The sequence below is a fragment of the Bradyrhizobium sp. USDA 4472 genome (assembly GCF_054058595.1).
The window spans coordinates 3634235-3688942 of record NZ_JBSSAM010000001.1; the positions used below are offsets into that span (position 1 = coordinate 3634235).

56 protein-coding genes (2 of these 56 only partly in view) are annotated in these 54708 nt (G+C 64.8%); 34 read left to right on the forward strand and 22 right to left on the reverse strand.

What is annotated here, in order from left to right; genetic code table 11:
• A protein-coding gene (locus ACVWZ4_RS16765) for a zinc-dependent alcohol dehydrogenase family protein (protein ID WP_456740779.1) crosses the window boundary here: on the reverse strand, positions 1 to 14 show its 5' end (the start). 868 nt of this gene lie to the left of the window's left edge; 14 of the gene's 882 nt are visible here — the first part of the coding sequence; the start codon lies at positions 12 to 14; its stop codon lies beyond the left edge, outside the window.
• Positions 15 to 33: 19 nt separating this feature from the next.
• The gene (locus ACVWZ4_RS16770; protein WP_456699705.1) at positions 34 to 918 is read right to left on the reverse strand and encodes an amidohydrolase family protein; all 885 of its coding nucleotides are present in this window, start codon (positions 916 to 918) and stop codon (positions 34 to 36) included.
• A 342-nt stretch (positions 919 to 1260) separates the two neighbouring features.
• Here ACVWZ4_RS16770 and ykgO point away from each other — a divergent pair, with 342 nt between their 5' ends.
• The 3 genes from ykgO (at position 1261) to ACVWZ4_RS16785 (ending at position 2530) form a co-directional block, all read left to right on the forward strand.
• Positions 1261 to 1386, forward strand: a complete 126-nt coding sequence (gene ykgO, locus ACVWZ4_RS16775) for a type B 50S ribosomal protein L36 (RefSeq protein ID WP_006611362.1) — start codon at positions 1261 to 1263, stop codon at positions 1384 to 1386.
• A 119-nt stretch (positions 1387 to 1505) separates the two neighbouring features.
• Positions 1506 to 2144 carry a tetratricopeptide repeat protein gene (locus tag ACVWZ4_RS16780; protein ID WP_456737245.1) on the forward strand — a complete coding sequence of 213 codons (639 nt, stop codon included), beginning with the start codon at positions 1506 to 1508 and terminating at the stop codon, positions 2142 to 2144.
• A gap of 125 nt (positions 2145 to 2269) precedes the next feature.
• On the forward strand, positions 2270 to 2530 hold the full coding sequence (locus ACVWZ4_RS16785; protein WP_456737246.1) for a hypothetical protein: 261 nt from the start codon (positions 2270 to 2272) through the stop codon (positions 2528 to 2530).
• A gap of 12 nt (positions 2531 to 2542) precedes the next feature.
• Here ACVWZ4_RS16785 and ACVWZ4_RS16790 read toward each other — a convergent pair whose 3' ends face one another.
• The gene (locus tag ACVWZ4_RS16790) at positions 2543 to 2725 is read right to left on the reverse strand and encodes a hypothetical protein (protein WP_456699702.1); all 183 of its coding nucleotides are present in this window, start codon (positions 2723 to 2725) and stop codon (positions 2543 to 2545) included.
• Positions 2726 to 3053: 328 nt separating this feature from the next.
• On the opposite strand from ACVWZ4_RS16790, the gene ACVWZ4_RS16795 reads away from it, so the two are divergent.
• Entirely contained in the window at positions 3054 to 4010 is a 957-nt protein-coding gene (locus tag ACVWZ4_RS16795; RefSeq protein WP_456737247.1) for an alpha/beta fold hydrolase, read from the forward strand.
• A 24-nt stretch (positions 4011 to 4034) separates the two neighbouring features.
• On the opposite strand, the gene cycA is transcribed toward ACVWZ4_RS16795, so the two are convergent.
• A complete protein-coding gene (gene cycA, locus ACVWZ4_RS16800; protein WP_456737248.1) occupies positions 4035 to 4430 on the reverse strand; it encodes a cytochrome c-550 CycA in 396 nt (131 codons plus the stop codon).
• Positions 4431 to 4687: 257 nt separating this feature from the next.
• Between cycA and ACVWZ4_RS16805 the strand changes: the two genes are divergently transcribed.
• The 5 genes from ACVWZ4_RS16805 to ACVWZ4_RS16825 all read left to right on the forward strand — a co-directional run bounded on the left by ACVWZ4_RS16805 (position 4688) and on the right by ACVWZ4_RS16825 (position 11069).
• A complete protein-coding gene (locus tag ACVWZ4_RS16805; RefSeq protein ID WP_456737249.1) occupies positions 4688 to 6181 on the forward strand; it encodes an FAD-linked oxidase C-terminal domain-containing protein in 1494 nt (497 codons plus the stop codon).
• Positions 6182 to 6640: 459 nt separating this feature from the next.
• Entirely contained in the window at positions 6641 to 7879 is a 1239-nt protein-coding gene (locus ACVWZ4_RS16810; protein WP_456699698.1) for an FAD-binding protein, read from the forward strand.
• Complete coding sequence (gene glcF, locus ACVWZ4_RS16815) at positions 7876 to 9198, forward strand: glycolate oxidase subunit GlcF (RefSeq protein ID WP_456740781.1); 1323 nt, start codon at positions 7876 to 7878, stop codon at positions 9196 to 9198. The genes ACVWZ4_RS16810 and glcF overlap by 4 nt, the downstream gene beginning before the upstream one ends.
• A 68-nt stretch (positions 9199 to 9266) precedes the next feature.
• Positions 9267 to 9605 carry a histone gene (locus ACVWZ4_RS16820; RefSeq protein ID WP_456699696.1) on the forward strand — a complete coding sequence of 113 codons (339 nt, stop codon included), beginning with the start codon at positions 9267 to 9269 and terminating at the stop codon, positions 9603 to 9605.
• Positions 9606 to 10061: 456 nt separating this feature from the next.
• Positions 10062 to 11069 carry a TorF family putative porin gene (locus ACVWZ4_RS16825; protein WP_456699695.1) on the forward strand — a complete coding sequence of 336 codons (1008 nt, stop codon included), beginning with the start codon at positions 10062 to 10064 and terminating at the stop codon, positions 11067 to 11069.
• A 271-nt stretch (positions 11070 to 11340) separates the two neighbouring features.
• Here the strand turns inward: ACVWZ4_RS16825 and ACVWZ4_RS16830 are convergent, their stop codons facing one another.
• Entirely contained in the window at positions 11341 to 13104 is a 1764-nt protein-coding gene (locus ACVWZ4_RS16830; protein WP_456699694.1) for an ABC transporter ATP-binding protein/permease, read from the reverse strand.
• Between the two features lie 316 nt (positions 13105 to 13420).
• Here ACVWZ4_RS16830 and ACVWZ4_RS16835 point away from each other — a divergent pair, with 316 nt between their 5' ends.
• Both ACVWZ4_RS16835 and ACVWZ4_RS16840 read left to right on the forward strand, forming a co-directional pair.
• Positions 13421 to 15085 carry an L-lactate permease gene (locus ACVWZ4_RS16835; RefSeq protein WP_456699693.1) on the forward strand — a complete coding sequence of 555 codons (1665 nt, stop codon included), beginning with the start codon at positions 13421 to 13423 and terminating at the stop codon, positions 15083 to 15085.
• 137 nt (positions 15086 to 15222) lie between these two features.
• Positions 15223 to 15621: an META domain-containing protein gene (locus ACVWZ4_RS16840; RefSeq protein WP_456699692.1), complete on the forward strand. Its 399-nt coding sequence runs from the start codon at positions 15223 to 15225 to the stop codon at positions 15619 to 15621.
• Positions 15622 to 15692: 71 nt separating this feature from the next.
• On the opposite strand, the gene ACVWZ4_RS16845 is transcribed toward ACVWZ4_RS16840, so the two are convergent.
• From ACVWZ4_RS16845 to ACVWZ4_RS16855, 3 genes are all read right to left on the reverse strand, one after another.
• Positions 15693 to 16904, reverse strand: coding sequence for a hypothetical protein (locus ACVWZ4_RS16845; protein WP_456699691.1), 1212 nt, complete (start codon positions 16902 to 16904; stop codon positions 15693 to 15695).
• Positions 16905 to 17020: 116 nt separating this feature from the next.
• Complete coding sequence (gene groL / locus ACVWZ4_RS16850; protein WP_456699690.1) at positions 17021 to 18652, reverse strand: chaperonin GroEL; 1632 nt, start codon at positions 18650 to 18652, stop codon at positions 17021 to 17023.
• 117 nt (positions 18653 to 18769) lie between these two features.
• A complete protein-coding gene (locus ACVWZ4_RS16855; RefSeq protein ID WP_092229977.1) occupies positions 18770 to 19066 on the reverse strand; it encodes a co-chaperone GroES in 297 nt (98 codons plus the stop codon).
• 317 nt (positions 19067 to 19383) lie between these two features.
• Here ACVWZ4_RS16855 and ACVWZ4_RS16860 point away from each other — a divergent pair, with 317 nt between their 5' ends.
• On the forward strand, positions 19384 to 19905 hold the full coding sequence (locus ACVWZ4_RS16860) for a hypothetical protein (RefSeq protein WP_456699689.1): 522 nt from the start codon (positions 19384 to 19386) through the stop codon (positions 19903 to 19905).
• Between the two features lie 111 nt (positions 19906 to 20016).
• Here ACVWZ4_RS16860 and ACVWZ4_RS16865 read toward each other — a convergent pair whose 3' ends face one another.
• Complete coding sequence (locus ACVWZ4_RS16865) at positions 20017 to 20781, reverse strand: protein phosphatase CheZ (protein WP_456699688.1); 765 nt, start codon at positions 20779 to 20781, stop codon at positions 20017 to 20019.
• A 310-nt stretch (positions 20782 to 21091) separates the two neighbouring features.
• Here ACVWZ4_RS16865 and ACVWZ4_RS16870 point away from each other — a divergent pair, with 310 nt between their 5' ends.
• Positions 21092 to 21907: a L,D-transpeptidase gene (locus ACVWZ4_RS16870; protein ID WP_456740782.1), complete on the forward strand. Its 816-nt coding sequence runs from the start codon at positions 21092 to 21094 to the stop codon at positions 21905 to 21907.
• Between the two features lie 67 nt (positions 21908 to 21974).
• Here ACVWZ4_RS16870 and ACVWZ4_RS16875 read toward each other — a convergent pair whose 3' ends face one another.
• The 5 genes from ACVWZ4_RS16875 to ACVWZ4_RS16895 all read right to left on the reverse strand — a co-directional run bounded on the left by ACVWZ4_RS16875 (position 21975) and on the right by ACVWZ4_RS16895 (position 27045).
• Positions 21975 to 22796 (reverse strand): DUF2076 domain-containing protein, encoded by an 822-nt coding sequence (locus tag ACVWZ4_RS16875; RefSeq protein WP_456699686.1) that lies wholly within the window; start codon positions 22794 to 22796, stop codon positions 21975 to 21977.
• 124 nt (positions 22797 to 22920) lie between these two features.
• Positions 22921 to 23769 (reverse strand): ChbG/HpnK family deacetylase, encoded by an 849-nt coding sequence (locus tag ACVWZ4_RS16880; protein WP_456763369.1) that lies wholly within the window; start codon positions 23767 to 23769, stop codon positions 22921 to 22923.
• Positions 23766 to 24812, reverse strand: coding sequence for a glycosyltransferase family 2 protein (locus tag ACVWZ4_RS16885; RefSeq protein WP_456699684.1), 1047 nt, complete (start codon positions 24810 to 24812; stop codon positions 23766 to 23768). The genes ACVWZ4_RS16880 and ACVWZ4_RS16885 overlap by 4 nt, the downstream gene beginning before the upstream one ends.
• A gap of 100 nt (positions 24813 to 24912) precedes the next feature.
• Positions 24913 to 25890, reverse strand: a complete 978-nt coding sequence (hisG, locus tag ACVWZ4_RS16890; RefSeq protein ID WP_456737254.1) for an ATP phosphoribosyltransferase — start codon at positions 25888 to 25890, stop codon at positions 24913 to 24915.
• A 3-nt stretch (positions 25891 to 25893) separates the two neighbouring features.
• Entirely contained in the window at positions 25894 to 27045 is a 1152-nt protein-coding gene (locus tag ACVWZ4_RS16895; RefSeq protein ID WP_456699682.1) for an ATP phosphoribosyltransferase regulatory subunit, read from the reverse strand.
• 428 nt (positions 27046 to 27473) lie between these two features.
• Between ACVWZ4_RS16895 and ACVWZ4_RS16900 the strand changes: the two genes are divergently transcribed.
• Both ACVWZ4_RS16900 and ACVWZ4_RS16905 read left to right on the forward strand, forming a co-directional pair.
• Positions 27474 to 27980, forward strand: a complete 507-nt coding sequence (locus ACVWZ4_RS16900) for a hypothetical protein (RefSeq protein ID WP_456737255.1) — start codon at positions 27474 to 27476, stop codon at positions 27978 to 27980.
• Positions 27981 to 28183: 203 nt separating this feature from the next.
• On the forward strand, positions 28184 to 29002 hold the full coding sequence (locus tag ACVWZ4_RS16905; protein WP_456699680.1) for a helix-turn-helix domain-containing protein: 819 nt from the start codon (positions 28184 to 28186) through the stop codon (positions 29000 to 29002).
• 118 nt (positions 29003 to 29120) lie between these two features.
• Here the strand turns inward: ACVWZ4_RS16905 and ACVWZ4_RS16910 are convergent, their stop codons facing one another.
• Complete coding sequence (locus tag ACVWZ4_RS16910) at positions 29121 to 29876, reverse strand: 16S rRNA (uracil(1498)-N(3))-methyltransferase (protein WP_456742226.1); 756 nt, start codon at positions 29874 to 29876, stop codon at positions 29121 to 29123.
• Between the two features lie 208 nt (positions 29877 to 30084).
• Here ACVWZ4_RS16910 and ACVWZ4_RS16915 point away from each other — a divergent pair, with 208 nt between their 5' ends.
• The gene (locus ACVWZ4_RS16915) at positions 30085 to 30753 is read left to right on the forward strand and encodes a hypothetical protein (RefSeq protein WP_456742227.1); all 669 of its coding nucleotides are present in this window, start codon (positions 30085 to 30087) and stop codon (positions 30751 to 30753) included.
• Entirely contained in the window at positions 30750 to 31682 is a 933-nt protein-coding gene (gene ubiA, locus ACVWZ4_RS16920) for a 4-hydroxybenzoate octaprenyltransferase (protein WP_456740784.1), read from the forward strand. The genes ACVWZ4_RS16915 and ubiA overlap by 4 nt, the downstream gene beginning before the upstream one ends.
• On the opposite strand, the gene ACVWZ4_RS16925 is transcribed toward ubiA, so the two are convergent.
• Positions 31679 to 32197 carry a DUF6101 family protein gene (locus ACVWZ4_RS16925; RefSeq protein ID WP_456699676.1) on the reverse strand — a complete coding sequence of 173 codons (519 nt, stop codon included), beginning with the start codon at positions 32195 to 32197 and terminating at the stop codon, positions 31679 to 31681. The two genes, ubiA and ACVWZ4_RS16925, sit on opposite strands and share 4 nt — an antisense overlap.
• Before the next feature lie 263 nt (positions 32198 to 32460).
• Between ACVWZ4_RS16925 and ACVWZ4_RS16930 the strand changes: the two genes are divergently transcribed.
• The 7 genes from ACVWZ4_RS16930 to ACVWZ4_RS16960 all read left to right on the forward strand — a co-directional run bounded on the left by ACVWZ4_RS16930 (position 32461) and on the right by ACVWZ4_RS16960 (position 38593).
• Positions 32461 to 33852: a TldD/PmbA family protein gene (locus tag ACVWZ4_RS16930; protein ID WP_456737257.1), complete on the forward strand. Its 1392-nt coding sequence runs from the start codon at positions 32461 to 32463 to the stop codon at positions 33850 to 33852.
• Entirely contained in the window at positions 33839 to 34651 is an 813-nt protein-coding gene (locus ACVWZ4_RS16935; protein WP_456740785.1) for an inositol monophosphatase family protein, read from the forward strand. The genes ACVWZ4_RS16930 and ACVWZ4_RS16935 overlap by 14 nt, the downstream gene beginning before the upstream one ends.
• A gap of 59 nt (positions 34652 to 34710) precedes the next feature.
• A complete protein-coding gene (locus tag ACVWZ4_RS16940; protein WP_456699673.1) occupies positions 34711 to 34959 on the forward strand; it encodes a DUF4170 domain-containing protein in 249 nt (82 codons plus the stop codon).
• Positions 34956 to 35669: a lysophospholipid acyltransferase family protein gene (locus ACVWZ4_RS16945; RefSeq protein WP_092230007.1), complete on the forward strand. Its 714-nt coding sequence runs from the start codon at positions 34956 to 34958 to the stop codon at positions 35667 to 35669. The genes ACVWZ4_RS16940 and ACVWZ4_RS16945 overlap by 4 nt, the downstream gene beginning before the upstream one ends.
• Positions 35632 to 36990, forward strand: a complete 1359-nt coding sequence (locus ACVWZ4_RS16950; RefSeq protein ID WP_456740786.1) for a 3-deoxy-D-manno-octulosonic acid transferase — start codon at positions 35632 to 35634, stop codon at positions 36988 to 36990. The genes ACVWZ4_RS16945 and ACVWZ4_RS16950 overlap by 38 nt, the downstream gene beginning before the upstream one ends.
• Positions 36983 to 37999, forward strand: a complete 1017-nt coding sequence (gene lpxK / locus ACVWZ4_RS16955; RefSeq protein ID WP_456740787.1) for a tetraacyldisaccharide 4'-kinase — start codon at positions 36983 to 36985, stop codon at positions 37997 to 37999. Before ACVWZ4_RS16950 ends, lpxK begins: the two co-directional genes overlap by 8 nt.
• A 258-nt stretch (positions 38000 to 38257) precedes the next feature.
• Positions 38258 to 38593, forward strand: coding sequence for a GYD domain-containing protein (locus tag ACVWZ4_RS16960; protein ID WP_456699669.1), 336 nt, complete (start codon positions 38258 to 38260; stop codon positions 38591 to 38593).
• A gap of 140 nt (positions 38594 to 38733) precedes the next feature.
• Here ACVWZ4_RS16960 and ACVWZ4_RS16965 read toward each other — a convergent pair whose 3' ends face one another.
• Positions 38734 to 39261, reverse strand: coding sequence for a hypothetical protein (locus ACVWZ4_RS16965; RefSeq protein WP_456740788.1), 528 nt, complete (start codon positions 39259 to 39261; stop codon positions 38734 to 38736).
• A gap of 177 nt (positions 39262 to 39438) precedes the next feature.
• On the opposite strand from ACVWZ4_RS16965, the gene ACVWZ4_RS16970 reads away from it, so the two are divergent.
• Positions 39439 to 39741: a hypothetical protein gene (locus ACVWZ4_RS16970; RefSeq protein ID WP_456740789.1), complete on the forward strand. Its 303-nt coding sequence runs from the start codon at positions 39439 to 39441 to the stop codon at positions 39739 to 39741.
• A gap of 16 nt (positions 39742 to 39757) precedes the next feature.
• Here ACVWZ4_RS16970 and ACVWZ4_RS16975 read toward each other — a convergent pair whose 3' ends face one another.
• The gene (locus ACVWZ4_RS16975) at positions 39758 to 39985 is read right to left on the reverse strand and encodes a DUF2093 domain-containing protein (protein WP_212327099.1); all 228 of its coding nucleotides are present in this window, start codon (positions 39983 to 39985) and stop codon (positions 39758 to 39760) included.
• A 195-nt stretch (positions 39986 to 40180) separates the two neighbouring features.
• Between ACVWZ4_RS16975 and ACVWZ4_RS16980 the strand changes: the two genes are divergently transcribed.
• Together ACVWZ4_RS16980 and ACVWZ4_RS16985 are read left to right on the forward strand one after the other, a co-directional pair.
• Positions 40181 to 41014 carry a dienelactone hydrolase family protein gene (locus ACVWZ4_RS16980; RefSeq protein ID WP_456740790.1) on the forward strand — a complete coding sequence of 278 codons (834 nt, stop codon included), beginning with the start codon at positions 40181 to 40183 and terminating at the stop codon, positions 41012 to 41014.
• Between the two features lie 43 nt (positions 41015 to 41057).
• The gene (locus ACVWZ4_RS16985; protein ID WP_456699665.1) at positions 41058 to 41207 is read left to right on the forward strand and encodes a hypothetical protein; all 150 of its coding nucleotides are present in this window, start codon (positions 41058 to 41060) and stop codon (positions 41205 to 41207) included.
• Between the two features lie 154 nt (positions 41208 to 41361).
• On the opposite strand, the gene xseA is transcribed toward ACVWZ4_RS16985, so the two are convergent.
• A complete protein-coding gene (gene xseA / locus ACVWZ4_RS16990; protein ID WP_456740791.1) occupies positions 41362 to 42978 on the reverse strand; it encodes an exodeoxyribonuclease VII large subunit in 1617 nt (538 codons plus the stop codon).
• 137 nt (positions 42979 to 43115) lie between these two features.
• Here xseA and ACVWZ4_RS16995 point away from each other — a divergent pair, with 137 nt between their 5' ends.
• Genes ACVWZ4_RS16995 through ACVWZ4_RS17005 form a run of 3 tightly spaced genes read left to right on the forward strand, consistent with a single transcriptional unit; the run spans position 43116 to position 44973 of the window.
• Complete coding sequence (locus tag ACVWZ4_RS16995; protein WP_456699664.1) at positions 43116 to 44126, forward strand: alpha/beta hydrolase; 1011 nt, start codon at positions 43116 to 43118, stop codon at positions 44124 to 44126.
• Positions 44123 to 44674 (forward strand): hypothetical protein, encoded by a 552-nt coding sequence (locus ACVWZ4_RS17000; RefSeq protein ID WP_456699663.1) that lies wholly within the window; start codon positions 44123 to 44125, stop codon positions 44672 to 44674. The genes ACVWZ4_RS16995 and ACVWZ4_RS17000 overlap by 4 nt, the downstream gene beginning before the upstream one ends.
• Positions 44674 to 44973 (forward strand): winged helix-turn-helix domain-containing protein, encoded by a 300-nt coding sequence (locus tag ACVWZ4_RS17005; RefSeq protein ID WP_456699662.1) that lies wholly within the window; start codon positions 44674 to 44676, stop codon positions 44971 to 44973. The genes ACVWZ4_RS17000 and ACVWZ4_RS17005 overlap by 1 nt, the downstream gene beginning before the upstream one ends.
• A gap of 76 nt (positions 44974 to 45049) precedes the next feature.
• On the opposite strand, the gene ACVWZ4_RS17010 is transcribed toward ACVWZ4_RS17005, so the two are convergent.
• On the reverse strand, positions 45050 to 46546 hold the full coding sequence (locus ACVWZ4_RS17010; protein WP_456740792.1) for an NCS1 family nucleobase:cation symporter-1: 1497 nt from the start codon (positions 46544 to 46546) through the stop codon (positions 45050 to 45052).
• A 1457-nt stretch (positions 46547 to 48003) separates the two neighbouring features.
• Here ACVWZ4_RS17010 and purD point away from each other — a divergent pair.
• Both purD and ACVWZ4_RS17020 read left to right on the forward strand, forming a co-directional pair.
• Positions 48004 to 49287, forward strand: a complete 1284-nt coding sequence (purD, locus tag ACVWZ4_RS17015) for a phosphoribosylamine--glycine ligase (protein ID WP_456740794.1) — start codon at positions 48004 to 48006, stop codon at positions 49285 to 49287.
• Between the two features lie 165 nt (positions 49288 to 49452).
• A complete protein-coding gene (locus tag ACVWZ4_RS17020) occupies positions 49453 to 50358 on the forward strand; it encodes an alpha/beta fold hydrolase (protein ID WP_456699659.1) in 906 nt (301 codons plus the stop codon).
• On the opposite strand, the gene ACVWZ4_RS17025 is transcribed toward ACVWZ4_RS17020, so the two are convergent.
• Positions 50355 to 50813 (reverse strand): nucleoside deaminase, encoded by a 459-nt coding sequence (locus tag ACVWZ4_RS17025; protein WP_092230031.1) that lies wholly within the window; start codon positions 50811 to 50813, stop codon positions 50355 to 50357. The two genes, ACVWZ4_RS17020 and ACVWZ4_RS17025, sit on opposite strands and share 4 nt — an antisense overlap.
• 118 nt (positions 50814 to 50931) lie before the next feature.
• On the opposite strand from ACVWZ4_RS17025, the gene ACVWZ4_RS17030 reads away from it, so the two are divergent.
• Positions 50932 to 52809, forward strand: a complete 1878-nt coding sequence (locus ACVWZ4_RS17030) for a pseudouridine synthase (protein ID WP_456790272.1) — start codon at positions 50932 to 50934, stop codon at positions 52807 to 52809.
• Position 52810: 1 nt separating this feature from the next.
• Positions 52811 to 53368 (forward strand): 16S rRNA (guanine(966)-N(2))-methyltransferase RsmD, encoded by a 558-nt coding sequence (gene rsmD / locus ACVWZ4_RS17035; RefSeq protein WP_456737268.1) that lies wholly within the window; start codon positions 52811 to 52813, stop codon positions 53366 to 53368.
• A gap of 1 nt (position 53369) precedes the next feature.
• Here rsmD and mutL read toward each other — a convergent pair whose 3' ends face one another.
• Positions 53370 to 54708, reverse strand: partial view of a DNA mismatch repair endonuclease MutL gene (mutL, locus tag ACVWZ4_RS17040; RefSeq protein WP_456740796.1) — the 3' portion only. Its footprint extends 476 nt past the window's final position; the window shows 1339 of its 1815 coding nt (coding positions 477-1815); the start codon falls outside the window, past its right edge — the gene reads right to left on this strand; the stop codon is at positions 53370 to 53372.

The following is a 54708-nucleotide window of genomic DNA, read 5'->3' on the forward strand; positions in this document are numbered from 1 at the left end:
CGGGCGTCGCGCAATGTCAGTAGGGGAGCGCGGTCAGATCCCCAAAATCTTGCGCGCGTTGGCCTTCAACACCTTCGGCCGGATCTCGTCGCGGATGTCGAGCTTGGCGAAGTCGGCCAGCCAGCGGTCCGGCGTGATGACGGGCCAATCCGAGCCGAACAGCATCTTGTCCTGCAGGATCGAGTTGATGTAGCGCACCAGGATCGGCGGGAAATATTTCGGCGACCAGCCGGACAGGTCGATGTACACGTTCGGCTTGTGGGTCGCGACCGACAGCGCTTCTTCCTGCCAGGGGAAGGAGGGGTGGGCGAGGATGATCTTGAGGTCGGGGAAGTCGGCCGCGACGTCATCCATGTACATCGGGTTGGAATATTTCAGCCGCATCCCCATGCCGCCGGGCATGCCCGAGCCGACGCCGGTCTGGCCGGTGTGGAACAGCGCGATCGCGCCGCCATTGTTGATCTCTTCGTAGAGCGGATAGGCCATGCGATCGTTGGCGTAGAAGCCCTGCATGGTCGGATGGAATTTGAAGCCGCGCACGCCATATTCCTCGATCAGCTTGCGCGCTTCGCGGGCGCCGAGCTTGCCCTTGTGCGGATCGATCGAGACGAAGGGGATGAGGACGTCGAGATGATCGGAGGCGGCCTCGATCATCTCGTAATTGTTGTAGCGGCGGAAACCGGTCTCGCGCTCGGCATCGACGGGGAAGATCACCGCGGCGATGTTCTTGGAGCGGTAGTAGGCTGCGGTCTCCGGCACGGTCGGCGGATGCTTGTGCGGCGACTTGAAATACTCGGCCATCTGCGCCTGGAAGTCGTCATAGCCGTCGTCGCCGTGCATGCCGCAGGGCTCCTCGGCATGGGTGTGGATGTCGATGGCGACGACGTCGTCGATATTGGGCAGCTTCAGCTTCGGCATGGGTGTCCTCCCGACGGGTTGCCGAATTGATTATAGGATATAACGAGTTTGGCAAGGCGTTGCTGGGGCGCAAACCCAAAGCTGCAAAAGTCTTTGTCGGGGCTGGCCGCGAAGCGGGCGAATTGGCCCGATCCGGCCACATCTACTGTGCATGGGGTTGTTTTCACGATTTTGGCTGGGCGGAAGGCGGCAGTTAACATTGACATCACCTCCTGCCATGCCTTAAGAACCGCCCCGTCCCGGGCGGTCGGTCCGCCGGCGGGAAAGATCTCATTTTGCCACATTCGCGCGTGCCGAAACGGTAGTGCCGAACACGGCCTTTCGAACGTTCAGGATTCTGCCATGAAGGTCCGTAACTCCCTGAAGTCGCTGCGCGGTCGCCACCGCGCCAACCGTCTGGTCCGCCGCAAGGGCCGGGTCTATGTGATCAACAAGGTGCAGCGCCGCTTCAAGGCTCGCCAGGGCTGATCCAAGCGGCTGATGGCCCTCGCGGTCGCCTTCGCGCGTTCCCGCAAGACCACGGTCTCACACGAGTTTGACGCCGCCTTTGCTTGGCAAGGGCGGCTTTGCGCGTTTACACTTTCACCATGACCGTGAGATTCCCGCATCTGCGCACGCTGTGTCTGGCCCTGGTTCTCGGCACCGCAGGGTTTGCGCCGGCGCTGGCCCAGGATGATCCGGCGCCATCGATGAAGCAGCCGAAGAAGCTGCCCGAAGCGCCGGCCAAGCTGCCCAAGGCCGAGCGCACCAAGAATCTCGATTTTCTGTTCGGCGCGCTGAAGGCCGCTCCCGACGAGGCCAGCGCCAAGCATGTCGAGGCGCGGATCTGGGCGATCTGGCTGCAGACCCCGAGCGATACCGCAGCGCTTCTGATGGCGCGGGCCAAGGCCGCCGTCGATGCACAGAAGGTCGATGTCGCGATCAAGCTGCTGGATTCCGTCATCAAGCTCCGGCCCGACTACATCGAGGCTTGGAACCGGCGCGCCACGCTCTATTACATGCAGAACGACTATGCCCGCTCGCTCGCCGACATCCGCGAGGTGCTGATCCGGGAGCCGCGTCATTTCGGCGCGCTCGCAGGGCTCGGCATGATCATGCAGGACGTCGGCGACGAGAAGCGCGCGCTCGAGGCCTACCGCAAGGCGCTCGCCGTCAATCCGCACCTCGAGAAGATTCCCGAGCAGGTGAAGGCTTTGACCGAGAAGGTCGAAGGCCGCGACATCTAGCCGATATTTCGATCATTTTTCGAATGATTGCCGCACGTGGCGATTAACCACGAAGACACAGGCCAAATCGCAAGCACTGTTGTCGGCGCTCCCGCAGGTCTACCTGCAAGGCAGGAGCAATAGCCATGAAGCGTCTGATCGTTGCTTGTAGCTTGCTGTTGGTCTCGGGGACGACGAGCCTCGCCGACGGATTGTTCTGGGTGGTCGGCAACCGCGCCACCGGCAAGTGTAACATCGTGACCAGCAATCCGGTCATCAACGGCGACACCTGGTTCGGCGACGGCCCTTACAAATCCAGGGACGATGCCAAGCTGGCGCGCTCGACCATCCGCGCCTGCCCCGTGCTCACGCCCGACGAGCAAAAGGCCGAGGACGGCGCGGGCTAGCTAGCCTGTGTGTCAGTGCAGGACGCTGGTGCCACGCTCCACCAGGCCTCGATTGACGACCGCTGCGTAGGCCTTGGCGAGTTCCGTCTCGAGATGCTCGTTGATCAGGAGCAGCGCCCGCACGGCTCCGCGCAGATCGCCGTTGCAGCTTGCGACGATCTCGTCGATTGCGGTGTCGTTCGATCTGAAGCTCATCGAAAAATCCTCCGGTTCAAACCAGGACAATCCTGCCGGTCTTTCCTGCATCCCCGAGGCCGCGAGGAGGGATCGGCGCCCATCCGCGTCTCAATGGCGGAACCGACCGTGGCGATTATAAGGAAGCTGCGATGACGGCTGCATGAAGTTGTCCGAGCCCTGCGCGTTACCGGACCGGGGAATTGATTTCATTGGGATTTCTGGTTCGGCAATTGTGCACATATCCACAGGTCGGCATTTTGGATGGAGGCTCCGATCCTGCTTGCGCGAAACTGCGGACGGCATCATTCGTAGCTGCCATGTGGCCTGGATCCTCCGGACTTTCTCAATGATCGTTTTATCCGTCTTGACGGCACTGGTTGTGCTGGCGCTGGTCACGCAGGCCGGAATTGTCGCCGTGCAACGTTCTTTTCCGCCCCAGGGCCGGATGATCGAGGTCGATGGGGCGACGCTCCATGTCGTCGACATCGGTCCGCGCGACGCCGGCCCGCCCATCGTGATGTTGCACGGGGCAAGCTCAAACCTCGAAGTGATGCGGCATCCGCTCGGCGATCTCCTGGCGAAGCGGCACCGCGTCATCCTGATCGACCGGCCCGGGCATGGCTGGAGCACGCGTGCACGGCGGCAGGATTCGACGCCGGAGATTCAGGCGCGGATGATCGACGCGGCGCTCGGCAGGCTCGGGATCGATCGCGCTGTTTTCGTCGTGCATTCCTGGAGCGGCGCGCTCGGTGCGCGGCTGGCGCTCGATCATGCAAGGCGTGTCGCCGGACTGGTGATGCTGGCACCAGTGACGCATCCCTGGCGCGGCGGCGTCGGCCGCTACAACGAGATCATCGCAATGCCCGTGATCGGTCCGCTGCTCGCTTATACCATCACGCTGCCGCTCGGCTATTTCATCGCTGACTCTGGTGCGCGCAGCGTTTTTATGCCGCAGACGATGCCTGATGGTTTTGTGAAGCAGTCCGCGACGCCGCTGTTGCTGAGGCCGCGGGAATTCATCGCCAATGCCTATGATCTGGTGACGCTGAAGTCGTCGGTGGCCGCGCAGGCTCCGCGCTACGGCGAGATCAAGATGCCGGTCACGATCATTGCCGGCGAGCCCGACAAGACGGTGAAGACCGAGATCCACGCACGCCCCTTCGCGGCGATGGTCGCGAATGCGAAGCTGATCGTGCTGCCCGATCTCGGACACATGGTGCAGAGCGCGGTGCCGGATCTCGTGAAAACGGAGATCGAGACGATGATTGCCAACATCGGCTCGCCGCAGGCGGCCGCCAGTTGAATCCGGCGGCCGCCGTTCGTCCGCCTACTGCTTGATCTTGCCGTCCTTGTCGAACTGCGAGACATAGGCCCAGAGATTGTTGATCTCGTTCTCGTTCTTGATGCCGGCGAATGCCATCTTGGTCCCGGGGATCTTGGCCTTCGGGTCCTTGATGTATTCCTTGAATTGCGCCTCGTTCCAGGTGATGCCGGAATTCTTGTTCGCGTCCGAATAATTGTAATCAGGCGCGGTGCCGGAACGGCGGCCATCGAGGCCGTTCAATTCGGGGCCGACCTTGTTCTTGGCGCCTTCGCCGATCGCGTGGCAGGCCAGGCACTTGTTGAACGACGATTTGCCCGCCGCGACGTCCTGCGCCATCGCGCTGGAGGCCGTGGCAGTGACGGTGAGGATCATCAGCGCGCCAAAAGTCAGTTTTTTCATAGGGTGCTTTCCCGGTGGGGTCTCATCTGATCGGTTTTCGTCGAACCTGCCGGTTTTGGCATGGCGCGCGCGGCTTCGACAAGCCACGAAACCATGACGGGTTTCATGCCTGCCGACTTGTCCCAGGGCGAACTCGCGGCAGATCGTGGCTCCGACTTTTGGACGGCCTACCCAAACCAGCGCCAGCGTGATTGATTTGCCGTGATAGGATTGACCGTGCGGCGCAAGCCGGAACGATATGCCGCGAGGGAATTAACATGGCCATCATGATGCCTGCGAGTGATCAGGCAGTGCTCGCGCGCCGCGCGGAGATCGTTGCTGCATTGCGCGCAATCGTGCCCGGCGAGGGCGTGATCGATACGCCTGCCGAGATGCGGGCCTATGAATCCGACGGGTTGACCGCCTATCGGCAGCCGCCGATGGTCGTGGTGCTGCCTGATACGACCGAGCAGGTCTCGCTGATCCTGAAATATTGCGCCGGGCAGGGCATCAAGGTGGTGCCGCGCGGCTCCGGCACCTCCCTATCAGGCGGCGCACTGCCGCTGGAAGACGGCGTGCTGCTCGGGCTCGGCAAGTTCAAGCGCATTCGCGAGATCGATTTCGACAACCGTGTCGTCGTCACCGAGCCCGGCGTCACCAATCTGGCGATCAGCCAGGCGGTCGCGCATGCCGGCTTCTATTACGCGCCCGATCCGTCCTCGCAGATCGCCTGCTCGATCGGCGGCAATGTCGCGGAAAATTCCGGCGGCGTGCACTGCCTCAAATATGGCATGACCACAAACAACGTACTCGGTTGCGAGATTGTCCTGATGAGCGGTGAGATCCTGCGCATCGGCGGCAAGGGGTGCGAGAATGCAGGCTATGACCTGATGGGCGTCATCACCGGCTCGGAGGGCCTGCTCGGCGTCATCACCGAGATCACGGTGCGCATCTTGCAAAAGCCCGAGACGGCGCGGGCGCTGATGGTCGGCTTCGCGGAAGTCGAGGCGGCCGGCGAATGTGTCGCGCGCATCATCGGCGCCGGCATCATTCCCGGCGGCATGGAGATGATGGACAAGCCGGCGATCCATGCCGCCGAAGCCTTTGTCCATGCCGGCTATCCGCTCGACGTGGAAGCGCTGCTCATCATCGAGCTCGATGGTCCCAAGATCGAGGTCGACGAGCTGATCACGCGCGTCGAGACCATCGCGAATGCCTGTGGCTCGACCACCTGCCAGATCTCGACCTCGGAGGCCGAACGCAATCTGTTCTGGGCGGGCCGCAAGGCCGCATTCCCAGCGGTGGGCCGCATCTCGCCCGATTATCTCTGCATGGACGGCACCATCCCGCGTGGCGCGCTGCCGAAGGCGCTGGCGCGCATCCGCGAGCTCTCGGAAAAATACCAGCTCGGCTGTGCCAACGTGTTCCACGCCGGCGACGGCAATCTGCATCCGCTGATTCTTTACGACGCCAACAAGCCCGGCGAAATCGAGCGTGCGGAAGCCTTCGGCGCCGACATCCTGCGCGCCTGCGTCGAATTCGGCGGCGTGCTCACCGGCGAGCACGGCGTCGGCATCGAGAAGCGCGACCTGATGGGCGACATGTTCACCGAGATCGATCTCAACCAGCAGCAGCGGCTGAAATGCGCCTTTGATGCGCAGGGTCTGCTCAATCCCGGAAAGGTGTTTCCGACGCTGCACCGCTGCGCCGAGCTTGGCCGCATGCATGTGCATGCCGGCAAGGTGGCATTCCCCGATATTCCCCGGTTCTGACGGTCGGCGATCTGGCACCGGTGCGATGGCGGACGTTCCGCGCTGGTCCTGCGCAGATCGCCGTTGCGCGCGATCATTTAGGCGCGCGGCGCAGCGGTCCGGATCGAACCGCGGTGCGCGAGCTGGTTTCGACAGCAGCCCGTATAGCGCCCGCTCGCGCTTGCCAGCAGCGGCAGCGCCTGGCCGGCGGTGTAGGTCTTGAAATGCGCGCTCTCCTGATATGCCCCAAGGCGGCGTCGTCGCGGAACGGCTCGTAGGACAGCAACTGGGCCGGAGTGTCCTTGGCGCGAGACAGGGTGGACGAAGCGAGGATGTCGCACCCAATGGCCGGCCATCCTGCGGTGGGATCGGGGCGGCGGTTCGTCTGCCGCATCGCACTGACGGACTGGCGCCTTCGCGGGCCCGCCTTTGCTGCGCGAAATTTGATTTTCGCCTCGAATTTGGCTACCGCCTTTTCCCGTGGATACGCTCAGGGTCAGAGACGCCAAAGACGTCGAGGAGGCGGTGCGCGCGGCGATTGCCAATGAGCAGCCGCTCGAGATCATCGGTCATGGCAGCAAGCGCGGCATCGGGCATACGATGGCGACCAACGCCGTGCTCGATATCTCCGCGCTGAATGCGGTCACCTCGTATGAGCCCAGTGAATTGATCGTGACGCTCCAGGCCGGCGCGCCCCTGGCCGACGTGCTCTCGCTGATCGATGCCAAGAACCAGCAATTCGCCTTTGAGCCGATGAATACGGCCCCACTGCTCGGCGCGTCCGCGACAGGCACCATCGGCGGGATGATCGCGGCGGGCCTTGCCGGTCCGCGGCGGATCAGGGCGGGCGGGGCGCGCGACCACCTGCTGGGGGCGCATGCCGTCTCGGGCTTCGGCGACAGCTTCAAGACCGGCGGCAAGGTGGTCAAGAATGTCACCGGCTACGATCTCTGCAAGCTGCTGGCAGGGTCCTGGGGCACGCTGTCTGTCATGACCGAAGTGACGCTGAAGGTGATGCCGAAGCCTGAAGCCGAACGGACCCTGCTGCTGCGCGGGCTCGATGACGCCGTCGCCAACAAGGCGATGACTGCGGCCCTCGGCTCGCCCTATGACGTCTCGGGCGCCGCGCATCTGCCGAAACCGGCGTTCCGGGCCAGGACCGACGAGCTTGGCGAGGTTGCGGCCCAGGACGAGGCGCTGACGGTGTTGCGGCTCGAGGGCATCACGGCCTCCGTCAGCCACCGCGCCGGCTCGCTGCGCGAACTGCTGGCGCCGTTTGGAACCGCGACCCTGATCGAGGACGCCGCGTCGTCGGCGCTGTGGGCCACCATCCGCGATGTGCTGCCATTCGCGGCCGGCAGCGCGCTAGCCGCCTGGCCGGTGTGGCGGATCGTCTGTCCGCCGGCTTCAGGTGCCGCGCTCGGCACGCAATTGACGCGCGAGACCGGGGGCGAGGTCATCTACGACTGGGGCGGCGGTCTGATCTGGGCGGCGCTGCCGCCGAAGGCTGACGCGCATGCTTCCGCGGTGCGCCATCGGACCGATGCGTCCGGCGGGCACGCCACGCTGATCCGGGCGGCCGAGGACGTCAGGCGCGCCGTCGACGTCTTCCATCCGCAAGCGCCCGGTCTCGCCGCGCTGAGCGAACGGGTCCGCGCCAGTTTCGATCCGAAGTCGATCTTGAACCGGGGACGCCTGAAGCGGGACGCTACCGCATGAAAACCGAATTCTCACTCGCGCAACTCGCCGACCCCGACATTGCGGAAGCCGACAAGATCCTGCGCGCCTGTGTCCATTGCGGCTTCTGCACCGCGACCTGCCCGACTTATGTCCTGCTCGGCGACGAACTCGATAGCCCGCGCGGCCGCATCTATTTGATCAAGGAGATGCTGGAGAAGGACCAGGCGCCGACCACTGAGGTGGTCAAGCATGTCGACCGCTGCCTGTCGTGCCTGGCCTGCATGACCACCTGCCCCTCGGGGGTGAATTACATGCACCTCGTCGACCAGGCCCGGGTCAGGATCGAGCAGCGCTACCAGCGGCCGCTCGCCGAACGGCTGTTGCGCCAGGTGCTCGCCTTCGTCCTGCCGGACCCGCAGCGGTTTCGCATCAGCATGCGGTTGGCACAGCTGGCGCGGCCGTTCGCCGTTTTCCTGCCGACCCCGCCGCCCTCGGCCACGCCAGGCCTGATCCAGCGCCTCAGGGCGATGCTGGCGCTGGCGCCGAACCGGCTGCCCGCACCCGGCCCGCTTCCGGGCAGCGTATTCGCGGCGCTCGGCAAGAAGCGGGGCCGGGTCGCGTTGCTCCAGGGCTGCGCCCAGCAGGTTCTGGCGCCCCGCATCAACCAGGCGGCCATCAACCTGCTCACCCGCCACGGCATCGAGGTGGTCCTGGTCAAGGACGAGCAATGCTGCGGCGCGCTCACCCATCACCTCGGTCACGATGATGATGCGCTGGCGCGGGCCCGCGCCAACGTCACGGCGTGGCAGAAGGAGGTCGCCGGCGAGGGGCTCGACGCCATCCTGGTGACCACATCCGGCTGCGGCACGGTGATCAAGGACTACGGTTATCTGCTGCGTGAAGACACCGCGTTCGCAGCCGATGCGGCGAAGGTGTCCGCGCTTGCGAAGGACATCACCGAGTACGTCGCCGGTCTCGGACTTGAACCGTCGTCGCGACAGGACAACATCGTCGTCGCCTATCACTCCGCGTGTTCGTTGCAGCACGGGCAGAAAATCACGGGGCTTCCGAAAGAATTGCTTTCCAAGAACGGATTCGTGGTGAAAGATGTGCCGGAGAGCCATTTGTGTTGCGGTTCGGCGGGGACCTACAACATTCTCCAGCCCGAGCTTGCGAGCCGGTTGCGCGATCGCAAGGTCGCCAACATCGCGAGCGTCGAGCCGGACATGATTGCCGCGGGCAATATCGGCTGCATGGTGCAGATTGCCAGTGGCACGTCAGTTCCGGTCGTACACACGATTGAGCTTCTCGATTGGGCTACGGGCGGGTCGCGGCCGGCATTGAATCCGTCGCGCTGAGCTTTCGCCTTGATGACGGTTGAAGGGCGCCCGATCGATCATTGTTCGGCGGCAACAGGAGGATCACGATGGCGAAAGCGAGCAAGAAAAAAAGCAAGAAGGCCAAAAAGGCCAAAAAGGTTGTAGCGGCGAAGAGGACGACAAAGAAGAAGGCGGCCAAGAAGGCAGCGAAGAAATCGGCCAAGAAGGCCGCGCCAAAGAAGGCCGCCAAGAAGACCGCCAAGAAGGCTGCGGCCAAGAAGGCTGTGAAGGCAGCACCGAAGAAAGCTGCAAAGAAGGCAGCTCCGAAGAAGGCAGCTCGCGCGCCGAAGCCGGCGGCTGCGCCGGCTCCCGAGCCCGCCGCGGAGACAAGCTGGGCGATGCCTTCGTCTGCTGCGGAGCCGACACAGGCCGACGGGCAAGGCTAGCACCGAGGCCAGGGACAACCGAGGCCAGGACCACCGAGGCCAGGACCGGGGCTGAGCTCAAGACTGGGCTCAGGCTTGGTCGACCAAATGATCGACGACAGAAAGGCCGCGGCGGTGACGCTGCGGCCTTTTGCGTTGCCGCCACAGCGGCCTGAGAGTGCCGGTTTTTGAGTCGGTGATTCGTGGCACCCGTGCCACGCCGGCTCGGGCATACGTCAGAACCCGGACTCCCGTGCGCACTTGGCGTGGAAATAATGTGATCGAGAAGCAACACTGGCTGGCAACCTTTCGTGGAATCGCCATAACGCCTAAAAAGTCGGCAGTTGCTCTCGTTTTTTGCTTCTCGCTTTGCGCGCCTCGCTTCAAATTGCCGCTGTAACGCAATTTTGCAGACACGTCGTACGCCCCGGGGGGCTTCCGGGATCCGACTGAGTAGAACTGGTGATGGGGATCGAAATGAAGAAAGTGACTTTGTTGGCAACGGCGCTGGCAATGGTGACGGGCTCGGCTTTCGCAGCGGATATGCCTTTGAAGGCTGTGAAGGCTCCCCCTGCGCCCGCGTTCGATCCCTGGGATATCGCCTTCGGCGGCGCGGCCATGAACGACTACATCTTCCGTGGCGTGACCCAGTCGAACCACAAGCCGTCGGTCGCGGCCTATTTCGAGCCGCGCTACAATGTCACCAAGGACCTGCAGCTCTATGTCGGCCTGTCGGGTGAGAGCATCTCCTTTGCCAACCGGGCCGCAGCTGAAATCGACGTCTACGGCGGTATCCGCCCGACCTTCGGCGCGTTTGCCTTCGACATCGGCGTCTGGGGTTATCTCTATCCAGGTGGAAACTGCGCCGACAACGTCCCCGGCGGCGGCGGCTCCTGCCCGGTCAGCGCCAACACGATCTTCCTTGCCAACGGCAACGTCATGAAGAAGGACGTCAGCTTCTTCGAAGTCTACGGCAAGATGACTTACACCATCAACGACAACTGGGCGGTCGGCCTGAACGAGTACTACTCGCCGAACTTCCTGAACTCCGGCGCCTGGGGCGACTACGCCTCGATCACCGCGAAGTACACCGCGCCCAGCACGATCTTCGGCTCGAGCGGCGTCGGCATGTATGTGTCGGGTGAATTCGGTCGCCAATTCCTCGGCACCAGCGATGCGTTCTACGGCACCACCTTCACCAATCCCGGCTTTGCCGGTCCGTTTCCGAACGGCATCAAGTACGCCGACTACAACACCTGGAACATCGGCGTCGGCTTCACCTACAAGGTGTTCACGCTCGATCTGCGCTACTCCGACACCGACCTGAACAAGGGCAATTGCAACGCCTTCACCAGCGCCTTCAATGGTTCGGGCTCCAACAATATCACCGCCATCAACCCGACTGGCGTCGGCTCCAACTGGTGCGGCGCCGCCGGTATCGCCAAGCTGTCCTTCGACCTGACGGCGATGACGAACCTGAAGTAGGCTTCTTCCCGAAGCGATCCGAACAAGGGCGGCAGAGCAATCTGCCGCCCTTTTGTCTTGGGGCGCTCCGTCATCGCGAGCGTAACGAAGCAATCCAGTATCCCTCCGCGGAAGCAGTCCGGATTGCTTCGTCGCATCAGCGCAAAATTGCTTCGCAATTTTGTCGCGAGCTCCTCGCAATGACGAGGCCCGAGTTGGGGGCGCTCGGAGGGGGGCGAGGAAGCGGCCCATCCGTTCTTTCGGCGCGACAGCCGACGACGAGGGACGCGCCTCAGCGCGCCGTAGTTGGCTCCGGCTCGGCCGGTGCGCCGCCATTGCCCAGCACATGGATCGCGCCGTCCTTCACCATGGTCACCTTGCGGGTGTGGAAGGCATCGAGCGTCGAGCGATGCCCGATTGAGACGATGGTGGCCTGCGGCAGCCTTTCCGTCAGCAACCTGTAGAGCCGTGCCTCGGAGGGCTCGTCGAGCGAGGCGGTGGCCTCGTCCAGGAACAGGTAGTCCGGCGCATGCAGCAGCGCGCGGGCAAGCCCCAAGCGCTGCTGCTCGCCGAGCGACAGCATCCTGTTCCAATGGCCTTCCTCAGTGAGCCGCTCGGCGAGGTCGGGCAGGCCGACTGACGTCACCGCGTCCCTGATTCGGGTCGCCTGAAACGCGCCGGGCGCTGCCGGGTAGATCACCGCGTCGCCCAATGCACCGACCGGGAAATAGGGGCGTTGCGGCAGCATCATCAGCTTCGCCTGCGCGGGGATGACGATGCTGCCGGTGCCGAATGGCCAGATGCCCGCGATGGCGCGGAACAGCGTCGACTTGCCGGAGCCCGACGGTCCGGTCACGAGCACCCGCTCCGGCGTCTGGATGGCGAAACCGTCGGCCGCGACCAGCGGCGCGCCGTTGGGCAGGTTCACGCAGAGCTTGTCGAGGCCGATATTCCGGCTGCCGCCCGCTGCCTTCAGTTCAATCGTCGGCTCATGCGCCGATACGTTTGCCGCTGTCGCGACCGACATCTCGAAGCCGTCGAGACGAGCGACGATCGAGCGCCATTCCGCGAGCGATCGATAAGCCACGACGAAGAACGACAGCGCACCCTGCACGCTCGAAAACGCCGATGCGGTCTGCATCATGTCGCCGAGCTGGATCTTCTTGGCGAAGAAGGCGGGCGCGACCAGCACGTAGGGAAAGATCACCGCGGCCTGCTGATAACTCGCCGTGAACATCGTCAGGCGCTTGGTCCGGCTCATGATCGCGTACCAATTGCCGATCACGAAGCCGAAGCGATCCAGCAGGCGGCTGCGTTCGGCGCCTTCTCCCTTCAGCAATGCGATCTGCTCGGAGTTCTCGCGGACGCGGACGAGGTTGAAGCGGAAGTCGGCTTCATAGCGCTGCTGCTCGAAATTGAGGTTGACCAGCGGGGCGCCGATCCAGTGGGTCAGCGCGGTGCCGAAGATCGCGTAAATCAGCGCGCCCCAGCACAGATAGCCCGGGATCATGTAGTCGGTGCCGAACAAATGCAGTGGCGCGGCGTTGGAGAGACCCCAGAGGATGATGACGAAAGAGAACAGCGTCACGATCGACGAGAGCAGGCCGAGGCCGATGGTCAGGGTCTGCTCGACGAAGTTCTTGACGTCTTCCGTGATGCGCTGGTCCGGGTTGTCGGCGGCATCGCCCTTGAGCTGCATGCGATAGTGCGTGGCGCCCTGGAGCCATTCGCCGAGATAGTGCCGTGTCAGCCATTGGCGCCAGCGGATCTGCAGCCATTGGTTCAGATAGAGCTTGTAGACGGCCAGCGCGATGTAGACCGAGGCGAGTCCGATGAAGATCCAGATCTGCGTCACGAAGGCGTCGAGGTCGTTCGCCTGGAGCGCGCTGTAGAACCGGTTCTGCCACTGGTTCACGAGCACGTCGATCGCGACCAGCGCCAGCTCGATCGTGATGACGGCGGCGAGCAGGCCGCCGCCGGCCCATTTGTCCTCCGACCGGAAATAAGGGATGGCGATTCGCCAGACGGTCGCGAGCGTGGCGCGGATGTTGTTCACAGAGTGGGATCTCCTGAGGGATATTCACGGCGGCCCCAAAAACCAAGCGGCCGAGGCCATGGCAGAAGAGGGGCGCGCTTAGACTAAAGTCGCAAGTCGTGCAATTTGCGTTGGCGAGCCGCGGCTCGCAACCCTAGCATGGGCACAACGGCATGGGGTGGGGGGCCTCCAGCTTTTCGCGAGCTTGTGAGCGGGCGGGAACCGCGGTTCTCGCGAGGAATTCGCGTTCAACTCGGGGGTTATCGCTTCCAGCGCCAAGCAGGCTCGGCTGTCCACGCGGGCCGCCTGCCGTACACATGCGTGGGGGAGGAAGACCATGTGGAATCAAATCTATGACCCGCTGCACAGCCCTGTGCTGTCGACGATGGCGGCGGCGGTACCCGTCGTCACGTTGCTGGTCCTGATCGCGAGCGGGCGCGTTCAGGCTCACATCGCAGCCATCATCGCCGTGATCGTGACCAACCTGATCACGATCTTCGTTTTCACCATGCCGGTGAACATGTCGATCCGCGCCTCGATCCTGGGCATCGTGACCGGCTTCTTTCCGATCGGCTGGATCGTTCTCAACGTCATCTTCCTCTATCAGGTGACGGTGACGACCGGGCGGTTCGAGCTGCTCAAGCGCGCGGTCGGCGGCGTCACCGAGGACCGGCGCCTGCAGTTGCTGCTGATCGCCTTCTCGTTCGGCGCCTTCTTCGAGGGTGCATCCGGCTTCGGTACCCCGGTGGCGATCACCGGCGCCGTGCTGATCGGTCTCGGTTTCTCGCCGCTCGCGGCCTCCGGCCTGTCCCTGATCGCGAACACCGCGCCGGTTGCCTTCGGCGCGCTGGGCACACCGATCCAGGGCCTCGCCTCCGTCACCGGGCTCGATCCCTACATTCTCGGCGCCATGGTGGGACGGCAATTGCCGCTGTTCTCGCTGATCGTGCCGTTCTGGGTGGTGTGGGCGTTCGCGGGCTGGAAGGGCATGAAAGACGTCTGGCCGGCCATCCTCGTTACCGGCGTGACGTTCGCGGTCCCGCAATTCGTGATCTCGAACTTCGTCAATCCCTGGATCGTCGACATCGGCGCGTCGCTGATCTCGATGGGCGCGCTGATCCTGTTCCTGAAGGTCTGGCAGCCGAAGCAGCTGTGGCTGTCGCCGGCGTTGCGCGGACGTGATGAATCGGCAGCGACCATGGCCTCGGCAAAATCGCTCGACAGGACGCCGCTGACGCAAGCTGAGCTCCTCAGCGCGCTGTTGCCGTGGTTCATCGTCTGCGTCGTGATGCTGATCTGGGGCAATGGTGCCTTCAAGACCTGGGCGAACGGCATCTTCACCTGGAACTACGCCGTCCCTGAGCTGCACCAGATGATCAACAAGATGCCGCCGGTGGCGCCCGCGCCGACCAAGGAAGCCGCGGTGTTCGGCTTCACCTATCTGTCCTTCACCGGCACCGGCATGCTGATCGCGGCGATCATCTCTGGCTTCCTGATGGGCGTCGGTCCTGGCCGGCTGCTGGTTGAATACGGCCGCACCATAAGGCTCTGTGCGATCTCGCTGATCACGATCTCGGCGATGCTCGCGATCGGCACGCTGACGCGCCTCTCCGGCGTCGACGCGACGCTGGGACTCGCCTTTGCCGCAACCGGCGTGCTCTATCCCTTCTTCGGCACGCTGCTCGGCTGGTTGGGCGTGGCGCTGACCGGATCCGATACGTCGTCGAACATCCTGTTCGGCAACCTCCAGAAGATCACCTCGCAGCAGCTCGGCCTGTCGCCGATCCTGATGGCGGCGGCGAACTCGTCCGGCGGCGTGATGGGCAAGATGATCGATGCGCAATCGATCGTCGTCGCCTCGACCGCCACCAACTGGTACGGCCACGAAGGCACGATCCTGCGTTTCGTGTTCTGGCACTCGATCGTGCTGGCCTGCCTCGTCGGTGTGTTCGTGACGTTGCAAGCCTATGTCTATCCGTTCACGGAGCTCGTCCTGAAGTAGCAGGCGACGGGCGGCTTCGACGCAAATCCCCGCTGGACCTTTCCGGCGGGGATTTTTGTGTCGTGAACCCACGAACCTTCTCAAAGGCTTCTTCCTCTTATAGAAGACCCGGCAAATCGGGTCGGTCGAGAGGTCTCATGGTGTCGTTGAAGCAGATGGTGTGTGGCGCGGCGGCGTTGCTTGTGATGTCCGCGGTCGCGCGTGCGGAAGAGGGCTTTCCCTTCGGCACCGAGATGACGATGGAGGCCGTGCCGCAGCCCGGCTCGAAGCGCATCCCGAACCTCGAGATCGGCGACAATGGCGAGGTCGTGCTCGAACTCTGGTGCAAGGGCGGCAAGGGTCAATTCTCGGTGGCGGGCAACACCGTGATCTTCGTTCCCGGCGCAATTCAGGATCGGTCCTGTCCGCCGGCCAAGGCCCAGGCCGATGACGATCTCGTCGCGGCGCTCGCCGCCGTCGAGACCTGGAAGCGCCAGGGCGACATGCTCACGCTGATCGGCCCGAAGACGCTGCGTTTCCGCGAGAACGGGAATTAGCTCGCTCATTCGTGTCCCGGACAAGGCGCATCACTGGGGTGCTGCGCTGCGTCGGGGCACGAGAGCTTCGCCTACTTCCAGACCGACTTGTCGGCGTCCCAGCGCTGGCCCTTCAGTTCCCGGGTGAGCGCATCCACCGAGCCGTCGTCGTCGGGCTGGTCGCCTTCCTCGTCGGCTGCCGCCTCGTCGGATACGTTGAGCTTGGCGCCGGTGCTCTCGTCGGCGGTCGTGGTCGAGGGACTGCCGATCCAGACGATCAGCTTGTCGGTTGCTCCTGGCTTGTCGGCGGAGACGAGGCCCGCAACCTCGATCGTGTCGGTGAGCTCGAGCGCCGGGAAATCCTGGTTGGGCCGCTTGAAGACGAGCTTGAGCTTGCCGGTTGAGGCGCTGAAGCTCTGCGAGACCGGCTTGGCCGCGAGCGTCTTGCTCAGCACGCCGGCGATCGCGGTGGCGAGCTTGTCGCGGTTGATCTTGTCGCCGTCGCGCCAATCGGCGGCTCCGATGCGGATGGTGCGATCCATCTCCACGAGCCCCGCGGTCCAGCCGGCGGCGGTGACGCCCGGCATCGCCTTGAATTTCGCGAGCAGCGCCGCCGCGTGCTCAGGATCGACCGACATGTTGATGGTCTGCTCGCCGGCACGCAGCGCGTCGCAGCCGACGGAGAGACTTGCCAGCGTCACCTCGACGTCCTGGCCCTTGAGGCTCTTCAGGAAGTCGGTCGCGGCATCGAGCTTGACCTTGACGGCGATCGCTTCGGGCGAGACTTCGGTAAAATCCTTCGGCTGCGGCGTGATGCCGTCGTCGGTGGTCTGGTTGTCCAAGAATTCCTTCTCGCTGAGATCGGCATTGTCGGGCGAGGTCACCTCCGTCACGGCCTGACCGATGCCGATCTGGCCGCGGAATTCGAACGTGTCGCCGGTCGGCTTGCGGGTGAGCTTGACCGTGACAGGCGCCTTCGCGCCGAGGCTCGTGGTCGTGCCGGTCAGCGTCTGGCCGGAGACCTGGAGATTGACGACGAAGCGGTCCTTGCGGTCGGAATTCTTCGCCACGGGATAGCAGACGTCGAGCACGGCCGCGGTAACCGTCTTGCCCTGCCGCGTCTCCTTCAGGATCACGTCGGCGTTGCCGTCCATCAGCCCGTCGATCGAGGTGAAGTAGCGTGTCTCCACGCCGCCGGGTGCCGCGGCCTTCGGCGACAGCTTCATCTGGGCGGACACGAGCCCTGGCGAAATCACCAGCAGGGACGCCAAAACAGCCGTCGGGCAAAACAGAAGCGCGCGCATTGACGAAATCCTCGAACGAATGGAATCGGGCGCCACCGTAGTAGCACGGCCCACGATCGGCAAAAAAGAAGGCCGCCCGGAGGCGGCCTTCGCAACATCGTCAGGTCAGGATGGGCTTAGAAGCCGCCCATGCCGCCGCCGGCCGGCATGGCGGGCGAGGCGTCCTTCTTCGGGGCTTCGGCGACCATCGCTTCGGTGGTCACCAGCAGGCCGGCCACGGAGGAGGCGTCCTGCAGCGCGGTGCGCACCACCTTGGCGGGATCGATGATGCCCTTCTCGATCATGTCGACATAGTCCTCGGTCTGGGCGTCGAAGCCGAACGTCTCGGACTTGTTCTCCAGGATCTTGCCGACCACGATCGAGCCTTCCACGCCCGCGTTCTCGGAGATCTGACGGATCGGGGCTTCCAGCGCCTTCAGCACGATGTTGATGCCGGCCTGGACGTCGGCATTGGCGTTGGTGAGACGGCCGACGGCCTTCTTGGCGCGCAGCAGGGTCACGCCGCCGCCGGGGACGATGCCTTCCTGCACCGCGGCGCGGGTGGCGTTGAGCGCGTCCTCGACGCGATCCTTCTTCTCCTTGACCTCGATCTCGGTCGCGCCGCCGACGCGGATCACCGCGACGCCGCCGGCGAGCTTGGCCAGACGCTCCTGCAGCTTCTCGCGGTCGTAGTCCGAGGTGGTCTCCTCGATCTGGGCCTTGATCTGGCCGACGCGGGCCTCGATGTCGGGCTTCTTGCCCGCACCGTTGACGATCGTGGTGTTCTCCTTGTCGATCACGACCTTCTTGGCGCGACCCAGCATCTTCACCGTGACGTTCTCGAGCTTCATGCCGAGGTCTTCGGAGATCAGCTGGCCGCCGGTCAGGATCGCGAGATCTTCGAGCATGGCCTTGCGGCGATCACCGAAGCCCGGCGCCTTCACCGCGGCAACCTTGAGGCCGCCACGCAGGCGGTTGACGACCAGGGTGGCGAGAGCTTCGCCCTCGACGTCCTCGGCGATGATGACGAGCGGCTTGCCCGACTGCACCACGGCTTCCAGCACCGGCAGCATGGCCTGCAGCCCGGAGAGCTTCTTTTCGTGCAGGAGGATGTAGGCGTCCTCGAGCTCGGCGGTCATCTTCTCGGGATTGGTCACGAAGTAGGGGCTGAGATAACCGCGGTCGAACTTCATGCCCTCGACGATGTCGACTTCGGTGTCGAGCGACTTGTTTTCCTCGACGGTGATGACGCCCTCGTTGCCGACCTTCTGCATCGCCTGGGCGATCATCTTGCCGATGGCGGCGTCGCCGTTGGCCGAGATGGTGCCGACCTGGGCAACCTCGGAGGAGGCGGCGACCGGCTTGGCGCGCTTTTCGATGTCCTTGACGACGGCCGCAACCGCGCTGTCGATGCCGCGCTTGAGGTCCATCGGGTTCATGCCGGCGGCAACCGCCTTGGCGCCTTCGCGGACGATGGCCTGGGCCAGCACGGTCGCGGTGGTGGTGCCGTCGCCGGCGAGATCGTTGGTCTTGGAGGCGACCTCACGCACCATCTGGGCGCCCATGTTCTCGAACTTGTCCTCGAGCTCGATCTCCTTGGCGACGGTGACGCCGTCCTTGGTGATGCGGGGCGCGCCGAAGCTCTTCTCGATGACGACGTTGCGGCCCTTGGGGCCGAGCGTCACCTTGACGGCGTTGGCGAGAATGTCGACGCCGCGCAGCATGCGATCGCGCGCGTCTCCGGAAAACTTGACGTCCTTGGCAGCCATGTTCTGCAATCCCTGTTCATTCGTGATGTGTCGTGCGTGGTGATATCAGGCGGAATGATGGATGCCCGGACCTGATGATCCGGGCATGACATTCAGCGGCTGTTCAGGCAGATGGCCTTAGGCCATTACGCCCATGATGTCCGACTCCTTCATGATCAGGAGATCTTCGTTGTCGATCTTGACCTCGGTGCCCGACCACTTGCCGAACAGCACGCGGTCGCCGACCTTGAGGTCGATCGGGATCAGCTTGCCAGCCTCGTCACGGCCGCCGGGGCCGACGGCGACGATTTCGCCCTGGGACGGCTTTTCCTTGGCGGTGTCGGGGATGATGATGCCGCCCTTGGTCTTTTCCTCGGCGTCGATACGTTTGACCACGACACGGTCATGCAGCGGACGAAATTTGGACTTAGCCATGACGTTTCCCTTTGGAGGCTCGCTTCTCTGAAAGCAGCGGAAGTGGGTGGGGGCGGCGCCGCCGTTCCCCCTCCCGAGGGTCGCACGGCGCGCTTAGCAATCGGGCTTTCCGAGTGCTAATAGTGCGCCACGGAAATATGGCTTGGCCGCGATCCTGTCAAGCAAAGGTGGTTAAGCGATTGGTGAGGCGGATATAGGATGGTGGCAATAGAAATTCGTTCGGAGCGCCGGCGTGTAGTAGGACGTCATTGCTCCGGCAGCGGTTTTGCGCTTGGCTGCGAGAGGGGCGCGGCCAAAGGCTTGCTTGGGGGAATGCCATGATCAGTTCAGCTCACGCGCGCACGGTTGCCAATCTGGCGGCGGCCTCTTGCCTTGCGCTGCTGCTGGGTGCCTGCGGCGGCGGCATGAGCCTGCCGTCCTTCTCGTCGTCCCAGCCGGCGCCCGAGGCTGAGCCCGGCACCGGGCCGGAAATGCCGGCCTCCATCCGCGCCGACGAGATCGTCGGCCGTTGGGGCCTCGCCTCGTTCCAGAACCCGGCCGACCGCGCCCGCACCGAAGCGGCCGCGCGGGCCCAGTGCAAGAATCCCTACGTGATCGGCGCCGGGTCCTCCGGCGGCGTGATCATGCATCTCGCCGATCAGGCGACGCCGCAGGAGCTGCGGCTGAAGGGCTCGCCGAGCGGCAAGAACTATATCGGCCCCCCCGGCCCGACGCCGGGCGAGCTGGATCGCGAGGTCGTCTCCTTCGACGGTCGCGTCATGATCACCCGCTTCGTCGACAAGGACGCCGCCACCCGCTACGGCAACATGGTCTACGTTCGTTGCGCGCCGCGGGCCTGATGTCTGACGTCCCCTTTCCCGCAAGGGAAGAAGGAAGGGTCTCGCAATGACAGCCCAAAACAAAAAACGCCGGCTCCCGCCGGCGTTTTTACTTCGGTATGCCGCGTTCGCTCAGTCGAACAGCGCGTCGATGTCGTCCTGCGAGGCGTGACCGACGTCGCCGGCGAGCTTCGGACCGTTGAGGAGCTTTTCGTCTTCGCTGCGGGTGTCGACCGGCACCGGCGCGTGGGACTTGATGGCGTCGACGCCGCCCCAGATGTCCATCATCGAATTGATGTGCTGCTCGATGAACTTCATCGTGTTCATGACCTTGCTGATGCGCTGGCCGGTCAGGTCCTGGAAGTTGCAGGCTTCGAAGATCGAGATGACGCGTTCCTGGATGTCGTCGGCGAGCCGCTTCTGCTGGTCGGCCGATTGCACCTTGGACATGGCGCTCGCGGCCTGGTCGATCGATTCGGCCGCTTCGAGAATTTGCTGGGTCGCCTGCTCGGTACCGCCGACCACCGCGCCGAGCTCGCCATTGACCTTGGCCATCTCGCCGCCGTCGAAGCTCTTGCCGTGCAGGGTCGCGATCTCGCGCTTGGTGCGGTCGATGGCGTCATGAATGAGGTCGAGCTCGACCTTCAGCTTCTCGCATTGCTCGATCTGGGCCCGGTAGGTGTCGAGCAACGCGCGCGTCTCCGCGACTTCCTGCGCCACGACGCCTTCGCTCGGCGGCAGCGCGGGCTGACCGCTTCGGGCCATCTGTGCGCGGATCGCGCGCAGCTCTGCCATGATCTCGGTATGCATCGGGCCCGACTCGTCGGTTACGTCCAGAACTGGCATCTCGCCACCGGCGATATCCTCGACACGAAAACGCTTGCGGTGAACAGCCATCAGGATACTCCCCCACCTCACTCACGCGTCTTTGTAGGCAGAAGCAATTTAACACGAGGTTCACGTCCGGAAGTGTGGTGCGGCCGCGTGCGACGGCGTGCAAACGCGCGATTAACCATGAGGCTTTGCGCTTCATCGAAAATAAACGCTGATCGCCAATTGCACCGCCGTTCGCGACGTGGTGAATCGAAACGGCCGCTGCGTTTACCAAACGAAACGGAGTTTGCTCTTTATTGACCACGTCGAGGACGCCAACAGCCAGCGCGTTCGGCGGCGAATGCAACGAGACGAAACAGTACAGAGTACGTCGATGTTCAAGAAAATGTCTGTCGCGCTGCTCGGCAGCGCATGCGCCTTCATTGTCGGCGCTACCAGCGCGAGCGCCTTCGACAACAGCGTGCCGAACGATCCGCCTGCAGTGCTCTACCAGCGGCAGGTCGCTCCGGCGCCGATGCGCGTCGCCTCCAATGCCAACATGGGCGGCGGCTTCATCGAGTTCCTGTTCGGCGATGGTCCCGGCCGCGGTCCGGCCTATTCGCCGCAACAGCCGATCTATCAGCAGCAGCCGGCCTATGCCGATCCGCGCCGGATGCCGTCGATGGGCGAACCGCAGATGCAGGGTGCATATCAGCAGGGCGCAAGCTACCAGCAGGAAGCGGTCGATCCGCGCCAGCGTCCGTTCGATCCGAAGTTCGAGAAGCAAGTTGTCGACTATAGCGGCAAGGAAAGCGCCGGCACGATCGTCGTCGATTCCAACAACAAGTTCCTCTATCTCGTCGAGGGCAACGGCCGCGCGATGCGTTATGGCATCGGCGTCGGCCGCGAAGGCTTCACCTGGACCGGGGTGAAGTCGATCACGGCCAAGCGCGAATGGCCGGACTGGACGCCACCGGCGGAAATGATCGCGCGCCGCCCCGATTTGCCCAGGCACATGGAAGGCGGTCCGGAAAATCCGCTCGGCGCACGTGCGATGTATCTCGGCTCGACGCTCTACCGCATCCACGGCTCCAACGAGCCCTGGACCATCGGCACCAACGTCTCCTCCGGCTGCATCCGCATGCGCAACGAGGACGTCATCGACCTCTACGGCCGCGTCAATGTCGGCACCAAGGTCGTGGTGATGTGAGCGCCTGACCTTCCAATAAAAACGGCCGCCTCGCCGGCGGCCGTTTCTGCTTGGCGCTGGCGCAGCCTCACGCGTAATCGCTGCCGCCGTCGTCTCCGCCGCCGAAATCGCTGTCGTCGGCGACGTCCGTATTGCCGTCGTCGTTGTTGTCGAAATTCTGGTCGTTGTTGTCCTGATCGTTCGATCCCTGGTCGAGGAAGCCCTGACGGGAATCCCGGTTCGATCCGATGTCATCGAGGCCGGCATCGCGCGCGAGCGAGCCGCCGGACTGGTCGCCGCCCCAGGGACCGCCACCGCCGCGTTCCTCGATGATGGTGGTGTCGCCAAAAGCCTGATGCGATCCGCCGCCCATCATGCCGCGAATACTGGAGAGCAGCAGCGAGCCGCCGACCACGCCGGCGGCGGCTGCCGCCGCGGTGCCGAGAAACGAGCCGCCGCCACCACCGACCGGCGGGGCGCCGTAACCTTGTCCATACCCCTGACCTTGCCCGTAAGCCTGTCCATAGGGCGGCTGGCCGTAGCCCGGCTGGGCCTGCTGCATCGCCTGGCCGCTGTTCCAGACCGGCCGCTGCTCGCGCGGCGGCACGTTCGGAACCGAGCCGCGCGACGGACTCGAGCCGAACAGCGTGTCGCGCATCGTATCCAGGAAGCCGCCGGACTGGGGCTGCTCCGGCGCATGGGCCGCTTCCAGCTCCTGGATGCGGTTATGGGCGCGCCTGAGCGCCTCGTCCTGCAGCAGCGTGGTCTGCACCAGCGCATAGACCGCGCCCGGCGCCTTGCGCAAGCCGTCCGAAATCGCGGCGATCGCGTCGGGATCGCGCGGTGCATTTTCCAGCTTCGAAAGCCGGTCGAAAAGCTCGTCCACGAGCTGGCGTTCCTGCGGCGTCATGGTCATCTCCCTCGCGCGAAACAAGCGCAAGCGGGATGTAGGGTTCCATTGTGGCCCCAACAGTGGCCGCCGGATTAAATTTCGGTATGCGACAAATGGGCCCGTGGCTCGGCTTTCGCCGCTTTCATCCCAATGTCACATGACTGGTCGCGAGCAGCTGCGCGAAGGCGTCGCTGGCGAGATAGCCATGCTCGCGCTCCCGGACGTCCGTCATCGGGTCGAGACCGGTGAGGATCTCGTCGACGAAGCCCGGATGGCACATCACGAGGCCGCCCTCGGGAAGACCCTCGAGGAATTGGCGCATCAGCGCGCCGAAATCAGCCGCCCGCGTGAAGTCGTAGGCCCCCGCAAAGGCAGGATTGAATGCGAGACCGGCGCGCCCCGCACGCTTGCGGAATTGCGCGCTGAGGATATCGAGCACCATCGCCTTTGGAGACGTCAGCCGTTGCGCCAGCGGCAGATCCCGGCCGCCCTGGCGCACCCATGCCTTCGGCGCGATCTCCGCGACGGCCTCGACAAAGCCGTCACGCACTTGCGGAAACAACTGCACATGCTGATGGCCGTCGACGAAGTCGGGCGCGCGGCCGAAGGCTTCGGCAAAGGCCGCAAGCTGTGCCCGCACCTCGTTGCGAAAAAATTCGCTGTCGAGCCGCCGCATCAATCCGGCGCGCAGCAGCTTTGGAAAGGCCATGAACATGTCGCCGTCGAGCGGACGGAAATGCATGGTGAGCGGCCGGAATGGCGCCGATAGGGTCACATGCAAACCGATCGCGCAGCGCGGGCTTGCCTCCGCTACGGCCTGAAGGGTCTCGACCTCGTGCGGCGCGATCGCGGGACCTACCATCATCACCGAGGTCGCATTGAGGCGGCCGCGTTCGATCAGGTCGCGGATGGCGCGGTTGACGCCCGGGCTGATGCCGTAATCGTCGGCGCAGAGCCAGATCCGCCGCGGCGCTGCCGCAGCCGCGCTCATTCGGCCGCCGTCCTGTTCGGCGCGTCGGTGGCCTTGTCGGCCTCGAAGTGCTTTTCGCTGTGCTCGGCGACGAAGTAGATCGGACGCGCTTTCAGCTCGGACAGGATCTTGCCGATATATTCGCCGACGATGCCGATCATGATGAGCTGCACGCCGCCGATCGTCATCAGGCCGACCACCAGCGAGGGATAGCCGGGCACCTGCTTGCCCGTCGTGAACACTTCCCAGAGGATCGAGAGCCCGAACAGGAAGGCGATGCCGGCCAGCAGCACGCCGAGCAGGCTGGCAAAGCGCAGGGGCGCGACCGAGAACGACGTGACGCCCTCGATCGACAGGCCGAGCAGGCGCGCGGCGCTGAACGTCGTCACGCCGTGGACACGCTCTGCTGGCTCATAGTCGACGCGGATCTGACGGAAGCCGATCCAGCTTGCCAGTCCCTTGAAGAAGCGGTTGCGCTCCGGCAGCTGCCTGAGGGCCGCGACCGCGCGGGGCGACAGCAAGCGGAAGTCGCCGGCGTCTTCCGGGATTTTCTGGCGGGCGCCCCAATTGATCAGCGCGTAGAAGCCGCGCCCGGCGAGCCGCCGCAGGAAAGGTTCGTTGTCGCGGTGCGCCTTGGCGGTATAGACGACGTCGTAGCCGTCCTCGATCCAGTGCCGCACCAGCTGCTCGACCAGATCGGGCGGATGCTGGCCGTCGCCGTCCATGAACATGACCGCGCCCAGGCGGGCATGGTCGAGGCCGGCCATCAGTGCCGCCTCCTTGCCGAAATTGCGCGACAGCGAGACGACCTGGACGTCGACCGCGTCAGCCGGCAACGAGCGCGCGACCGAAAGTGTCGCATCCGCGCTGCCGTCGTCGACATAAACGACCTCGCAGGCAAGGCGGTAGCGTTGCCGCAGGGTCTTGGCGATGTCGCAGATGCGCTGGTGCAGGACGGCAAGGCCGGCCGCCTCGTTGTAGACGGGAACGACAATCGAAAGCCCTTTCGCAGCCGCAGTCGCCGCGGTGGTGGTCAGGCCGGAAACGTCAGAGCCCAGCGTCATTGATCGGGGTTCCAGAGGGCGTTCGAGATCATCTCAACAGCATATGATAGCTGAGGCTTGCTGTCGCTACGCTGAACGGAGCAGCTCGACACCTTTGGGCTCACTGCCGCAGGAACGCTTCGAGCTTGGCGAACAGCGGGTTCTCCCGGTCGAACACGTAGTCGAGCGAAACCACGGAGACGGTCTCGGCGCCATGTTCGCGCAGGAAGCTCGCGAGCGCATAGATTTGCCCGGGCGGGCAGTGCAGCGTGAGCATTCCCGACGATGTCGGTCCGCCGAACGGAGCCACAACGCCGAATCGGCTGTGAGCTTCGCCGAGCAGGGCCGCGTCGCATTGCCGGAAGCGGGTCCGGACCTCGCGGTACTTGTTGGCCCGCGCCCGTGCCGCGATGTGGTCGAGGATGACGCGCGCGGTCTCGCGGGCCTGCGGCGACCAGTCGGCGTCCTTCGAGGCGACCAAATTGGCCTGGCTGCGCAGGATCACGCCGTCGTCGAGCACGCGCAAGCCGTTGGCGGCGAGCGTCGCACCTGTCGTGGTGATGTCGACGATCAACTCGGCGCTGCCAGCCGCCGGCGCGCCTTCGGTCGCGCCCGCGCTTTCGACGATGCGGTAATCGGCGATGCCCCGCTGCGAGAAGAACGCGCGCGTGAGGTTGATGAACTTGGTCGCGACCCGCATCCGCATGTGATGCTGCTCGCGGAAACCGGTGGCGACGTCGTCGAGATCCGCCATGGTGCGCACGTCGATCCACGCCTGCGGCACCGCGACCACGACGTCGGCATAACCGAAGCCGAGACCGTCGATCAGCGAGACGCGCGTCTCCGCATCGGCGATATTCTCGCGCACCAGGTCCTCGCCGGTGACGCCGAAATGCGCGAGCCCGCGGGACAGCTGCGATGCGATCTCGCTCGCCGAGAGATAGGCGACTTCGACATTGTCGAGGCCCGCGATGGTGCCGCGATAGTCGCGGGCGCCGCCGGCCTTGGACAGCTTGAGCCCGGCGCGGGCGAAGAAGGCCTCGGTGTTTTCCTGCAGGCGGCCCTTGGAGGGAACGGCCAGAACGAATGGCGCGCTCATGACTTAAGCTCCCACCTTGCGGCCGATCCTGGTCAGCGCATCGACCCAGACCGAGAAGCCGACGGCCGGAATGGGGGTCCGCGATCCGAGCTGGGTCATCAGTCCATCATAGCGGCCACCGGCAACCAGCGGCTCGGCGCCATTGCCCCGGTGATGCAGCTCGAACTCAAAGCCGGTGTAATAGTCGAGCCCACGCCCGAACGCGGTCGAGAAGCGCGTGGTCTTCACGTCGATGCCGCGCGCGGCCATGAAGCCGACCCGGCTCTCGAGCTGGTCGATCGCCCCGGCGAGGTCGAGCTTGGCGTCGGCGGTGAGCGCGCGCAGCGCGGCGACGGCCTCATCGGGATTCCCCGAGATCGACAGGAAGCGCTTCAGCACGGTGATCGCCTCGCGCGGCAACGCACCGCCCTTCAGCGTCGATTGCTCGAGGAAGCGGTCGGCGATCTCGGCCGTGGTACGGCCGCCGACATTGGTGGTGCCGGCGATCGACATCAAATCGGTGACGAAGGCCAGCGCCGCCTTGCGGTCGGAGCCGGCGAGGGCGGCCAGCACGCCCTCATATTCGCTGCGGGTCGCGGTGGTCTCGGCTGCCAGCCGCTCCAGATCCTGCTCGAGGCTGATCTTGCGGTTGAAGTCCTTGACCAGGCGGCGGCGCCAGACCGGATAAAGGTCGAGCGCGTCGAGCAGAGCGTTGAACAGCGCGACGTCGCCGGTCCGGATCTCGACGTCGCGCACGCCGAAGGCGGCGGTCGCCTCCAGTGCCAGCGCCAGCGTCTCGGCATCGGCGGCGGCGCTGTCCTGGCGGCCGAACGACTCGATCCCGGCCTGGAGGAATTGACTGCTGTGGCCGCTGCGGTAGCGGAACACGGGACCCAGATAGCTGAACCCGGCCGGCTGGCCGGCGCGGCTGGAGGCGAGGTAGTCGCGCGCCACCGGGATCGTCAGGTCCGGGCGCAGGCAAAGCTCCTCGCCCGACAGGTCCGTGGTCAGATAGAGGCTTTTGCGGATGTCCTCGCCGGACAGGTCGAGGAACGGCTCGGCCGGTTGCAGGATGGCGGGCTCGGCCCTGACGTAGCCGGCCTGCGCAAACGACAACAGCAGCGTATCCGCCCAGGCGGCGGAGCCGGCAGCATTCGAGGTGGCAGTCGCGGTCATCTCTGGGGTCCATGGTTCCGGTGGAACCGGGCGAGGGCAGGGGTGCCAGGGAGGCACAGGATTTCGCGCAGCCCTTAGCATGGCCGGAAAACGGTTTCGACCTCCAAAGGATCAATCGCTTAACGAGTTTGGAGCCCCTCACGTACGGTAAAAAAATACCTTGTGCCGAGATGGGCTGCTGGCAACGGTGGCCGATGCGCTAAATGTTTGGGCATCTCCGGTGGCGTCGGATGCGGCCTCATCAGCGGGCCGCTGCGCCCGATCGAGCATTCAGTGCGGTTCGCCTCCATGCACCCGCGTCCGCAGGCCCACGAGATCATGATGAAGATTGAGCGTGGCTGGCAAATTGCCGCATACTCAATTTGGGTATGTCGGATGATACGTCCGCTGCAGCCATCGTTTACAAGATGAATGCTGGTTTCCGATTCATGCGCAATACTTCAGACATCATCCGGACGGTCTCGCGACACACACTGGCCTACATGCTGTTTTCGATCAGCGAGATGTTCCGGAATTACGACGAATTCGATCCGATGGACCTTCTGATCGTTCATGCGATTCTCAATGCGAACGTCATCAACGTGATGAACGATCCGGCGCTGGACGAGAAATTTTCCAGCATTCACACGGTCGAGCCGGATGTGATCAAGCAGGGCGTGTCCCGCGCTGCGCTCTCTCGCTTCCTCAGCCTGCCGCTGGAGACGGTTCGCCGTCGCGTGACGGGGCTGAAGAGACGGAAAATTCTGGCCGAGACCAAGGCGGGGCTGATCGTGACCGAGCAGAACGCATTCAAGTTCGGCAACAACCACGAACTACAGAAGACCAACATGTTGCTGCTCACGAAACTGCTTCGCGATCTCAAGCGCGCCGGCATCAATGGGCCGGATGATTTGCGGGCGCCCGAGCGCGCTGCAGCGACCGGGAAGGGGAGGTAAGCGGCAGGACGATGGATCGGAGCCCTCTCAACATTGCTTGCGATGAAGCGCAGAAGGGCGCCTCGGAGTGCGCGTTGTCGTTCCAGGGCCTCAAGCCATCCACCGCGCTCGAGCTCCGGTCGTATGACATCGATCATTTCGGCGACAGTGAGAGATATGCCGGCGCATCCAGCATGCCCTTGTCTGCTGGCTCGACGGCGATCATGCGCGCGCGGCTCAGTCTTCCGAACCTGAGCCTGTCTCTGGTGAAGACCTTCCCGCGGATTATCCGTGGCTATCAGCTCGCGCATGCCGCCGCCGTGGTGGTGCCGATGGATCACGTCACCTCGACCCGCATCAACGGGCAATCGATCGGCAGCTCGGTCGTCATTCTGAAGGGGGTATCCGACTGCCTGGTCTATGAGCCGGTCGGTCGTCTGATCGGTGTCGTCTACTTCACGCCGCCCGCGTGCGAGCCCTGGTGCCATCTGGATGATGGTTATCATTTGCTGAGCCTGGCCTCGAACGAGCTCGCCTCTTTGCGTGGCCTGATCTCCACGACCCTCGAAACCGCCGCCAACGATCCGGACTATTTGGCCCGGCCGGCGTCGCAAACGGCGCTCGAACAATCCCTGCTCAGCGCGATGGATGCGGTCATTCGCTCCGGCGTAAACAGCAAATCCGTGCATGCCACCACGGCGAGCTACCTGCGGATCGTCGCCGACATGGAAAGACTGATCCGGCACGATCTGACGATCTGGCTCAAGATGACCGAAATGGCAGAGCGTGTGGGCGTGTCGGTTCGCACGCTGCAGAGTGCGACGCAGGCCATCTGCGGCATGAGCCCGCATCGCTATGGCCGGGTCCTGCGACTCTGGTCGGTGCGTAGGCAGTTGCGCGTCGGTCCGGGACGACGCAGCGTGAAGGCCTGCGCGATTGCACATGGCTTCTGGCATCTCAGTGAGTTTGCGGCGAGCTACAGGGCCGCGTTCGGAGAGCTGCCCTCCGAGACCCTGAATCGATCGCTGCGCGAGCACAGCTGACGCAGGGATCGCAATCCTGGTCCGTCATGGAAAAGGGCTCGATCGGCTTGCTCGGTCACCTCTCCCCAACGGGGAGATGTGACCCCTGGCCGGTCCATCAACAAAAACTCATCCGTTTTCAGCTGCCCCTGCCGCCCCAGTCGCCCAGTACAGCCTGGACCAATGCCAACGCCGCGACCGCAGCCGTGTCGGCGCGCATGATCCGCGGGCCCAGGGCGAGCCGCAGGATTTTCGGTTGCCGCAGCAGCAGGGCACGCTCCTCCTCGGCAAAGCCGCCTTCAGGGCCGATCAGCACGTCGAGACCTTGGCCGGTCTGGCGGGCATCCAGCAGGCTCTGAATGGGGCTTTGAAGCTCCGCCGCCTCATCGCAGAAAATCAGCAAGCGTTCGGCCGGGCGCTGACTGAGATAGCGGTCGAGCGGCACCGGCTCGTTGACCGTGGCGATGCTCAAAATGCCGCATTGCTCGGCCGCCTCGACGACGTTGGCGCGCATGCGCTCGGTGTTGACCCGGGAGGCCTGGGTGAACCGGGTCAGGACCGGTTGAAGCGTGGCGGCGCCCATCTCGATGGCCTTCTGGACCATATAATCGAGCCGGGCATGCTTGAGCGGGGCGAAGACGTAAGCAAGATCAGCCGGCCGGTCCTGGGGCCGGACCTGCTGGAGAATGATGAGGTTGTCGGGCCGCTTGCGGCCGTCGATGGCGGCCTGCCATTCGCCGTCGCGGCCGTTGAACGCCAGGACTTCGGCCCCGGCGCCAAGCCGCAGCACGTTGCCGAGATAGTTGCTCTGGTCGCGGTCGAGCGGGACCCTGGCATCCTGAGCCAGGGGGGCGTCGACGAACAGGCGGGGGCCGCGAAAATCGTAGGAAGGCATCATTCAGGTCCGATTTGTCGCCGTTTCTTAACCGAAACCGGTCCATTGGGGGTAAATATCGCCCGATTGGTGCGTCGGCACGCCGCGCTCTTGCCCTATTCGACGGGTTGTTAAGCGCCGGCAGGAATCGTAAGAACGCGAGCACGCTGGTTGCGCTTCATTTGGGCAGGCGCCGAAACCCGTAGCCCCTGCCGGAGAGACTATCTTGATGATCCGTCGTTTGATGGTTCCGATCACCGCTGCCATGGTCGCCATGGTCGCCATGGGCGCCGCGGGAGCTTATGCCCAGGGGTTCCCGGCGCCGCTGCCCAATCAGGGCGCAAGCGATCCGGCGTTTCCGCCCGTCAATGGCCGGGCGCCGGTTGCCTCGATCGGCGGCGCGCCGCAAGCCTCGTTCCCGACCAACGGCGCGGCCCCCATCGGTGGCGCCGGCGCTTTCAGTGCGGCCCCGCCGACGCAGGCCGGTCCCGGCGAGGACTGCATGAAGGCGTTCATGCCGCTCCGCGAGGAAGCCGAGAAGCGCGGCAAGCTGATCAAGGCCGCCAGCGATCGCCACGCCCCGCCTGACGAAGCCTGCAAGTTGATCAGGAACTTCAGCCAGGCTGAGCTCAAGATGATCAAATACATCGAGAGTCACGCCGCCAAATGCGGAATCCCGCCGAACGTCGGCGAGCAGATGAAGACCGGTCACAAGAATACCGAGTCGATGCAGACGAAGGTCTGCAACGTCGCGCAGCAGATGGCCAACCAGCCGCGCGGCCCGGCCGGGCCGTCGCTGAGCGAGGTGTTGGGTTCAGGCACTGCGCCGGAAGCCAATGCCGGCAAGAAGGGCGGTAGCACCTTCGACACGCTCAACGGCAACGTTCTCACCCGATGAGTGACGCATCCGCCCGCGTTGCCGACTCTACCGGCAACTGGGTCGATACGCTTGCGCCGCACTGGGCGCGGCCCTATTTGCGGCTGTCCCGCTTTGATCGTCCGATCGGTTCCTGGCTGCTCCTGATGCCATGCTGGTGGTCTGCGGCGCTCGCTAGCGGCATGGCGCATGACGTCCACCGCCTGCCGCGCGTGATCGTACTGTTCTTCATCGGCGCCTTCGTGATGCGCGGCGCCGGCTGCACCTGGAACGACATCACCGATCGTGACCTCGACGACAAGGTCGAGCGCACGCGCTCGCGGCCGCTGCCGTCAGGGCAGGTCACGACGAAGCAGGCGCTGGCCTTCATGGTCGCGCAGGCGCTGATCGGTCTCGTGGTGCTGCTGCAGTTCAACCGCTTCGCGGTCGCGACCGGCATCGCCTCGCTTCTGATCGTCGCCGTCTACCCTTTCATGAAGCGCATCACCTGGTGGCCGCAGATCGTGCTCGGGCTGGCCTTCTCCTGGGGCGCGCTGATGGGATTCGCCGTCACCTTCGGGCACATCGGTGTCACTGCGCTGGTGCTCTACGCCGGCGCGATTTCGTGGGTAATCGGCTACGACACGATCTATGCGCATCAGGATGCCGAGGACGACGCGCTGATCGGCATCAAGTCCACCGCGCGCCTGTTCGGCGCGCATACGCATCGGGCGCTGATCCTGTTCTATGGGGTGGCGGTGATGCTGATCGGTGTCGCGCTGGCGTCAGGCGATGCGCGATGGCCGGCGTGGCTCGGGCTTGCCGCCTTTGCCGCGCATCTGGCGTCGCAGATCATGCGGCTCAGGATCGAGGATCCTGAGCTGTGCAAGCGGCTGTTCTATTCGAACAAGTATGCCGGGGCCTTGCTGTTCGCGGGATTGCTGGCCGACGCGGTGATCCGCGCGGCCTAGGTCCGCGCGATGATCTCGCGCTCCGCACGATGAATCGGCAGCTCGCGCGCCATGGCGGTGCGGCGGCGCATCAAAAATTTCGGACGACGATCGCGGATCGCATTGGCGCGGCGGCGACGCGGTGCCGGCTTGCGGGCAGCTTCGTCGAGCTGCGGCAGCGCGAACAGCTCGCTCCAGATCGCCCAGGCCTCGGCGAGATCGTCACCATCGGCGCTGATCAGCAGCGGAACGGAGAGTGAGGGGTCGCGATGCACCAGCACGAGGGTCTGCGCCGCGTCACTGCCGCGCAGCGCGACGCCGGTGAAGTCGCTGACACGCACGTTGATCGCCATCTGCATGCCGCGAACGGCACGGCGTAACACGACACGTTCGCGATGAAGCTCGACCTGCCTGGTATAGCCGTCGGCACGCGGATCATGCGCATCGAAGCGGACCGGAAGGGAAAGAGGGTCGAGCCGCAGAGAGCGGCTCGACCCGGTGGGGTTGACCCCACATGTTGCTGTTTGACGCCTCACGGCTTTCGTTCTCCCCGCCAGGATTATGTTCCCGGTCGATGCGAGGACCTTAACGCGGGCCTTTCCGAAACCGCTTAAAAAGGCTGGTTAACCCACCGTCACTGCGGCTCATGATTGACAAGACCTTGGCGCGCATGATTGACGAGACGTTGCGCGAGAGCAGCGAATCTGAGCTTTTACAGGCTGAAAATGCTTGAAGTCCGTGCGATCAGGGCACATCTGTGGTTCCGGTCCCCGAACCCCGCCCCAACAGGATTTCGTTTGTGAACCCTTCACCAAGCTCGACGCTTTCGTCCAAAGCCAATCGCGACCTGTTCGATCAGTCCGCGCTCTCCGATCTCGCGCAGCGCCTGGTCGAGGCGGCGAAGCGCGCCGGCGCGGATGCGGCCGATGCGGTCGCGGTGCGCGGCATCTCGCAAGGCGTCGAGGTGCGCGACGGCCGCGTCGAGGAATCCGAGCGCTCCGAAGGCGACGATGTCGGCCTGCGCGTGCTGGTCGGCCAGCGCCAGGCCGTAGTCTCCACCAATGACGCGAGCGGAGACGCCGTGACCAAGCTTGCCGAGCGCGCCGTCGCGATGGCGCGGGTTGCGCCCGATGACAAATATGTCGGGCTCGCCGATCCAGCGCTGCTCGCGCGCGATTTCCCCGATCTCGATCTGCTCGATCCCGATGTGCCCGCCACGGCCGAGCTCGAGCGCCGCGCGCTTGAGGCCGAGGCTGCGGCACTTGCCGTGAAGGGCGTGAGCAAATCCGGCGGCGCTTCGGCTTCCGCTGGCATCGGCGGCATGGTGCTCGTCACCTCGACCGGCTTCCACGGCTCTTATCTGCGTTCCAGCCAGGGCATCTCGGCGACCGCCATCGTCGGTGAAGGCACCAGCATGGAGCGCGACTACGACTTCACCTCGGCGCCGCACGGTGCCGATCTGCTGTCGCCCGAGACCGTCGGCCGCTCCGCCGGCGAGCGCACCGTGGCGCGCTTCGGTCCGCGCAAGGTCGAGACCTGCAAGGTGCCGGTCGTGTTCGATCCGCGCGTTGCGGGTTCACTGGTCGGCCATGTCGTCGGCGCCATCAACGGCGCCTCGATCGCACGCAAGACCAGCTTCCTCAAGGACAAGCTCGGCCAGCAGCTGTTTGCGAGAAACATCCGCATCGTCGACGATCCCCTGCGCAAGCGCGGCCTGCGCTCGCAGACGTTCGACGCCGAGGGCGTCGCCGTGAAGAGAACTGCACTGATCGACGAGGGCGTGCTGACGACCTGGCTGCTCGACTGCGCCACCGCGCGCGAGCTCGGTCTCACCACCACCGGCCATGCCCATCGCGGCGTCTCGTCCTCGCCATCGCCCGGACCGTACAATCTGCATCTCGAGCCGGGCACACCGACGCCGGCCGAACTCATCGCCGACATCAAGCAGGGCTTCTACGTCACCGATCTGATCGGCTCCGGGGTCAACGGCGTCACCGGCGATTACAGCCGTGGCGCTTCCGGCTTCTGGATCGAGAATGGCGAGCTTACCTATCCCGTCAGCGAGGTGACGATCGCCGGCCACCTGTTCGAGATCTTCAAGTCGATGCAGCCGGCCAACAATCTCGAGTTCCGTTACGGCATCAATGCGCCGACGGTGCGCATCGAGGGTTTGACGCTTGGCGGGCGCTGATCTTTCGGACGCGACCATCCTGAGGCGCGATGTAGCGTTGCTGCAAGACACGGTGCGGGAGGCGGGCGCGCTCGCGCAGTCGATGTTCCGCACCGAGCTGAAGACGTGGATCAAGGGCGCATCCTCGCCGGTTTCGGAAGCCGACATCGCGGTCAACGATTTTCTGGAAGGGCGCCTGCGCGGCGCCAGGCCTGATTATGGCTGGCTGTCGGAGGAAAGCGCCGACGATGCGACCCGGTTGTCGCGGCGGCTGACCTGGGTGGTCGATCCGATCGACGGCACACGCAATTATTTGAATGGCCATGACGAATGGTGCGTCAGCGTCGCGCTGGTCGAGGATGCCTCGCCCGTGCTGGCGGCGGTGTTCGCGCCTGCCAGCGGCGAGTACTTTTTCGCCGTCCGCGGCCAGGGCTCGCTGCTGAATGACAAGCCCGTGCGGGCAACACCCGGGACCGCGCTCGATTTCGCACGCGTCGCAGGTCCCAAGCCTCTGGTCGAGCGCCTGAAGCCGTCACTCGGCGACATCAAGCTGCATCCGCGAATCGGCTCGCTGGCGCTGCGGCTGTGCCGGGTCGCCAATGGCGGGCTCGATGCGGCCTTTGCCGGCGGCAATAGCCATGATTGGGACCTTGCGGCGGCCGATTTGATCGTGCAGGAAGCGGATGGTAGGATGAGCGACCTCTCTGGAGATCCCATCCTCTATAATCGCCGGGAAGTGACGCACGGGGTGCTTGTGGCAGCGGGACGCGATCGTCATGCGAGCATTGTCGCGCATTTTCGAAACCGTCCCCCGGCCTGAGCATCGTCGCCGCGCTTGTCGAACACTGCTTGCCGGGCAACCTGTTAGGAACCGAATCCATGTCAGATAGTGCCCCGCAACAACTGCTTCACCTCGTCATCGGGGGTGAGTTGCTCGATCTCGAGCACAACACCTTCAAGAACCTCGACGATGTCGAGATCGTCGGCCTGTATCCGAACTATGCCTCCGCCCATGTCGCCTGGCGTGCCAAGGCGCAGAGCACGGTCGACAATGCGCAGATGCGCTATTTCATCGTCCACCTCCATCGGCTGCTCGACCCCAACCAAGAACCGAAGCCGGCGCGTTGAAAAAACTGCTTCGCAATGCGCTGCGAAGCAGCCTTGTTCAGCGTGCCGCCGGGGTCCTGGCGGCCGAATATCTGCGCTTTGTCTGGCGGACCAACAGGTTCACGTTCGATCCACCCGACGTCTACGACCTCGTCGAGCCGCAGATGCCGGCGATTTTCGCATTCTGGCACGGCCAGCATTTCCTCACTCCGTTCATCAAGAACAAGGATTCCTACCGCGCCAAGGTCCTGATCTCCCGCCACCGCGACGGCGAGTTCAACGCGATCGCGGTCGAGCGGCTCGGCGTCGGCACCGTCAGGGGGTCCGGGGATCACGGCGGCGCCTTCCACCGCAAGGGCGGGGTCGGCGCCTTCAGGGAAATGGTGTACACGCTCGAGGACGGTTGTAATGTCGCGCTGACCGCCGATGTGCCGAAGCGCTCGCGCGTGGCAGGCCTCGGCATCATCATGCTGGCACGGGAATCGGGGCGGCCGATCATGCCTTTTGCAATGGCGACCAGCCGCTTCATCCGGCTCAAGAACTGGGACCGCACCACCATCAACCTGCCGTTCGGCCGTGGCGTCCTGGTCGGCATCAAGGAAATTCACGTCCCCGCGGATGCCGATGCGGCCACCATGGAAGCGCTGCGGCTGGATCTGGAAGAGACTCTGAACGAAGCGACTCGTCGCGCCTATGAGCAACTCGGCCGTCCGGGACCTGCAGATGGCTAGCTCGCTGCCCAACTCGCTGCCCAAGTCCTTGCCGATGACGCTGCGGATGTATCGGCGCCTCGCCACCGGCCTGGTGCCGCTCGCGCCTGCGCTGATCAAGCGCCGGCTGAAGCAGGGCAAGGAAGATCCCGCGCGCGTCGGCGAGCGGCGGGGGCTCTCCCGCGACGTGCGGCCGCACGGCCCGCTGGTCTGGATTCACGGCGCCAGCGTCGGCGAGGTGCTGGCGGCAGCCGCGCTGATCGAGCGCCTGCGCGATCTCAACCTCCGCATCCTGCTCACCTCGGGCACCGTCACTTCGGCTGCCGTCGTGGCCAAGCGTTTTCCGCCCGACGTCATCCATCAATACGTGCCGTATGATTCCCCGCGCTACGTTGCGCGCTTCCTCGATCACTGGCAGCCGTCGCTGGCGCTGTTCATCGAATCCGACCTCTGGCCGAATCTGATTCTGGCGGGCGCGGCGCGCCGGGTGCCGATGGTGCTGATCAACGGGCGGATGTCGCCGCGCTCCTTCCCGCGCTGGCGGCGGATGCACGGCACCATCTCGGCGCTGCTGTCGCGCTTCGACATCTGCCTCGCGCAGTCGAAGCTGGACGCCGAACGCTTCTCCGCGCTCGGTGGCCGCGACGTCGTCACGACAGGCAATCTAAAGCTCGACGTGCCGGCGCCGCCCGCCGATCCCGCCAAGCTCGAGCGGCTGATGGCGATGACGCGCGGGCGTCCGATCATCGTCGCGGCTTCGACCCATCCGGGCGAGGACGAGATGCTGGTCGCCGCGCACCGCAGCCTCGCCGGCGTCTTTCCGCATCTTCTGACCGTGATCGTGCCGCGGCATCCGGATCGCGGCTCATCGATTGCGGGCATGATCGCGGCGTCGGGCCTGAAGCCGGCGCTGCGCTCGCGCGACGAGCAGCCGACCGCCGTGACCGACGTCTATGTCGCCGACACCATGGGCGAGCTCGGCCTGTTCTACCGCCTCTCGCAAGTCGTGTTCATCGGCAAATCGCTGGTCGGCGAAGGCGGACAGAATCCGATCGAGGCGATCAAGCTTGGTGCGGCGATCGTCCACGGACCGAACGTCGCCAATTTCAGCGAACTCTATGCGGCCCTCGACCAGAGCGGCGGCGCGCGCCAGGCCGACACGCAGGAGGCGCTGACCAGGCAGCTCGGCCTGTTGCTGGCCGAGCCGACGGTGCGCGACAAGATGCAGCGCGCCGGCGCCGGCGTGGTCGAGCAGCTCGGCGGCGCGCTGGATCGCACGATGACGGCGCTCGAGCCGTATCTGATGCAATTGCGGATCGAGATGGGAGCCGCCAATGCGTGAGCCGGCCTTCTGGTACCGGCCGCGTTCCCCGAAGTCGCATCTGCTCAGTCCATTGGGCGCGCTCTATGGCGCCATCACCGCACGCCGCATGGCGCGCACGGGTTTTGACGCCGGCATTCCCGTGCTCTGCGTCGGCAATTACCATGTCGGCGGCGCCGGCAAGACGCCGACCGTGCTGGCGTTGACCAGGCTGTTGCGCGAGCTCGGCGAGACCCCGGTGGTGCTCAGCCGCGGCTATGGCGGGCGCTTGCACGGCCCGGTCATGGTCGATCGGATTCGTCACACCGCCGCCGATATCGGCGACGAGCCGTTGATGATGGCGCGCGACGTTGCCGTCGCGGTGGCACGCGATCGCCGCGACGGCGTCGCGCTGGCGAAATCGCAAGGCGCCACCGTGATCCTGATGGATGACGGCTTTCAGAACCCCCTTCTGTTGAAGGATGCCTCGCTGATCGTGATCGACAGCGAACGCGGCCTCGGCAACGGCAAGGTGTTCCCTGCGGGCCCCCTGCGCGCGCCGCTGAGAGCGCAGCTCGCGCGCACCGATGCGCTGGTGCTGATCGGCGACGGTCACGCCGCGGGGGATGTCGCTGCCCAGCTGGCTGCGCGCAACAAGCCGGTGCTGCGCGCGCATCTGAAGCCGGATGCGGCCTCGGTCGCGCAGCTCTCCGGCAAACCTGTCTTCGCATTTGCCGGCATCGGCGATCCCGAGCGCTTCTTCCGCACATTGCGCGCCAGCGGCATCACCGTCGCGCGCACGCGCGCCTTCGCCGATCACCACGTGTTTTCGCAAGCCGAGATCGCCGCGCTCGTGGCGGATGCCTCGCGCGAGCAGCTCACGCTGGCAACGACGGAAAAAGATCTCGCGCGCCTGTGCGGCACCGATTGTGTGCCTGATGGCATCATGCCGTTCGCGGTCCAGCTCGAGTTCGATGAACCGGAAAAGCTGCGGCGATTGATCGGCGATCATCTGTACAACGCGCGCGAGCGCCGATTCAGCGCGCCTTGATCTCGGACGTTGGGCAACGTTTCTGCCCTAGCCCGAAAGCGACATGTCGCCGCTGGCGGAATCCTCTTCCGCGTGTTCGGGAGTTGATGTAGCCTTCGATGAGAGCCGTCACCGGGACGTGCCGAACTCCCGGCAATTATCGGCGGCGTTGATGCCCACGGCGGGCAGCGTACCTTGCCATTTCAAATGCGGTGGCCGGAACGACGAGTTCGGAACGGCAGGGAGGACTGTTTTCAAAAGCTCAGAGGAGAACATGCCATGCATTTTTGCCTCACAGGTCAATACACCCCACGCGCTCTCAATGCCATCCTGGAAAATCCCACGACCAATCGCCAGGAAGCGGCGAGAAAACTCATCGAGGCGGCCGGCGGAAAGCTGATATCGATGTACAGCGTTGCGACCGACGGCCCAGGCGTTCTCGTGATCTTCGACGTGCCTGATCCGGGTGCGGCCCCGGCCATCTCGGGGCTCACCGTGACGGCGGGCACCCTGCAGAACGTGAAGCTGACGCGCTTGTTCACCCAGGACGAGATCAAGCAGGTTCGCCAGAACGCCGCGAAGCTGCGTTCTTCGTATTCGCCGCCCGGAAGCTGACATCCGGATTGGAAGCGGGCCGCCGCAATCGTGCTACGCGGCGGCAACGCTTCCCACGTGGAGCAAAACATCCCAGCTCGAGGTGAAGTGCGCTGGCGTCCATTGACGGACGACGGCGCGGTGCGTGTGTCCGGGTCGCTTCAGTGGGGCACGTGGTGAGCGGGCCTGCGATGTGTGTCCATCCCGCCATCGGAAGTCCGAGTTGCGGGGAGATGATCCGCGTCGAGAGCTTCAGCGCGTTCAGGTGCGATCAGAAGCTGTTTTCGCATCTCGGCGAGACGGGCGCGGCAATATTCACGATAGAGCAACTCGAATATGGCGGACATGATCACCCCATCGTTTGGCTTGATATTCCACCGCGAATTTTCGTGGTGATCGTAGCCCGCCAGATGGCTCTTCAATATGAGCCCGTTCACAGACTGCGTCGGTTCCAAACCGCCATGGCCGTTTGGGCGACTTGATTGTCTGTGCGATAAAAAGAGCAGGGCCGATGACCTAGCATGCAGTGTAGCAGCCTTGTGTTTCACCAGCACTTCGTCAAACAACTTGAGGGCGCCGATCCGCAAAAAAATTCCAATCACAGAGCGAACTGACTTGCCGGGAAGTGCAGCGACTTTTCGATGCAATGCTTTGGCGGAAGAGTCCGCCAACCCGGCCAGCTGCCGCAACTGATCAGCGATCGTCGCTACGAGGCCCGCGAGCGGCGCTTCAGCACGCGATGATCTCGCCGCAAGACAGATCTCGTAGGGGTTAGTCGAAGGCGTAACTTACCCTTCGGCATCCCGCTATTCAGCCGACATTCATCGCAAGACCGCTATCGCTCTCCGGCGATCCTGGAGACTCCGATGAAACCGTTCTCTGCTGCCCTCGCCGCCGGTCTTGTGTGTCTGATCGCTGCGCCGGTGTTTGCGCAGACGCCGCCCGCTGCTCCGGCCGCCGCGGTGCCGGTTCCCGCGACCAAGCGCGTGACGTGTCTCGGCTCGACGCAGAATCTGAAAGGGCAGGACAAGCGCGACCAGATGCAGCTCTGCATGGCACAGGCGCGGCTCGATTGCCTGAAACAGGCGATCGATCAGAAGGTGGTCGGCGAAGCGCGCAAGAGTGCGATCAAGACCTGCGTGGGCACCGATGATCCCAGGCAGCAATAGCCGCGCGCGCGAAGCCTCACGATTGCGGTTTCGGCGCGTTGGGGAAATGCCGCTGCAGCACGGCGGCGGGCGTGGCGTAGGCTTCCTGCAGGTCCACGCTCCAATATTTCAGCTCGTCGAGCGGGATCCGCGTGTCGGTGATGGCGCAGCGCACGAACGTGCCCGGCGAGATCACGCGGAAGTCGCCGTCGAGATATTGCACCTGCGCTTCGCCATTGCCCGAGGGGCCGAACTTGTTCAGCACGGTCGAAAGTCTCCGTGGAAGGGCCCTCCCTGGAAATCCTTGATGGAAGACCTCGGGGGGTACGATGTGTTGGACCTGAAGTAGCACAGATAGGGTGGCTTGTCCGCCCGTTAAACCCACCGGTTTGTGATGTTTTGCCGCCGTTTGTGCATGATAGTGCTGGGAGCCTTACGGTACCGCCTGCGACAGAGTCCGATGCGTTTTCGACTGACCGCCCTGTTCCTGATTGTCTCGATGTCGGCCGCGCACGCGGCTGCGGCGTCGTCGGCGCCTGCGCAGGTCGAGATTCCCCTGTCGTCGGGCATCCTTCATGCGCAGCTGTTCAAGCCCGAGGGCGCGGGGCCGTTCCCGACCGTGATCGCGCTGCACGGCTGCGGCGGCCTCGGCAGCCGGTCCGATTCCGTCCAGCCGCGCTATCGTGACTGGGCCGAACGTCTGCTCAAGGCGGGCAATGCCGTGCTGCTGCCCGACAGCTACGGCTCGCGCGAGCTTGGGCCGCAATGCCGCGTCAAGGATACGCACGTCAAGGCGCGGCGCGAACGCGTCACCGACATTGCGGCGTCGCGGGCCTGGCTGATGAAGCAGAATTGGGTGGCGCGCGACCGTGTCAGCCTGATCGGCTGGGCCAACGGCGCCAGCGCGCTGCTCTGGGCCGTGCGTCCGCAAGCGGTGGCGCGCGAAACAGGCCCGGATTTCCGCGCCGCGATCGCGTTCTATCCGGATTGCCGGATCTCCGCCGGCCTCGGCTGGAGCACGCGGGTGCCGACGCTGGTGTTGATCGGCGCCAATGACGACGTCTCGTCGCCGCCGGCCTGCCGCCAGATGGTGGACGGCGCGCATGGCCGCAGCGCGCTCGCGCGTATCGTGGTCTATCCCGGCGCCTATCACGATTTCGACCGGGCCAACACGCCGCTGCACGCCGCCGCCGCCAGCAGCGACGCCGCCGCGCCCGACCGCGGCCATCTCGGCACCGATACCGAAGCGCGCGCGGAATCGCAGAAGGAAGTCGCGGAGTGGCTGGCGCGGTAGCAACGCCTTAGTTCGACCATGATGTCGGCTAAACGCATCTGTCATGCGCAACCGCATCGTCATCTTCTCATCCGCACTGGTCGTCTTCACCGTCGCCGTGTTCCTGTTCGAAGCCCACGCCGGCTCGCCCCTGCGCGCACCTGATCATTGCGGCTTCTGGACCACGATGGAGGCGGGGTTGTCCTGCCGGTAGGCGGCGGACGACGGACCAACGATCTTCACCACATCCTGTAAGAGTTCGTTGTTGGTTTCGTTGCAGCAGCGCGCAGTCGTGCCGTGCGGCACACTGCGCTCCCTCCCCCACAAGGGGGAGGGAACGCGGCGGTGCTTGCAGCAACATCGCGCCTCTAAAACAAACTGCCCTGATCCACCGGCTTCCGCTTCGGCGCGGGCTTCGCCTCCTGCGCCGTGGCCTTCGGCTGCGCCGGCGCGCGCTTAGCCGTCGGCGCCGGCCGATCCGCATCCGCGGTCGCCCCCACGCGTCCATCCGCGAACTCGATCTCCACGCGTGCGCCGGGACCGATCGCGTCGGCCGAATGCAGCGGATGGCCCGCTTGGTCGCGCACCAGCGCAAAGCCGCGGGCGAGCACGCCGCGATAGGACAAGGCGGACAGCAGCTTGCCGCTGTTCTCGACGCGGGCGTCCAGCCGCTGCAGCAGGGTGACCAGCGCGCGCCCCGCGCGTTCGGCCAGGCGATGGGTGCGCTCGCGCTGGCGGGCAATCGCATTGCGCTGCGCCTGCGCGTTGGAGAGCTTTGAGGCGCGCAGGCGCACTTCAAGTCCGGCAAAGCGGTCCCGCCGCCGCCGCAGCAGCGAGCGCGCGGACAGGCCGAGCCGTTCGCCGCAGACCGTGAGGCGATGATCGGCCTGCGCGATCTGGCCGTGCAGCACCCGCAGCGTCAGCTTGGCGCTTGCGGCGGTGAACCTGCGGAAATGCGCATGCGTGTTGGCCTTGAGCCCGCGGGGCAGGGCGCTGCCTGCCGAATCCAGCCGCTGCCGCGGGATCGCGAGCAGATCTGACGCAGCGGGCAGCGCGCGTGCCGCGGCGCGCAATTCGTTGCGGCGGTTTTCATGGCCACGCTGCCAACAGGCCCGCGTGCGCCGCGCGAGATCGGCGACCTCGACGAACAGATCGCTGCGCACGGGGACTGCCATTTCGGCCGCCGCCGTCGGCGTCGGCGCGCGCTTGTCGGCGACGAAATCGATCAGCGTGATGTCGGTCTCGTGGCCCACCGCCGAGATCAGCGGGATCATGCTCTCGGCTGCTGCGCGCACCACGATCTCCTCGTTGAAGGACCAGAGATCCTCCAGCGAGCCGCCGCCGCGCGCGACGATGAGCACGTCGGGCCGCGGAATCCTGCCGCCCTCGGGCAAGGCATTGAAGCCGCGGATTGCGGCCGCGACCTGCTCGGCCGAGCCTTCGCCCTGGACTTTCACCGGCCACACCAGCACGTGACGGGGAAAGCGGTCCTCGAGCCGGTGCAGGATGTCGCGGATCACGGCGCCGGTCGGCGAGGTCACCACGCCGATCACCTCGGGCAGCCAGGGCAGCAGCTGCTTGCGCGCCTCGTCGAACAGGCCCTCGGCGGCGAGCTTCTTCTTGCGCTCCTCCATCAGCGCCATCAGTGCGCCGATGCCGGCCGGCTCCAGCGCCTCGATCACGATCTGGTATTTCGAGGAGCCCGGATAGGTCGTGAGCTTGCCGGTCGCGATGACCTCCAGCCCCTCCTGGGGCTTGAAGCGCATGCGGCCGTGCACGCCCTTCCAGATCACCGCCTCGATCTTGGCGCTCTCGTCCTTGAGCGCGAAATAGCAGTGCCCGGATGAATGGGCGCCGCGGAATCCGGAGATCTCGCCGCGGACCCGGACATGGCCATAGGTGTCCTCCACCGTCCGCTTCAGGGACTGCGAGAGCTCGGAAACGGTGAATTCGGGCGCGTTGTGAAGAGGTTCCGCAGGCGGCATCGGCAATCGATTCGGCATTTTGGGGTCAGTTCAGACGTTAAGGATTTTCGCAGCGCGACGCCATCCGGGGGATTGATTGGGAGAGTACTCTGTATTATAGAGTTCTCTATTGATTGGAAGTTCAGGGAGTTTGGACCATGGCGATACCGATACTGCGAGGTGTTTTGGGCTTGCTCAAATGGGGCCTGTGCGCGGTCGGCGCCACGGCGCTGATCCTCACCGCCTTGATCGCGACGCCGTTGCAGCGGCCCGCGGAGATGCGCTCGGTCTCGGACTCCGCCAAGGGCATCGACTGGTCCACGCTGCCGGCGTTGGAGCGCTTCCAGGCCCGCGACGGCACCTGGCTGGGCTATCGGCACTATCAGCCGAAGGGAGCAACCACCGACCGCGGCGCGATCTTCATCCACGGCTCGTCCGGCTCTTCCGGCACCGTCAATCATGCCCTGACGGCCGCGCTTGCCGCGCATGGCGTCGAGACCTGGGCGCTCGATATCCGCGGCCACGGCGCCTCCGGCACGCACGGCGACATCGGCTATGTCGGCCAGCTCGAGGACGACCTCGTCGACTTCGTCGCCCATGTCCGCAAGAGCACGCCCGATCTGCCGCTGACATTGATCGGTCATTCCGCCGGCGCCGGCTTCTCGCTGCGCGTCGCCGCGACGCCGATCGTGCAGGACCTGTTCGTCCGCACCGTGCTGGTCGCGCCCTATCTCGGCTATGACGCGCCGACCAATGTCGCGCATTCCGGCGGCTGGGCCAATCCCGACATCCCGCGCTTCATCGGGCTCACCGCCCTGCGCAAGCTCGGCATCGATTGCTGTTCGCAGCTGCCGGTGCTCGCCTTCGCGGTGCCTGCGAATTCGGAGCGTTATCTGACCGCTGTTTATTCCGACCGCCTGATGCGCAACTTCGCGACGCGCGGCTATCGCCTCGATCTGGCTGCGGTGACGCATCCGATGACGATCTTCGGCGGCGCCGAGGACGAGATGATGATCTCGGCCAGATATGCCGAGACCGTGCAGGCGATCAGGCCTGATATCGACGTCAAGATCATCGACGGCGTCAACCACATGGGTATGGTCACCCATGCGAAGGCGGTCAACGCGATCGCCGACGACGTGGCGACGCGGGGCGCAGGCCAGTCATGATCGACAGCAAGGAGGCGTCCGCAGCGCTGGCCGATATCGACGACATCGTCCAGCGCGTGAAGCAATCGCAGCTCTATGAGCTGGCGAGCCTCGGGGCGATATGGTGGGGCATGCTGGTCTTCGCCGGCAATCTCGTGACCTGGCTCTGGCCCTTCTACGCGCGTTACGCCTGGCCGACCGTCGACATCCTGGGTGTCGGCGGATTGATCGCGCTCCGCTGGCTCACGCCGTCACGTCTCCATGGTGCCGCCTTCGACGTCAGGGTGCCGCTGGTGTTCGCGCTGTTCTTCGCATTCGGTTATGTCTGCACCAACGTGCTCGGTCATTTCGGCCCACGCGAGCTCGGCGCATTCTGGCCTGTTTATTTCATGCTGTTCTACATGCTTGCCGGTCTGTGGTTCGGCACTGCGTTCGTCGCGATCGGACTCGGCATCACCGCACTGACGCTGGTCGGCTTCTTCACCATCGGCGAAGCCTTCCCGCTCTGGATGGCCTTCGTCAACGGCGGCGGCCTGATCCTGGGCGGCCTCTGGATGCGGCGGATCTGATGGCCGAACTCGACGACATCATCCACCAGCCGCTGCGGCTGAAGATCATGGCGGCCCTGAACGCGCTGCCGGTCGCCTCAGGCCTGGAATTCGCGCGGCTGAAGAAACTCACCGGCGCCACCGACGGCAATCTCGGCGCACATATCGAGACGCTCGCCAAGGCGGGCTACGTCTCGGTCGACAAAGCCTTCGTGGGGAAGAAACCGCAGACCACGGTGACGGCCACCGCGGCGGGCCGCGGGGCGTTTGCGCGGCATGTCGCGACCCTGCAGGAAATCATTGCGGGGAAGCAGCTGTAACGCGCCAGGCAGCGATAGAAGAAGCGCATCGGCGAAAAGGACGGCCCGCTGCGGGCGGGCCGTCCCCGCAAGCCGGTCAGGCCGGCTGAGAAGCGAGCGCAGTCTGACGGAGCATGAGATAGTTGTAGATACCGTAACCCAGGCCCACGCCGATGAACCAGGTGAAATTGGCCAGCACCGACAACGATGGGACCAGTGCACAGATCGCCGGCACGAGTGCGGAGGGAATGATCGCGAGGATCGCGTTCCTGTTGTAGCCGCCCTCGTACCAATAAAGGCCGCTCTCGCTCAGAGTATAGAGGTCATCGACGACGATCTGCTGCTTCTTCACCATGTAGAAGTCCGCGATCAGGATTCCGAACAGCGGGCCGATGAACGCGCCGAGGATGTCGAGCGTGTAATGGATGACCTGCGGATTGTCGTACAGGTTCCACGGCGTTATGAAGACCGAGCCGACCGCGGCGATCATGCCGCCCATCCGCCAACTGATCCGCTGCGGCGCGACGTTCGAGAAGTCGAAGGCCGGCGAGACGAAGTTGGCCACGATGTTGATGCCGATGGTCGCGATCATGAAGGTCAGCGCGCCGAGTACGACCGCAAACGTGCTGTCGATCTTGCTGACGGTTTCCACGGGGTCCGTGATCATGTGGCCGAACACCGGCAGCGTGGCCGACGTGGTGATGACCGTGAGCACCGAGAAGCCGAGGAAGTTGACCGGCAGGCCCCAGAAGTTGCCGGCCTTCACCGCGCCAAAGCTCTTTCCGTAGCGCGAGAAGTCGCCGAAGTTCAGCATCGGTCCCGAGAAATACGAGACCACCAGCGCGATCGCATTGATCATCACGGGCAGCGCGTCCCAGCCGCTGTATTTGACCTCGCCGAGCGTGAGCCCGATGTTGGCGATGCCCGCCTTCGCGATGAGATAGGCCGCCAGCACGATCATCACGACATACACGGCCGGGCCGGCCCAGTCGATGAAGACGCGGATCGCCTCCATGCCGCGCCAGAACACGATCGCCTGCAGCACCCACAGGAACATGAAGCAGGCCCAACCGAGCGCCGACAGGCCGACGAAGCCGTGCTGGCCGACATCGGCATAGGGCGCCAGCGTGGGAAAGAACTTGAGCGCCACCACCATGAACGCGCTCGAGGCCAGATAGGTCTGGATGCCGTACCAGGCGACCGCGATGAGGCCGCGAATGATGGCCGGGATATTGGCGCCCTTCACGCCGAACGGCGCGCGGCAGATGACGGGATAAGGCGTTCCCGTGACCTGGCTCGGCTTGGCGACGAGCTTGCAGAACAGTTGCACGATCATGATGCCGGCCAGGAGCGCGATCAGCACCTGCCAGCCGACCAGTCCGAGCGAGAACAGGCTTCCCGCGGTGACATAGCCGCCGACACTGTGCACATCGGACATCCAGAATGCGAAGATATTGTACGCGCCCCAGGTCTGTTCCTTGAGCGGCGCAAGGTCTTCATTGGTCAGCTCCGGATGATAGCCGGGCTTGATGATAACGCGGGCATGGGCCTCGGAAACAGCGCCTCCGGGGGCTTCGGGCAGTTTGGGACTCATTGTCTTTCACCTTCCAAGCAAAACAAGGATCCGCGCATTCGATCTCTGCACGCGTCGCGCGGCTTCGCCCCAAAATGCAAGCGGCGTGCCATTTTTTAACGTTCGATAAATGAATTATAACGTTCGATCAGGTGAGACGCAGGCCGTCCGGAGCCGCCGCCGCGCGCCACGGCCCGTCGTTCGCGATGCGTGCTCGCGTGTCGGCTGCAACTGGAGCTTGAATCCGTTGATGAAAGCGAATTGCGTGGGGTTCGCGTATCCCGAGCCATGGGACGACGCGCCATCGCCGTGGAAGCTTTCGGCCGCGCCACGCCTGGTCAGTTCGTAGAGGAGAAAGCCAGACTCTCGCTGAGACGGCCTGCGGTGAGAGTGCAGAGTTTTGGGCACTGTCGCCGTAATTTTGGGCAGCTCGTAGGATGGGTTGAGCCCTTTCGAAACCCATCGCTTTCCCATTCCCGCTCTCCGTCTTCGCAGCTATCTTCCGACTGCAAGTGACGATGAATCGCGGATGGCGTCCGGTCGGCTAGCTCTAAGGATGCTTCGCGAAACACGTGTGATGGGTTTCGCCAGGGCTCAACCCATCCTACGGGCTACGGGCTTTGCGCGCCCCGGAATGACGGGAGGGAAGGCAGCAGCCCATTGAGTTCGTAGTTCGTAGGATGGGTTGAGCCCTTGCGAAACCCATCGCTTTCCCATTCCCGCTCTTCGTCTTCGCAGCTGTCTTCCAACGGCAAGTGACGATGAATCGCGGATGGCGTCCGGTCGGCCAGCTCTACGGATGCTTCGAGAAACCCATCGCTTTCCCATTCCCGCTCTTCGTCTTCGCAGCTATCTTCCGACTGCAACTGACGATGAATCGCGGATGGCGTCCGGTCGGCTGGCTCTACGGATGCTTCGCGAAACACGTGTGATGGGTTTCGCCAGGGCTCAACCCATCCTACGGGCTCGCGCTTTGCGCGCCCCGGAACGACGGAAGCGTAGGATGGGTTGAGCCCTTGCGAAACCCATCGCTTTCCCATTCCCGCTCTCCGTCTTCGCAGCTATCTTCCAACGGCAAGTGGTCGGCTGGCTCTACGGATGCTTCGCGAAACACGTGTGATGGGTTTCGCAAGGGCTCAACCCATCCTACGGGCTGATCAAGGTAACGACACGCTTTTCAACGCGGGGAAGCACCTCTTCGCGCGAATATCTGCACTCTTTGCAGCGCTTCGTCACGCAATTGCCGCCGACAGACAGCGTACCGAACGACTCGCTTTTGCAGCGAGGACATTTGCGAAAGGGCGGAAGTTCGAACATGGCGCTTTAAATCCCAAATGGTCGAAATGTCTCTTACGCGCGGAGGCGCGCTGCCAAGGCTCGCGAAGAGGTACAGTTGGAGGGTAACATCCCCCCTTGAGCCCCACCCCGATTCGTGCGACCTCCGGCGCCAGCAAAACCCCTCATTTTCTGAGCCTGCGATGCACATTCTCCTGCTTGGTTCCGGCGGCCGCGAACATGCTCTGGCGTGGAAGATTGCGGCGTCCCCCCTGGTGACCAAACTCTGGTGCGCGCCCGGCAATGCCGGCATCGCGCGCGAGGCGGAGTGCGTGGCGCTCGATGTTGCCGACCATGCCGCCGTGATCGACTTCTGCAAGACGAATGCGGTCGACCTGGTCGTGGTCGGCCCGGAGACGCCGCTGGCGGCCGGCATCGTCGATGATCTCACCGCTGCGGATATCAAGGCGTTCGGGCCGAACAAGATCCCGGCGCAGCTCGAAAGCTCCAAGGGCTTTACCAAGGCGCTGTGCACCGAGTTCGGCATTCCGACCGGCGCCTACAAGCGATTCACCAACGCCCAGGACGCGCGCGATTACGTGCAAAGCCGGGGCGCGCCGATCGTGGTGAAGGCCGACGGCCTTGCCGCCGGCAAGGGCGTCGTCGTTGCGAAGTCAGTGCGCGAGGCGGAGGACGCCATCGCCATGATGTTCGAGGGCGCGTTTGGCGAGGCCGGCGCGGAAGTGGTGATCGAGGAGTTCCTGCCGGGCCGCGAGATCAGCTTCTTCGCGCTGTGCGACGGCGAGACCGCCATTCCGCTCGCCTCCGCCCAGGACCACAAGCGCGTGTTCGACCACGACGTCGGCCCGAACACCGGCGGCATGGGCGCCTATTCGCCGACGCCTCTGGTGACGCCGGCGATCCACGACGCGATCATGGCCAAGATCATCCTGCCGACGGTCGCGGGCATGAAGCAGCGCGGCACGCCGTTCCGCGGCATTCTGTACGCTGGCATCATGCTGACCACGCAGGGCCCAAAGCTATTCGAGTTCAACGTCCGCTTCGGCGACCCCGAATGCCAGGTGCTGATGCTGCGCATGATGTCTGACATCGTGCCGGCGTTCCTCGCCGCCTGCGACGGCCAGCTGAAGAATTTTGACCTGCGCTGGTATCCGGAATCCGCGCTCACCGTGGTGATGGCGGCGAAGGGCTATCCCGGCGACTACCAGAAGGGCACCGAGATCGAGGGGCTGGACGATGCCGCCAAGGTCGACACGGTCGAGATCTTCCACGCCGGCACGGTCGCGAAGGACGGCGCCATCCTCGCCAATGGCGGCCGCGTGCTCAATGTCTGCGCGCTAGGGGCGACCGTGACTGAGGCGCAGGCGCGCGCCTATCAGGCCGTCGACCGCATCCGCTGGCCGGAAGGCTTCTGCCGCCGCGACATCGGCTGGCAGGCGGTGGAGGCCGAGAAGGCGAGGGGCTAGCGCGTCGTCCCCGCCGGCGCGGGCAGCGCGCCGATCCGGACTCCGGGACTGTGGCTTGATCTCGACATTCCAGAAATGCGCAATCAGCAGATAGGGTTAGTCACCCCGCTGATAATACCGCTACGGTGCATGGGGTTGTTTCGACATTTTGAGTGGGTGGAACTGATGTCCGATCTCGCCGACCTCTATCCCGGCTTCGCCTCCGAATGGGTCAACACCTCGTTCGGCCGCATCTTCGCCCGCATCGGTGGCAACGGGCCGCCGCTGCTGCTGCTGCACGGCTTCTCCGAGACGCATGTGATGTGGCACCGCGTCGCGCCTGAGCTGGCCGACGCCTTCACGCTGATCATCGCCGACCTGCCCGGCTATGGCTGGTCCGACATGCCCGAGAGCGATGCGCTGCACATGCCCTACAGCAAGCGCGCGATGGCCAAGGCCATGGTGGAGATGATGGAGCGGCTCGGCCACGTCCACTTCGCGCTCGCCGGCCACGATCGCGGCGGCCGCGTGTCGTATCGCCTGGCGCTGGATCATCCCGGCCGGCTGTCCAAGCTCGCCGTGCTCGATATCCTGCCGACCTATAATTACTGGGAGCGGATGAACCGCGCCTATGCGCTGAAGATCTATCACTGGACGTTTCTGGCGCAGCCCGCGCCGCTGCCGGAGACGCTGATCTCGGGCCAGGGCGAGTTCTTCCTGCGCTTCAAGATGGCGAGCCAGACCAAATCGAGAACGCTGGATGCGATCGACCCGCGCGCGCTCGAACACTACCTCGCCCCGTTCCGCGATCCCGCCCGCATCCATGCGATGTGCGAGGACTACCGCGCCGGCGCCTATATCGACTACGACCTCGACAAGGCCGATTTCGAGGCCGGCAAGAAGATCACCGTGCCCATGCTGGCGCTGTGGGGCGGCGCCGGCATTGCGCAAGCCGCCGCGACCCCGCTCGATGTCTGGAAGCAATGGGCGACCAATGTCGGAGGCCAGCCTGTCGATTCCGGTCACTTCCTCACCGAGGAGAACCCCGACGTCACCACGCGGGCGCTGCTTTCGTTTTTTGCAGGCAGCTAGCGCCGCTCGCGAAAGAACTCCTTGAGCAGCCGCGCCGCCTCGCTCTCGCCGACCCCGGAATAAACGTCCGGGGCGTGGTGACAGGTCGGTGAGGCAAAGAACCGCACGCCCGATTCGACCGCGCCGCCCTTGGGGTCAGCCGCGCCGTAATAGAGCCGGCGGACCCTTGCAAAGGAGATCGCGCCCGCACACATGGTGCAGGGCTCCAAGGTCACGTAGAGGTCGCAGTCGACCAGCCGCTCGCTGCCGATCTTTTTCGCCGCCTCGCGCAGCGCGATGATCTCGGCGTGGCCCGTGGGGTCGTAGTCGGTCAGGGTGCGGTTGGCGGCGGTGGCGATGACCTCGTAGTTGCGGACCACCACGCACCCGATCGGAACTTCGCCAGCCTTTCCGGCATTTTCGGCCGTTTTGAGCGCCAAATCCATGAAAGAAGGGGCTTTCAAGCCTCGTATCATCCGAAGAAACCTGCTAGTAGCTGCGCCTTCAGCAGAAGTGCTTACGATTTTTGCCTGAGCACGCGGCTCGGAATGAGCGCGCGTAATGCGTCTGGCCACCCCCTGAGTGAGATTATTCATGCCTCGCGACAGCGACAAAGACAACGATTCCCGCGGCCGGCGAGGCCCCCCCAAAGGCGGCCGCAGCGGCAAGCCGCGCGGCCCCGACAAGAAATTCGCCAAGCGCGGCTTTGAGGGCAAAGGCGATCGCGACAGCCGCCCGCCTCGCGACAGCCGCCCCTTCCGCCGACGCGAGGAGGGCGATGCCCCGCGTCGCGATTTTTCCGACCGCCCGCGCTTCAAGCGCGATGACCGTGGCGGCGAGGGCCGCGGCGAGCGCGGCTTCAAGCCGCGCGGCGACCGTCCGTCCTATGGCCGCGACGACCGTCCGCCGCGCAGCCGGGACCGCGACGATGCCCGTCCCGCGGGTCGCTTCGGCGACAAGAAGTTCGGCGACAAGCGGCCCTATGCGCCGCGCGGTGACCGTGGCGAGCGCAAGTTCGACGGCGAGCGGAAATTTTCGCGCGACCGTGGCGAGCGCAGCGATTCCAAGCCCTGGCAGAAGCGCGATGATCGTCCGCATGGCGACCGTCCGCGCAAGTCGTTCGACAAGGATTTCCGCGGCCGCGATCGCAGCGAGGAAAAGCCCTGGCGCCAGCGCGACGACCGTCGTGACGGCGGCCGTGGTGATGACCGTCCGCGTTTCTCGCGCTCACGCGATGATCGCGCCTCTGGCGATCGTCCGTTCCGCGATCGTCCAAAGTTTGACCGGTCGCGCGAAGACCGTCCGAAGTTCGATCGTCCGCGCGAGCGGCCCGAGGGCCGCATGGACTGGCAGGAGCATCCGCGCAGCGAAGGCCGCTTTGGCGATCGTCCGCGCCGCGACAACGAGGACGACAGCAGGATCTTCGAGAAACGCCCCGCCTTCGGCGGTCGTGGCGCCTATCGCGCGCGCGAGCGTGATTTCGAGGGAAGGCCGCGCCGCGAAGAGCCGCCGAAGCCGAAAAAGGCCGGGGAGCGCATCGCCAAGGCGTTGGCGCGCGCAGGCCTCGCCTCGCGCAGGGATGCCGAGGAGATGGTCACGCAGGGACGCGTCACCGTCAACGGCCGCGTGATCAATTCGCCGGCGCTGGACATCACCAAGAACGACGTCGTCCTGGTCGATGGCAAGCCGTTGCCGGAGCGCGAGCGCACGCGGCTGTTCCTCTATCACAAGCCGCGCGGGCTGATGACCACGCATGACGATCCCGAGGGTCGTCCGACCGTGTTCGACAATCTGCCCGAAGGCCTGCCGCGGCTGATCAGCGTCGGCCGGCTCGATTTCAATACTGAAGGCCTCCTGCTGCTCACCAATGACGGTGGCCTCGCTCGCACGCTCGAGCTGCCTGATACCGGCTGGTTGCGCCGCTACCGCGCCCGCGCCCATGGCGACGTCACCCAGGCGCAGCTCGACCAGCTCAAGGACGGCATCGAGGTCGAGGGCGTGAAATACGGTCCGATCGAAGCGACGCTGGAGCGTGACCAGGGCGCCAATGTCTGGCTGGTGTTCGCGATCCGCGAAGGCAAGAACCGCGAGGTCCGCAACGTCTGCGCACATCTCGGGCTCGAGGTGAACCGACTGATCCGCGTCTCCTACGGTCCGTTCCAGCTCGGCGAGGTCCCCGAGGGCCAGGTCGAGGAGGTCCGCTCGCGCGTGCTGCGTGAGCAGCTCGGCGACAAGGTGATCGAGAAGTCGGGCGCGCAATTCGACGTGCCGAAGAAGTCGTCAGGCGAGGGCGAGAAGACCTCCAAGCGCGCCGTGATCGCCGACCGCAAGGGCCGCCGCGTGCTGGTGCAGCGTACCGGCAGCGATGAAGCGCGCGAGCGCAACGAGGAAGAGGCCAACGGCTACGGCCCGCCGCGTCGTCCCAAGCGCGGCTATCACGGCAAACGCGATCTGACGCCGCGGGACGAATAGCATGCGCGTGGTCGGCGGCCGTTTAAAGGGGCGCAATCTCGCCTCACCGTCGTCGCGCGACATCCGTCCCACGGCGGATCGCCTGCGCGAATCCGTGTTCAACATCCTCGTGCACGCCTATGACAACCCGATTGCGGACGCGCGCGTGCTCGATCTCTTCGCCGGCACTGGCGCGCTCGGCATCGAGGCGTCGTCACGCGGCGCGAAGTTCACGCTCTTCGTGGACAATGGGGCTGAGGCGCGCGCGCTGCTGCGTAACAATGTCGAGTCCCTCGGCCTCGGCGGTGTCACCAAGGTTTATCGCCGCGACGCGACCGATCTCGGTCCCGCACATCCCGTCGAGCCGTTCTCGCTGGTGTTTCTCGATCCACCCTACGGCAAGGGTTTTGCGGAGAAAGCGCTTGCGAGCTTGCGTGACGGCGGCTGGCTGACATCAGGCGCGCTGCTGGTGGTGGAAGAGGCCAAGGCCGCGCAGTTCGCGACGCCGGAAGGTTTTGAGGAGCTGGAGCGGCGGGCGTATGACGACACCGAGTTCGTGTTTTTGAAACGCAACGCGTAGTTCATCTCCGCCCGAACAGCTTTTCCACGTCGGCAAGCTTCAGCTCGACGTAAGTCGGCCGGCCGTGATTGCACTGGCCGGAGTTCGGCGTCTCCTCCATCTCGCGGAGCAGGGCGTTCATCTCCTCGGGCCGCAAGCGGCGGCCGGCGCGCACCGAGCCGTGGCAGGCCATGGTCGCGGCGACGTGCATCAAGCGACGCTCCAGCGGCAGAGCCTCATCCCATTCGGCCATATGTTCGGAGAGATCGCGCAGCAGCCCGCCGGCGTTGGTCTTGCCGAGCAGCGACGGCGTCTCGCGCACCGCGACCGCGCCGGGGCCGAAGGATTCGATCGCAAGGCCGAATGAAACGAGCTCGTCGCTGCGCTCAAGCAGGCGCTCCACCGTGGCCTCGTCCATCTCGACGATCTCGGGGATCAAGAGGATCTGTCGCTGCACGCCGTTCTCGGCGAGCGAAGCCTTGAGCCGCTCATAGACGATGCGTTCATGCGCGGCGTGCTGGTCGACGATGATCAGGCCGTCGCGAGTCTGCGACACGATATAGGTCTCGTGCAGCTGCGTACGCGCCGCGCCGAGCGGACGATCAACGAGATCGGTCACCGGCTGGGCTTCGAACCGCACGTCCGCGCTTGGTGCGCCTGCGTCGAACGCAGCCTGCGGGCGTTCTGCGAACGCAGGCGCGGCCGAGCCTTCGAATGACGGCATCGGCGCAACCGGCGCGGATGGCGAAGCCCGCCAGTCCCAGCTTGCCGGTCGCTGCGGCGTAAAGGCGGACCGGAACGACGACAATGCATTCTCGCCGCTGTTGGCGGCGGTGCGGCGTCCCTCGCGCGCGAGGCCTTCCTTCAGCCCGTGTACGATCAGCGCGCGCACAAGGCCGGCGTTGCGGAAGCGGACCTCGGTCTTGGCCGGATGCACATTGGCATCGACCTCGCGCGGATCGAGCGTGACGAACAGCGCCAGCACCGGATGCCGGTCGCGCGGCAGATAATCGGCATAGGCGCCCCGCACCGCCCCCAGGATCAGCTTGTCGCGGACGGGACGACCGTTGACGAAGAGATATTGCCCGAGCGCGTTGGCTTTGGTGAGCGCAGGTGCCGCGGCGTAGCCCGCGACGACGACACCCTCGCGCTCGGCATGGACTTCGAAGGCGTGGCTGCGGAACTCCGTGCCGAGAATGTCGCCGAGTCGCGTCAGGCGTCCCGCCGCGCCGGGCAGCGCCGCGGCCCAAGTCACGGGTGCGCGCTCTTCGCCCGCGAGCGTGAAGGCGACATCGGGCCGCGCCATCGCGAGACGCCGTACCACCTCGCGGATCGCCTCCGCCTCGGTGCGGTCGGTCTTC

Excerpts from the sequence above, each read along its gene's own strand:
- ACVWZ4_RS16770 (WP_456699705.1), bottom strand. The coding sequence starts at position 918 with ATGCCGAAGCTGAAGCTGCCCAATATCGACGACGTCGTCGCCATCGAC.
- ykgO (WP_006611362.1), top strand. The coding sequence starts at position 1,261 with ATGAAGGTCCGTAACTCCCTGAAGTCGCTGCGCGGTCGCCACCGCGCC.
- ACVWZ4_RS16780 (WP_456737245.1), top strand. The coding sequence starts at position 1,506 with ATGACCGTGAGATTCCCGCATCTGCGCACGCTGTGTCTGGCCCTGGTT.
- ACVWZ4_RS16785 (WP_456737246.1), top strand. The coding sequence starts at position 2,270 with ATGAAGCGTCTGATCGTTGCTTGTAGCTTGCTGTTGGTCTCGGGGACG.
- ACVWZ4_RS16790 (WP_456699702.1), bottom strand. The coding sequence starts at position 2,725 with ATGAGCTTCAGATCGAACGACACCGCAATCGACGAGATCGTCGCAAGC.
- ACVWZ4_RS16795 (WP_456737247.1), top strand. The coding sequence starts at position 3,054 with ATGATCGTTTTATCCGTCTTGACGGCACTGGTTGTGCTGGCGCTGGTC.
- cycA (WP_456737248.1), bottom strand. The coding sequence starts at position 4,430 with ATGAAAAAACTGACTTTTGGCGCGCTGATGATCCTCACCGTCACTGCC.
- ACVWZ4_RS16805 (WP_456737249.1), top strand. The coding sequence starts at position 4,688 with ATGGCCATCATGATGCCTGCGAGTGATCAGGCAGTGCTCGCGCGCCGC.
- glcF (WP_456740781.1), top strand. The coding sequence starts at position 7,876 with ATGAAAACCGAATTCTCACTCGCGCAACTCGCCGACCCCGACATTGCG.
- ACVWZ4_RS16820 (WP_456699696.1), top strand. The coding sequence starts at position 9,267 with ATGGCGAAAGCGAGCAAGAAAAAAAGCAAGAAGGCCAAAAAGGCCAAA.
- ACVWZ4_RS16825 (WP_456699695.1), top strand. The coding sequence starts at position 10,062 with ATGAAGAAAGTGACTTTGTTGGCAACGGCGCTGGCAATGGTGACGGGC.
- ACVWZ4_RS16835 (WP_456699693.1), top strand. The coding sequence starts at position 13,421 with ATGTGGAATCAAATCTATGACCCGCTGCACAGCCCTGTGCTGTCGACG.
- ACVWZ4_RS16840 (WP_456699692.1), top strand. The coding sequence starts at position 15,223 with ATGGTGTCGTTGAAGCAGATGGTGTGTGGCGCGGCGGCGTTGCTTGTG.
- ACVWZ4_RS16845 (WP_456699691.1), bottom strand. The coding sequence starts at position 16,904 with ATGCGCGCGCTTCTGTTTTGCCCGACGGCTGTTTTGGCGTCCCTGCTG.
- groL (WP_456699690.1), bottom strand. The coding sequence starts at position 18,652 with ATGGCTGCCAAGGACGTCAAGTTTTCCGGAGACGCGCGCGATCGCATG.
- ACVWZ4_RS16855 (WP_092229977.1), bottom strand. The coding sequence starts at position 19,066 with ATGGCTAAGTCCAAATTTCGTCCGCTGCATGACCGTGTCGTGGTCAAA.
- ACVWZ4_RS16860 (WP_456699689.1), top strand. The coding sequence starts at position 19,384 with ATGATCAGTTCAGCTCACGCGCGCACGGTTGCCAATCTGGCGGCGGCC.
- ACVWZ4_RS16865 (WP_456699688.1), bottom strand. The coding sequence starts at position 20,781 with ATGGCTGTTCACCGCAAGCGTTTTCGTGTCGAGGATATCGCCGGTGGC.
- ACVWZ4_RS16870 (WP_456740782.1), top strand. The coding sequence starts at position 21,092 with ATGTTCAAGAAAATGTCTGTCGCGCTGCTCGGCAGCGCATGCGCCTTC.
- ACVWZ4_RS16875 (WP_456699686.1), bottom strand. The coding sequence starts at position 22,796 with ATGACGCCGCAGGAACGCCAGCTCGTGGACGAGCTTTTCGACCGGCTT.
- ACVWZ4_RS16880 (WP_456763369.1), bottom strand. The coding sequence starts at position 23,769 with ATGAGCGCGGCTGCGGCAGCGCCGCGGCGGATCTGGCTCTGCGCCGAC.
- ACVWZ4_RS16885 (WP_456699684.1), bottom strand. The coding sequence starts at position 24,812 with ATGACGCTGGGCTCTGACGTTTCCGGCCTGACCACCACCGCGGCGACT.
- hisG (WP_456737254.1), bottom strand. The coding sequence starts at position 25,890 with ATGAGCGCGCCATTCGTTCTGGCCGTTCCCTCCAAGGGCCGCCTGCAG.
- ACVWZ4_RS16895 (WP_456699682.1), bottom strand. The coding sequence starts at position 27,045 with ATGACCGCGACTGCCACCTCGAATGCTGCCGGCTCCGCCGCCTGGGCG.
- ACVWZ4_RS16900 (WP_456737255.1), top strand. The coding sequence starts at position 27,474 with ATGCGCAATACTTCAGACATCATCCGGACGGTCTCGCGACACACACTG.
- ACVWZ4_RS16905 (WP_456699680.1), top strand. The coding sequence starts at position 28,184 with ATGCGCGCGCGGCTCAGTCTTCCGAACCTGAGCCTGTCTCTGGTGAAG.
- ACVWZ4_RS16910 (WP_456742226.1), bottom strand. The coding sequence starts at position 29,876 with ATGCCTTCCTACGATTTTCGCGGCCCCCGCCTGTTCGTCGACGCCCCC.
- ACVWZ4_RS16915 (WP_456742227.1), top strand. The coding sequence starts at position 30,085 with ATGATCCGTCGTTTGATGGTTCCGATCACCGCTGCCATGGTCGCCATG.
- ubiA (WP_456740784.1), top strand. The coding sequence starts at position 30,750 with ATGAGTGACGCATCCGCCCGCGTTGCCGACTCTACCGGCAACTGGGTC.
- ACVWZ4_RS16940 (WP_456699673.1), top strand. The coding sequence starts at position 34,711 with ATGTCAGATAGTGCCCCGCAACAACTGCTTCACCTCGTCATCGGGGGT.
- ACVWZ4_RS16950 (WP_456740786.1), top strand. The coding sequence starts at position 35,632 with ATGAGCAACTCGGCCGTCCGGGACCTGCAGATGGCTAGCTCGCTGCCC.
- lpxK (WP_456740787.1), top strand. The coding sequence starts at position 36,983 with ATGCGTGAGCCGGCCTTCTGGTACCGGCCGCGTTCCCCGAAGTCGCAT.
- ACVWZ4_RS16960 (WP_456699669.1), top strand. The coding sequence starts at position 38,258 with ATGCATTTTTGCCTCACAGGTCAATACACCCCACGCGCTCTCAATGCC.
- ACVWZ4_RS16970 (WP_456740789.1), top strand. The coding sequence starts at position 39,439 with ATGAAACCGTTCTCTGCTGCCCTCGCCGCCGGTCTTGTGTGTCTGATC.
- ACVWZ4_RS16980 (WP_456740790.1), top strand. The coding sequence starts at position 40,181 with ATGCGTTTTCGACTGACCGCCCTGTTCCTGATTGTCTCGATGTCGGCC.
- ACVWZ4_RS16985 (WP_456699665.1), top strand. The coding sequence starts at position 41,058 with ATGCGCAACCGCATCGTCATCTTCTCATCCGCACTGGTCGTCTTCACC.
- xseA (WP_456740791.1), bottom strand. The coding sequence starts at position 42,978 with ATGCCGCCTGCGGAACCTCTTCACAACGCGCCCGAATTCACCGTTTCC.
- ACVWZ4_RS16995 (WP_456699664.1), top strand. The coding sequence starts at position 43,116 with ATGGCGATACCGATACTGCGAGGTGTTTTGGGCTTGCTCAAATGGGGC.
- ACVWZ4_RS17000 (WP_456699663.1), top strand. The coding sequence starts at position 44,123 with ATGATCGACAGCAAGGAGGCGTCCGCAGCGCTGGCCGATATCGACGAC.
- ACVWZ4_RS17005 (WP_456699662.1), top strand. The coding sequence starts at position 44,674 with ATGGCCGAACTCGACGACATCATCCACCAGCCGCTGCGGCTGAAGATC.
- ACVWZ4_RS17010 (WP_456740792.1), bottom strand. The coding sequence starts at position 46,546 with ATGAGTCCCAAACTGCCCGAAGCCCCCGGAGGCGCTGTTTCCGAGGCC.
- purD (WP_456740794.1), top strand. The coding sequence starts at position 48,004 with ATGCACATTCTCCTGCTTGGTTCCGGCGGCCGCGAACATGCTCTGGCG.
- ACVWZ4_RS17020 (WP_456699659.1), top strand. The coding sequence starts at position 49,453 with ATGTCCGATCTCGCCGACCTCTATCCCGGCTTCGCCTCCGAATGGGTC.
- ACVWZ4_RS17025 (WP_092230031.1), bottom strand. The coding sequence starts at position 50,813 with ATGATACGAGGCTTGAAAGCCCCTTCTTTCATGGATTTGGCGCTCAAA.
- ACVWZ4_RS17030 (WP_456790272.1), top strand. The coding sequence starts at position 50,932 with ATGCCTCGCGACAGCGACAAAGACAACGATTCCCGCGGCCGGCGAGGC.
- rsmD (WP_456737268.1), top strand. The coding sequence starts at position 52,811 with ATGCGCGTGGTCGGCGGCCGTTTAAAGGGGCGCAATCTCGCCTCACCG.